The organism is Marinobacterium rhizophilum DSM 18822, from assembly GCF_000378045.1.
In the GTDB taxonomy this organism is placed as follows: domain Bacteria; phylum Pseudomonadota; class Gammaproteobacteria; order Pseudomonadales; family Balneatricaceae; genus Marinobacterium_A; species Marinobacterium_A rhizophilum.
Genome location: NZ_KB899113.1, coordinates 1 through 57,671 on the forward strand (window position 1 = coordinate 1; position 57,671 = coordinate 57,671).

47 protein-coding genes and 1 riboswitch are annotated in these 57,671 nt (G+C 58.8%); of the genes, 19 read left to right on the forward strand and 28 right to left on the reverse strand.

Going from position 1 to position 57,671, the window contains the following annotated elements:
- Positions 1-119 (reverse strand): transposase (locus tag F451_RS0120910; RefSeq protein ID WP_020680768.1); only part of this gene is annotated, 119 nt, incomplete at its 3' end.
- Between the two features lie 1,261 nt (positions 120-1,380).
- Here F451_RS0120910 and F451_RS0120915 point away from each other — a divergent pair.
- From F451_RS0120915 to F451_RS0120925, 3 genes are all read left to right on the forward strand, one after another.
- Positions 1,381-2,487, forward strand: a complete 1,107-nt coding sequence (locus F451_RS0120915; protein WP_020683370.1) for a hypothetical protein — start codon at positions 1,381-1,383, stop codon at positions 2,485-2,487.
- 1,166 nt (positions 2,488-3,653) lie between these two features.
- Entirely contained in the window at positions 3,654-3,848 is a 195-nt protein-coding gene (locus F451_RS0120920) for a hypothetical protein (protein ID WP_020683371.1), read from the forward strand.
- Positions 3,849-4,028: 180 nt separating this feature from the next.
- On the forward strand, positions 4,029-5,066 hold the full coding sequence (locus tag F451_RS0120925) for a zinc-dependent alcohol dehydrogenase family protein (protein ID WP_020683372.1): 1,038 nt from the start codon (positions 4,029-4,031) through the stop codon (positions 5,064-5,066).
- A 399-nt stretch (positions 5,067-5,465) separates the two neighbouring features.
- Here F451_RS0120925 and F451_RS0120930 read toward each other — a convergent pair whose 3' ends face one another.
- From F451_RS0120930 to F451_RS0120965, 8 genes are all read right to left on the reverse strand, one after another.
- Complete coding sequence (locus F451_RS0120930) at positions 5,466-6,797, reverse strand: APC family permease (RefSeq protein WP_020683373.1); 1,332 nt, start codon at positions 6,795-6,797, stop codon at positions 5,466-5,468.
- A gap of 181 nt (positions 6,798-6,978) precedes the next feature.
- Entirely contained in the window at positions 6,979-7,842 is an 864-nt protein-coding gene (locus F451_RS0120935) for an ADP-polyphosphate phosphotransferase (protein WP_020683374.1), read from the reverse strand.
- 304 nt (positions 7,843-8,146) lie between these two features.
- Complete coding sequence (locus tag F451_RS26190; RefSeq protein ID WP_020683375.1) at positions 8,147-8,488, reverse strand: hypothetical protein; 342 nt, start codon at positions 8,486-8,488, stop codon at positions 8,147-8,149.
- A 456-nt stretch (positions 8,489-8,944) separates the two neighbouring features.
- Complete coding sequence (gene gcvP, locus F451_RS0120945; protein WP_020683376.1) at positions 8,945-11,836, reverse strand: aminomethyl-transferring glycine dehydrogenase; 2,892 nt, start codon at positions 11,834-11,836, stop codon at positions 8,945-8,947.
- A 309-nt stretch (positions 11,837-12,145) separates the two neighbouring features.
- Positions 12,146-12,532, reverse strand: coding sequence for a glycine cleavage system protein GcvH (gcvH, locus tag F451_RS0120950; protein WP_020683377.1), 387 nt, complete (start codon positions 12,530-12,532; stop codon positions 12,146-12,148).
- A 55-nt stretch (positions 12,533-12,587) separates the two neighbouring features.
- Entirely contained in the window at positions 12,588-13,889 is a 1,302-nt protein-coding gene (locus tag F451_RS0120955; RefSeq protein ID WP_020683378.1) for a serine hydroxymethyltransferase, read from the reverse strand.
- Between the two features lie 48 nt (positions 13,890-13,937).
- A complete protein-coding gene (locus tag F451_RS0120960; RefSeq protein ID WP_020683379.1) occupies positions 13,938-15,323 on the reverse strand; it encodes an L-serine ammonia-lyase in 1,386 nt (461 codons plus the stop codon).
- Positions 15,324-15,402: 79 nt separating this feature from the next.
- Positions 15,403-16,719, reverse strand: a complete 1,317-nt coding sequence (locus F451_RS0120965; RefSeq protein ID WP_040880254.1) for a mechanosensitive ion channel family protein — start codon at positions 16,717-16,719, stop codon at positions 15,403-15,405.
- Between the two features lie 393 nt (positions 16,720-17,112).
- Between F451_RS0120965 and F451_RS0120970 the strand changes: the two genes are divergently transcribed.
- The 3 genes from F451_RS0120970 (at position 17,113) to F451_RS0120980 (ending at position 19,995) form a co-directional block, all read left to right on the forward strand.
- Positions 17,113-17,742, forward strand: a complete 630-nt coding sequence (locus F451_RS0120970) for a helix-turn-helix domain-containing protein (RefSeq protein WP_020683381.1) — start codon at positions 17,113-17,115, stop codon at positions 17,740-17,742.
- A gap of 335 nt (positions 17,743-18,077) precedes the next feature.
- Positions 18,078-19,208: a glycine cleavage system aminomethyltransferase GcvT gene (gcvT, locus tag F451_RS0120975; RefSeq protein WP_020683382.1), complete on the forward strand. Its 1,131-nt coding sequence runs from the start codon at positions 18,078-18,080 to the stop codon at positions 19,206-19,208.
- Positions 19,209-19,429: 221 nt separating this feature from the next.
- Positions 19,430-19,536: riboswitch (SAM-I-IV-variant riboswitch) on the forward strand.
- A gap of 84 nt (positions 19,537-19,620) precedes the next feature.
- Positions 19,621-19,995 carry a glycoside hydrolase 64/thaumatin family protein gene (locus F451_RS0120980; protein WP_020683383.1) on the forward strand — a complete coding sequence of 125 codons (375 nt, stop codon included), beginning with the start codon at positions 19,621-19,623 and terminating at the stop codon, positions 19,993-19,995.
- A gap of 140 nt (positions 19,996-20,135) precedes the next feature.
- On the opposite strand, the gene F451_RS26195 is transcribed toward F451_RS0120980, so the two are convergent.
- From F451_RS26195 to yciA, 4 genes are all read right to left on the reverse strand, one after another.
- Positions 20,136-21,017 (reverse strand): TraB/GumN family protein, encoded by an 882-nt coding sequence (locus F451_RS26195; protein WP_083928507.1) that lies wholly within the window; start codon positions 21,015-21,017, stop codon positions 20,136-20,138.
- Positions 21,018-21,142: 125 nt separating this feature from the next.
- Positions 21,143-22,294, reverse strand: a complete 1,152-nt coding sequence (locus tag F451_RS26930) for a D-alanyl-D-alanine carboxypeptidase family protein (protein WP_020683385.1) — start codon at positions 22,292-22,294, stop codon at positions 21,143-21,145.
- 333 nt (positions 22,295-22,627) lie between these two features.
- Complete coding sequence (locus tag F451_RS0120995; RefSeq protein WP_020683386.1) at positions 22,628-23,821, reverse strand: tRNA-queuosine alpha-mannosyltransferase domain-containing protein; 1,194 nt, start codon at positions 23,819-23,821, stop codon at positions 22,628-22,630.
- 5 nt (positions 23,822-23,826) lie between these two features.
- Entirely contained in the window at positions 23,827-24,231 is a 405-nt protein-coding gene (gene yciA / locus F451_RS0121000) for an acyl-CoA thioester hydrolase YciA (RefSeq protein ID WP_020683387.1), read from the reverse strand.
- 204 nt (positions 24,232-24,435) lie between these two features.
- Between yciA and F451_RS26205 the strand changes: the two genes are divergently transcribed.
- Positions 24,436-26,226, forward strand: coding sequence for a DEAD/DEAH box helicase (locus F451_RS26205; protein ID WP_020683388.1), 1,791 nt, complete (start codon positions 24,436-24,438; stop codon positions 26,224-26,226).
- Positions 26,227-26,476: 250 nt separating this feature from the next.
- Here the strand turns inward: F451_RS26205 and alr are convergent, their stop codons facing one another.
- The 3 genes from alr to F451_RS0121020 all read right to left on the reverse strand — a co-directional run bounded on the left by alr (position 26,477) and on the right by F451_RS0121020 (position 29,528).
- Complete coding sequence (gene alr / locus F451_RS0121010) at positions 26,477-27,559, reverse strand: alanine racemase (RefSeq protein WP_020683389.1); 1,083 nt, start codon at positions 27,557-27,559, stop codon at positions 26,477-26,479.
- A 71-nt stretch (positions 27,560-27,630) separates the two neighbouring features.
- The gene (locus F451_RS0121015) at positions 27,631-28,020 is read right to left on the reverse strand and encodes a Rid family detoxifying hydrolase (protein WP_020683390.1); all 390 of its coding nucleotides are present in this window, start codon (positions 28,018-28,020) and stop codon (positions 27,631-27,633) included.
- Positions 28,021-28,259: 239 nt separating this feature from the next.
- A complete protein-coding gene (locus F451_RS0121020) occupies positions 28,260-29,528 on the reverse strand; it encodes a D-amino acid dehydrogenase (protein WP_020683391.1) in 1,269 nt (422 codons plus the stop codon).
- A gap of 139 nt (positions 29,529-29,667) precedes the next feature.
- Between F451_RS0121020 and F451_RS0121025 the strand changes: the two genes are divergently transcribed.
- Positions 29,668-30,180: an Lrp/AsnC ligand binding domain-containing protein gene (locus F451_RS0121025; RefSeq protein ID WP_020683392.1), complete on the forward strand. Its 513-nt coding sequence runs from the start codon at positions 29,668-29,670 to the stop codon at positions 30,178-30,180.
- Positions 30,181-30,257: 77 nt separating this feature from the next.
- Here the strand turns inward: F451_RS0121025 and F451_RS0121030 are convergent, their stop codons facing one another.
- Complete coding sequence (locus tag F451_RS0121030; protein ID WP_020683393.1) at positions 30,258-31,160, reverse strand: LysR substrate-binding domain-containing protein; 903 nt, start codon at positions 31,158-31,160, stop codon at positions 30,258-30,260.
- 194 nt (positions 31,161-31,354) lie between these two features.
- Between F451_RS0121030 and F451_RS0121035 the strand changes: the two genes are divergently transcribed.
- Together F451_RS0121035 and F451_RS0121040 are read left to right on the forward strand one after the other, a co-directional pair.
- Entirely contained in the window at positions 31,355-32,662 is a 1,308-nt protein-coding gene (locus tag F451_RS0121035; protein WP_156826580.1) for a D-serine ammonia-lyase, read from the forward strand.
- A 175-nt stretch (positions 32,663-32,837) separates the two neighbouring features.
- Entirely contained in the window at positions 32,838-34,196 is a 1,359-nt protein-coding gene (locus tag F451_RS0121040) for an alanine/glycine:cation symporter family protein (protein WP_020683395.1), read from the forward strand.
- A 100-nt stretch (positions 34,197-34,296) separates the two neighbouring features.
- Here the strand turns inward: F451_RS0121040 and F451_RS0121045 are convergent, their stop codons facing one another.
- Positions 34,297-34,758, reverse strand: coding sequence for a hypothetical protein (locus tag F451_RS0121045; protein ID WP_020683396.1), 462 nt, complete (start codon positions 34,756-34,758; stop codon positions 34,297-34,299).
- A 173-nt stretch (positions 34,759-34,931) separates the two neighbouring features.
- Between F451_RS0121045 and F451_RS0121050 the strand changes: the two genes are divergently transcribed.
- A complete protein-coding gene (locus F451_RS0121050) occupies positions 34,932-35,702 on the forward strand; it encodes a TlyA family RNA methyltransferase (RefSeq protein ID WP_020683397.1) in 771 nt (256 codons plus the stop codon).
- 87 nt (positions 35,703-35,789) lie between these two features.
- Positions 35,790-36,614, forward strand: coding sequence for an RluA family pseudouridine synthase (locus F451_RS0121055; RefSeq protein ID WP_020683398.1), 825 nt, complete (start codon positions 35,790-35,792; stop codon positions 36,612-36,614).
- Between the two features lie 26 nt (positions 36,615-36,640).
- On the opposite strand, the gene F451_RS0121060 is transcribed toward F451_RS0121055, so the two are convergent.
- From F451_RS0121060 to F451_RS0121075, 3 genes are all read right to left on the reverse strand, one after another.
- Positions 36,641-37,477: a 23S rRNA (adenine(2030)-N(6))-methyltransferase RlmJ gene (locus F451_RS0121060; RefSeq protein WP_020683399.1), complete on the reverse strand. Its 837-nt coding sequence runs from the start codon at positions 37,475-37,477 to the stop codon at positions 36,641-36,643.
- Positions 37,478-37,774: 297 nt separating this feature from the next.
- Positions 37,775-38,266, reverse strand: a complete 492-nt coding sequence (locus F451_RS0121070; protein WP_020683401.1) for a universal stress protein — start codon at positions 38,264-38,266, stop codon at positions 37,775-37,777.
- Between the two features lie 100 nt (positions 38,267-38,366).
- Entirely contained in the window at positions 38,367-38,681 is a 315-nt protein-coding gene (locus F451_RS0121075) for a 2Fe-2S iron-sulfur cluster-binding protein (protein ID WP_020683402.1), read from the reverse strand.
- A 103-nt stretch (positions 38,682-38,784) separates the two neighbouring features.
- Here F451_RS0121075 and F451_RS0121080 point away from each other — a divergent pair, with 103 nt between their 5' ends.
- From F451_RS0121080 to F451_RS0121095, 4 genes are all read left to right on the forward strand, one after another.
- A complete protein-coding gene (locus tag F451_RS0121080; protein ID WP_156826581.1) occupies positions 38,785-39,036 on the forward strand; it encodes a hypothetical protein in 252 nt (83 codons plus the stop codon).
- Positions 39,037-39,234: 198 nt separating this feature from the next.
- Positions 39,235-39,795, forward strand: coding sequence for a TMEM165/GDT1 family protein (locus tag F451_RS0121085; protein WP_020683404.1), 561 nt, complete (start codon positions 39,235-39,237; stop codon positions 39,793-39,795).
- Between the two features lie 204 nt (positions 39,796-39,999).
- Positions 40,000-41,667 (forward strand): glucose-6-phosphate isomerase, encoded by a 1,668-nt coding sequence (gene pgi / locus F451_RS0121090; protein ID WP_020683405.1) that lies wholly within the window; start codon positions 40,000-40,002, stop codon positions 41,665-41,667.
- Between the two features lie 40 nt (positions 41,668-41,707).
- A complete protein-coding gene (locus F451_RS0121095; RefSeq protein WP_020683406.1) occupies positions 41,708-42,166 on the forward strand; it encodes a methylglyoxal synthase in 459 nt (152 codons plus the stop codon).
- 15 nt (positions 42,167-42,181) lie between these two features.
- On the opposite strand, the gene F451_RS0121100 is transcribed toward F451_RS0121095, so the two are convergent.
- The 4 genes from F451_RS0121100 to F451_RS0121115 form a co-directional block, all read right to left on the reverse strand.
- On the reverse strand, positions 42,182-43,441 hold the full coding sequence (locus F451_RS0121100) for an MFS transporter (protein ID WP_020683407.1): 1,260 nt from the start codon (positions 43,439-43,441) through the stop codon (positions 42,182-42,184).
- 238 nt (positions 43,442-43,679) lie between these two features.
- A complete protein-coding gene (locus tag F451_RS0121105; protein ID WP_240476528.1) occupies positions 43,680-45,164 on the reverse strand; it encodes a Na+/H+ antiporter NhaC family protein in 1,485 nt (494 codons plus the stop codon).
- Between the two features lie 133 nt (positions 45,165-45,297).
- Positions 45,298-46,395, reverse strand: coding sequence for an agmatine deiminase (gene aguA / locus F451_RS0121110; protein ID WP_020683409.1), 1,098 nt, complete (start codon positions 46,393-46,395; stop codon positions 45,298-45,300).
- A 305-nt stretch (positions 46,396-46,700) separates the two neighbouring features.
- Positions 46,701-48,092 carry an aminotransferase gene (locus tag F451_RS0121115; protein WP_020683410.1) on the reverse strand — a complete coding sequence of 464 codons (1,392 nt, stop codon included), beginning with the start codon at positions 48,090-48,092 and terminating at the stop codon, positions 46,701-46,703.
- A gap of 268 nt (positions 48,093-48,360) precedes the next feature.
- Here F451_RS0121115 and F451_RS0121120 point away from each other — a divergent pair, with 268 nt between their 5' ends.
- A complete protein-coding gene (locus F451_RS0121120; protein WP_020683411.1) occupies positions 48,361-49,170 on the forward strand; it encodes a response regulator transcription factor in 810 nt (269 codons plus the stop codon).
- Positions 49,171-50,579: 1,409 nt separating this feature from the next.
- Here the strand turns inward: F451_RS0121120 and F451_RS0121125 are convergent.
- On the reverse strand, positions 50,580-52,073 hold the full coding sequence (locus F451_RS0121125) for an aldehyde dehydrogenase (RefSeq protein ID WP_020683412.1): 1,494 nt from the start codon (positions 52,071-52,073) through the stop codon (positions 50,580-50,582).
- Positions 52,074-52,836: 763 nt separating this feature from the next.
- Here F451_RS0121125 and F451_RS0121130 point away from each other — a divergent pair.
- Together F451_RS0121130 and F451_RS0121135 are read left to right on the forward strand one after the other, a co-directional pair.
- Positions 52,837-54,075 carry a Zn-dependent hydrolase gene (locus F451_RS0121130; protein ID WP_026291946.1) on the forward strand — a complete coding sequence of 413 codons (1,239 nt, stop codon included), beginning with the start codon at positions 52,837-52,839 and terminating at the stop codon, positions 54,073-54,075.
- Between the two features lie 367 nt (positions 54,076-54,442).
- On the forward strand, positions 54,443-55,183 hold the full coding sequence (locus F451_RS0121135) for a sulfite exporter TauE/SafE family protein (RefSeq protein ID WP_020683414.1): 741 nt from the start codon (positions 54,443-54,445) through the stop codon (positions 55,181-55,183).
- Between the two features lie 76 nt (positions 55,184-55,259).
- On the opposite strand, the gene fabI is transcribed toward F451_RS0121135, so the two are convergent.
- Complete coding sequence (fabI, locus tag F451_RS0121140; RefSeq protein ID WP_020683415.1) at positions 55,260-56,057, reverse strand: enoyl-ACP reductase FabI; 798 nt, start codon at positions 56,055-56,057, stop codon at positions 55,260-55,262.
- 215 nt (positions 56,058-56,272) lie between these two features.
- Positions 56,273-57,595, reverse strand: a complete 1,323-nt coding sequence (locus tag F451_RS0121145) for a sigma-54-dependent Fis family transcriptional regulator (protein ID WP_020683416.1) — start codon at positions 57,593-57,595, stop codon at positions 56,273-56,275.
- Between the last annotated feature and the right edge of the window lie 76 nt (positions 57,596-57,671).

A 57,671-nucleotide genomic window follows, 5' to 3' on the forward strand; every position in this document is an offset into this window, starting at 1 on the left:
TTGTAGTAGGTTGCATCTGATATCCCATGTTCACGACAGACGTCTTTGACCATGCAGCCCGCCTCGACGGACTTCAGGATCTGAACGATCTGTGACTCGGTGAAGCGTGACTTCCGCATCGTGTGTTCTCCATCAGCATCGTTGAAGTATGCCGGAGAACTCTAGTTTTGGCTGGTCCGATTTTAAGGGAGGGTTACACGTCCGTCAGCACTGCAGATCCAACGCCCAGGAACACAAGCTCCCAACAAAGTGTTACCCATGTCATTGAACTGAACCGCTACTCAAGTCCCCGTATCGTGCGCAGATCAGACGCTCCAAATCGCCCGGAGACCGGGCTCCCACGATTCCACCCCGCCTGACGAAATGGATTTATTCGACATACCGCAGGTTCTTTGCCTCTAAAGTGTGGGGCCAGGAGCACATTCTGCACCTACAATACTTGTGCCATCCGGCATGGCGGCGTACCGCCGCACGGTGCAATTCTCACGCTCATTAGCACCCTACAAGCAGCCATAGCCCCACCGGCAGTAACGCGGCAACAGCCCGCCAACAACCCGCCAGGCCGTTTCACCCGCTAACACACCATTACCAAGACATCAGAACAGCCACCCTCCCCCTTGCAGCAGAAAATTGCTGCTGCATTTTCTGGCGACCGGCCATCAATGGCCCTAAACCGGCAAGCATTGCGCCGTGCAGTGCTGTTGGCTGAAACCACATTGGCACCCAACCAAAACCAGTGCCCGATGGGCACGCTGCGCGTTGCCCACCCTGCAGTTAGTATCAAATCGCCAGTATTAAATACGTATCACCAATACAGCAGACGGCTGCTGAGCGGCGCTTGGCGCAATACGTGTTGTCTCGGTTTGACCCGCCGGACAGCAGGCAGGCGCTCCCGGCACGGACACGCACCATCGCCTCTGCTAGGCGCTCCAGCCTCGCCTTCCAGGTAACAGGGGTCTGCGCCCTGCTGCTCGATTTATGAAATATTATCTACAAATCATATACTTAATAAACATCTAACCCACATCATGCGATAGATTCAGGTTATGTTAATAATGCCTTGAGGGCCTGTGCTGTTTTCTGTAGATTCTTTCTAAAAGAATAATCGGTCTGCTTGGGAATACTGGCACTGCGCGTGTCAGCGGGGATGGTCGTGGAGTCGTTATTCCTGCCCAAGCCCACCATACAAGGTACGGATGCATGTCTTTTGTTGCAGTGGCAAGCCTAGCCTGGAGTCGAAGTTGCAAGCCCATACTTCAATGCTTCAGTGTAATCCTCCTCGCTCTCGTCACAGCGTTCATGTCTGGCTGCTCATCAGCACCGCTTCGTAATGATCACCCCTTTGCTGCAGCGAACATAACCGAGCAGTCCGACGCAGCGATGCTGCCCAAGGCCGGTGCCAACCTGGCGACGCTGGGTGGCGGCACGGCGGCTTCAGTAGTCATTCCGGACAGCGGCTTCATCGCGCAACAGCTGAATGATGTGCAAATCCTTCCGTTTCAGCCCTTTGGCCATACACTCGACACCGATATTGTTATCGGCCAGGCCAGTGATGACCGCTACAGGGCCGGTATGGGCTGGATCAGCAAGAACGATCACAACCATGTGAAACTCAGCCTGTTCCGACAGCAGAGGGTAGCCGACGGGCTCGACGGACTATGGCTGGCCAGTATCCAGGGAGAATTTACCCCCCTTGCCCTGGCTAAAGATTTCGACTTTACGGGGGAGCTCGCCCTTGCCGGCCAAAGCGGCGCCTCGCAACAAACGTCAGGGGGCTCCGGCATCCGCCTTCATCTAAACAGGAAGCCCGCTAACGGCTTCAGCTACGGCTTGGCCCTGAGTCAATTCAGCGCAGGCTTTCATCCCTACGGCAGTGTCGTGGCTGCAGGTGAACGCCGTGCTGTCGCCAAGCTGGGCTACAGACCCTGGAGCGATGCGAAAATGACCGCTAACGCGGACTATATTCTCCGCGGTTGGGATGGCGACATTCCATGCGATGAATACCGCACCGGCCTGTCGTTCTCCAGTACCGTTTTCACTTACCTGAGCGCCAAACTCGAAACATCCGCGCAGCGCACACTCGATTGCGCCGCGGCCTCCGATGCCGGCAACATCGACAGCTGGGCATTGACCCTCTCTGAAGATTCATGGACGGGCTGGGACATAAACCTGTTTGCAAAGGTGTCGGAAAAGAGCCTGCCCTTCACGCAGGAGCCACAGACCTGGAGCCACTATCGCGTATCCGGTGACCACGACTTACGCCTGGGATCACACTGGGCCTCATTCGGCCCTGAAGTATCCTTGCGAACCAACACCGTCGGTGAGGTAGAGCGCCGGCTGCAGACCGGGTTCGTGATGGGAATCGAAACCCGTACCCAGAATTTCAGCCTGCACCTGGGTTACGAGGCCCTTACAGGTTACGGGGGTGCACTTGACGCCAATGCCGGCAAGATCAAACTGAACTATCGTCTCGATTTCGATGCCTGAACGGTTGCCAATTATCCCTGCAGACGACGGGCGCGCCAAAACGCAGGATGCATCAACGAAAGCCGGAGCGAGCACTGCTGCCTGTGTGCGACCAGGCCCGCAAGGCGCAACACATAGCATCCAACCGATACCGAACCCACCGGCACTGCAGATCCAAATTCAAACACGCAAAAACCCCAGAAAACTGACACCCATGTCAGTGAACAGCACTGTTATTCATGTATCTTCTTCACCTGGCGGACATACTGGCCTTTCTGGCAACTCTTGGCTTCTTTGCGGTTTTGATTAGGTGTGTGCGCAAGCGCACAGTGAAGACACTGAAAATGGTGTTTACTGATTCCATTGTTTGACGGATTGCATATTCGCGCGGCATCCGACGAATAACGCCTGCGCTGGGTTCTATTGAAGCACCAGACGCCTGCAGATCGAGTTGCACAAATGCCGAGGCGGATGTAGCTCCCTCAGTCACAGGTTAGCGTGAGAAGAGAAAAGTCATGAACTTTCAACCCCCAAGCACAGCTGAAACCACAGGCACCTACCTGTTACGTTTTATTTCGTTGTATGACCGGGGACGCGGCATCGCTGTGCCCTGCGATGCCGCTGGCAACGTTGACACGGCTTCACTCAGCCTGCGACTTCGCCTTGCGTATCTTCGCGCAAGGTTAATGGTAGGTCGGGAGTACTCTCGTCCAACAGTGCAGCCGAAGGCCGGCAGATGGATAGGCTCCGCTTTACCCATGCTGCACATGGACACTAAACCGCAAGAAGTAATTTAGTACCAGCAGGACGCCAGAACAACGCTATACCCCCCTGGGCAGAAAATTGCTCCTGCATTGACTACCGGCCATCCATGGCCCTGCGCCTGCGGACACCGGGCGCATGCAGCGATCAGGCCCGCAGACAGGGACTGTTGTACCTCCGATGACAGCATACCCGGCTCTTCACCCTGACGGCAGGCCGACCGCACAATGGCGTCAGAGCACAGTGCAAAGGCTGCATCTGGGGTCATTACTATTAACCTGGCTGGCAAATAGGTTCTTTTTATGTCCAGCTGCCGCGGGTTATCGATCGACGGGCACGAAAATCAAAGGGGCAGCCATTATTAAACCGGTGGCATTTTACGTCTGTAGAGCCGGTTTAATACTGTGGCGCAGGATGCGCCACCATTGGCCAACGGCCAATGCGAGCCTTTGAAAATCCAGGGATTTCACAAATTCCGCCTGACTTTCAAGGGCGATGATGAAACAGGGCGGGACGACCTGTTTCATCGCCAGGTTAATAGCCAATGGCTACCGACCCATAAAGCCAATGCCAGTGGCGAGTTGCTGGCGCAGTGGAAACTGCTGGCGGACCGGCTGTAAGCAGCGGACGGATACCCTGATACCGGATCATTTTCAAAAGAGGGGTCAATTTTTGGCTGGCTATAAAAGCGGTCTTTACACTTCTTTGGTGCGCTAACGCACGGACAGAATTTTGGCATGCAAACATACTAAAAACAGAATTTTACGCCGCGATTCAAATACCACCACAAGGATTCGACCATGAAAGCACTTGTTTACTTGGGTCCAGGAAAAAAAGCATTGGAAGATCGACCGAAGCCAGATATTTCTGCGCCTACCGACGCCATCGTAAAAGTGACGAAAACGACAATTTGTGGCACTGACCTGCACATTTTGAAAGGTGATGTGCCAACCTGCCAGGCAGGCACTATTTTAGGGCACGAGGGCGTAGGTATCGTCGAGAAGGTAGGTGAGGCAGTAACAGCATTCAAACCGGGTGATCGGGTTTTGATTTCATGCGTCAGCGCCTGCGGAAAATGCAGCTATTGCCGCAAAGGTATGTACTCCCATTGCAGCACCGGCGGCTGGATTTTAGGTAATAGTATTGACGGCACCCAGGCAGAATTCGTGCGAACGCCTCACGCCGACACCAGCCTTTATCCCATTCCGGATGGCGCGGATGAGGAGGCTCTTGTGATGTTGAGCGACATTCTCCCAACGGGATTTGAGTGCGGCGTGCTTAACGGAAAAGTTAAGCCAGGCGATATCGTTTCAATCGTCGGCGCGGGGCCGATCGGTCTCGCAGCCTTGCTCACTGCTCAGTTCTACTCACCGGCCGAAATCATCATGATCGATCTTGATGATAACCGTCTTGAAATGGCAAAACGTTTCGGCGCAACAGCGACCATCAATAGCACTGACGGCAAGGCCAAGGATACTGTCATGAGTATGACGAACGGGCGCGGTGTCGACACGGCCATTGAAGCTGTAGGTATTCCTGCGACCTTCGAGCTTTGCCAGGAAATTATTGCACCGGGTGGCACCATCGCCAATATCGGCGTACACGGTAAAAAAGTTGACTTGCATTTGGAAAGTCTATGGGATCGCAATATTACTATCACGACTCGCCTCGTTGATACGGCAAGTACACCAATGCTGCTCAATATACTGACGGCAAACAAAATAGATCCAAAAATGCTCATTACTCACCGCTTCTCGCTAGAGAACGTTATAGACGCATACGAGACATTCGAAAACGCGGCGAATACGAAGGCACTCAAAGTTATTATCAATACTTAACCAATAACGCTGAAATATTCCGGCTGGCGTACAGGACATTGCCACAGGAAATAATCACGTCAATGGGTGTTTAGGGAACCTATGAATAAGTCCCAATGAGTCTCTGGCTTTCAGCGCGATCCGGAATCGAGGCGCAGTTTCGAAAGCATGCCGGGGCCTGTCGAGAAGCTGCAACAAAGAGTCCGGGTCGCGCTGAAAGCCCCGTAGGGCGTGCCCTGAAGCATGCATCTGCGTTGTTGCAGCGCTTGACAAGGACTAAGGCCAAGGTGCCCTTTAGGGTATTGCCTGCACACTGCGCCTAGCAGCTGCACGCTTCAGGACCCGCAGAGGACAACTGGGACTTGTTCATAGGTTCCTTAGATCGTGCATTCCCCATGGATGTACAAGTGTTATGTGTTTTCATTTGGGCACGATGGGGTTGTGTCGCAAGAAGAGGGCTTCCACAATCAGGATAGTCAGCATTACGACACAAGCGATGCCCACCACCAGCAGATCACTGGATATTTTAATCCAGAGAAATCCAGCCAGAACGACCAGATCAAGAAAAATTGCGCCTATAAGAACGGCGCTACGGGCGCCAATTTCCTGCCGCAGATGACGCAATATGCCCCAGTGAACGGCCATATCCATTATCAGATAAAAAATGATGCCCAACGCGGCGATACGTGACAGATCAAAGAAGGCCGTCAGCAGCAAACCCAAGACAACTGTATAGACCAGAGTATGCTTTTGGATGCTGCCCGGCATCCCAAAATGACGGTGGGGGACAAGTTTCATCTCTGTCAGCATTGCCAACATCCGAGAAACTGCAAATATGCTGGCGATAATTCCGCCTGCTGTCGCCAGCATAGCCAGCACAACCGTAAACCACAGAGCATATTCGCCCAGTGCAGGCCTGGCGGCGGCCGCCAGGGAGTAATTTCTCGTTTCGATAATTTCCTGAAGAGACAAGTTGCTCGCGACAGCAAACCCCACCAGCGCGTAAATAACAACACAAAGCGCGATGGAGATGATGATGGCTCTGCCCACATTGCGGTGCGGGTCTTTCAGCTCCGAGCCACTGTTTGTAATAGTGGTAAACCCCTTGAAGGCCAGAATACCGAGGGCCGTAGCGCCAATAAAACCGGCCAGTGATATGTCAGGGTCCTGGGCTGAGAAATTAACTTCCACCGAATCTGCCACCGTGACCCCCACAACGCCGAACAGAACGATACCGCCTATCTTGATAAATCCAAGCACCGACGACACGCCCTCGATCATACGGTTAGCGGATAAATTGATCAGAAAGGCTACCAACAACAATCCGACCCCCAGTGTTGGCACCAGCAAACTGCTATCGTCGATTTCAAACAACTGCAGTGTATAAGCCCCAAATGTGCGAGCCAGAAAACTCTGGGCGATGACCATAGAAAAATACATCAGCAGGGAATGAAAAGCCGTTGTCAGCGTACTGCCATAAGCCTTTTTCAGGTACATGGCTATTCCGCCGGCCGACGGATAAGCATTCGACATTTTGACGTATGAGTGGGCGCTGAATGACACTATCAGTGCGGCCGAAAGAAAAGCCAGTGGGAAAAGACGCCCGGTCATCTCGGCCATCTGACCGGTCAGGGCAAATATCCCTGCCCCGATCATCACCCCAGTACCAAGGGCAACAGCTCCGACCAATGTCAGACTGTCTTTACGATACTGCGGCTTTCGATCTTCAGTCATCTGCATATCGTTACGCATATCTCCTCTATCCAAGGTCGGCGATATCTATCCTGGATAACATAGTGGTCGCAATTGAGGCTGCGATGCCGCGCATCGAAACCCAGATCCCCGCTTCCCAGTTCTGAACATGCAAGACCCCGAATACGACACCTTTAACTGCTACTTCAAGCTTTGCCGCTGCTTGAACCTAAGCGGACAGTCAGAGTTGCTTGCGTAACTTCAGCAACTCCTTGCGGCGCACGGCGCTGACTTTCGGGTAGCTCATTTTAAGGTCCTGCAGCGCCTCAACGATGATCTGGGAGATGATCAGCCTGGCGTTCTTCTTGTCATCGGCCGGAATGACATACCATGGTGACTCCTCTGTGCTGGTGGCACTCAGGCATGCCTCATATGCACGCATATAGTCGTCCCAGTGCCTGCGTTCCTGGATGTCGGCGAGGCTGAACTTCCAATTTTTCTCGGGCTCATCGATACGCGCGAGAAACCGTTCGCGTTGTTCCTCCTTAGACAGGTGGAGAAAAAACTTGATCACCCGCGTACCGTTGCTGTGCAGATGTGCCTCCAGATCCGTGATGGATTTGAAGCGCTCGTCCCAGATGGCACTCCCGGCGACCGCATCGTCGGAAAACCCCTGCGCCCGGAGCAACTCCGGGTGCACCCGCACCACGAGTACATCCTCGTAGTAGGAGCGATTAAATATACCGATCCGCCCCCGCTCCGGCAGACGCTTGGTGGTGCGCCACAGGAAATCGTGCTCCAGCTTCTCGACGCTCGGTTGTTTAAAACTGAATACCTGGCAACCCTGTGGATTCACGCCCGACATGACATGGCGAATAGCCCCGTCCTTGCCGGCGGTATCCATGCCCTGGAAAATCAACAGCACGGCTTGCCGATTCGAAGCGTAGTTCAATCGCTGTAACTCGCTCAGTTCGACGACCTGAGCCTCCAGCATCTTTTTATATGCTTTCTTGGAGTCATAGACGGGCACAATCTTGGTCGGACGCTGAGCCAAATCAACTTTATTGCCGGGCTGAACGCGGTGATCATTAGGATCTATTTTCATAAAATCTGCCTGGTGTTCATGTTATTAGCCGGGCGGACAAACAGGTTTCCGCCCTATTTGTCCGTTATGTACAGGAAGTACGGTCCCATAACTTTTGCTCCTGCAAAGTAAGGTTTTCCGCCATCCTTGGCGGTCATGCCGCACACGCATGGATGCGTGCGTGGGTCACGCCATAGGCGCTTTAACCTAAAAGAATGGGCGCAGGTGCGTGGACATGCTGGCCTTCCTCAGGGGAAAAGGTGGCGTTCACATTGGCCTGCGGCCAATGATCAAGCATCCCTGCTTCATGGATTAACCCGCCGGATTAATAGCCACCGATGAGTTTTCCACCAAGAGCAAAAGCGCCGGCAACAAGCGCAGCGACCGTGCCGAGCAGGCTCCATAACTGGTTCGGCGTCATACTCCCCAAAAGCTCGCCAACCGTGAGTTCCGATGGATTCTTCGCAGCACTGATTTTTGCAGTCGGGCGCTGCGTCAGCTTTTGTTTCCAGCTGGAAAGCACACCGCTGAACTCCGTGGTTGCCAGCGCAGACGAGTTCGGAGTCACAGATTGGACGTACCAGTCATAGCCGCGTTCCAAAAGCCCTTCGCTCTTGATACCCTTCTCAACGATCACCAGCAGCGGATGACCCCGGCTATAAGCCATTGCAGCCTCGATCTGATTCCACGGGGTTGCAAGCCTGACATCTACCAGGGGCGACTCATGGGAAATTGACGCAGCCGTCGCGCAGGCCGGATCGACCCAGGCGCCTGCAAAGCACGCTACCGCCCTTCCAGCGACGGAACAGCGCCTGCGATCCGCCAGCGACAGGGGGAAACACAAGTATAGGAAACGCGGGAGGATTCACCCAGCCAGGCTTCCGATGCCCAGCAGACGAGATGTCGTTATCCGTCATGCCACAGGCGCTTTAATCTGAAAAGCCCGGCCATGCAGGGCGTTTATCGTCACAGGCCGCGGCCTTCCCATTGGCCCGTTTATTCAACGTAACGCCCAATGCCAAAACGAAAAAGGCCCGACATTTCTGCCGGGCCTTTCTATTGTCCAACCTAACGATCTCGTTCCAGCTCGCAGATTGCAGCGCGCGGATTCGAGAACCTAGCCTCAGTCTTCCCGATAATTATCGATCGACGGGCAGGAGCAAATGAAATTGCGGTCGCCATAGACGTTGTCGATTCGATTGGCCGCCGGCCAGAACTTGTTGCGACGGGTGGATTCGGTCGGGAACACCGCCTCGTCACGCCCGTATGGACGATCCCAGTCGCCCACCAGGTCCGCCATGGTATGCGGCGCGTGGTGCAGCGGGTTGTTTTCCGCCGTCCACTCACCGGATTCAACGCGGCTGATTTCACCACGAATCTTGATCATGGCTTCAATGAAGCGATCCAGTTCCGCCTTGGGCTCGGATTCGGTCGGCTCGATCATCAGGGTGCCGGCCACCGGGAAGGACATGGTCGGCGCATGGAAACCGTAGTCCATCAGGCGCTTGGCAATGTCTTCCTCGCTCACGCCAGAGGCTTCTTTCAGCGGGCGGATATCGACGATGCATTCGTGGGCAACACGGCCGTTGCGGCCACGGTACAGGATCGGGTAATGCTCACCCAGCTTCTCGGCCAGGTAGTTGGCACCCAGGATCGCCACACGGGTGGAATCCTTGAGGCCGGACTTGCCAAGCATGCGGACGTACATGTAGCTGATCGGCAGGATGGCACCGGAGCCAAAGGGCGCCGCCGAGACCGCACCATTCTGGTTTTCCAGCCCCGGTACCGCGCTGACCTGATGACCCGGCAGGAAGGGTGCCAGATGGCTCTTCACGCCGATGGGGCCCATGCCCGGACCGCCGCCGCCATGGGGAATGGCAAAGGTCTTGTGCAGGTTAAGGTGCGATACGTCGGAGCCGATCACGCCAGGCTTGGAGATACCGACCTGGGCGTTCATGTTGGCGCCGTCCATGTACACCTGGCCGCCGTGCTTGTGCACGATGTCGCAGATTTCGACGATTTCCTGCTCGAACACCCCGTGGGTGGACGGGTAGGTAATCATCAGGCAGCTCAGGCTTTCGCTGTGCTGCTCGGCCTTGGCGCGCATGTCGGCGACATCGACGTTGCCCCTGGCATCGCACTCGACGATCACCACCTTCATGCCCATCATGGCGGCAGACGCCGGGTTGGTGCCGTGGGCGGACGACGGGATCAGGCAGATATCGCGGTGGCCTTCACCGATGGATTCCTGGTACTTGCGGATCGCCAGCAGACCGGCGTACTCGCCCTGGGCACCGGAGTTGGGCTGCATCGAGACGTTGTCGTAACCGGTGATTTCCACCAGCATCTGCTCCAGCTCTTCCAGCATTCGGTGGTAGCCCTGGATCTGGTCGGCCGGTGCAAAGGGGTGAATGTTGGCGAACTCGGGCCAGGTCACCGGAATCATTTCGGCCGTGGCGTTGAGCTTCATGGTGCAGGAACCCAGCGGGATCATGCCGTGCACCAGGGAGTAGTCCTTGTTCTCGAGCTGCTTCATGTAACGCAGCATCTCGGTTTCGCTGTGGTGCGTGTTGAACACCGGGTGCGTCAGGATGGCGTCTTCACGGCGCTGTTCAGCGCTGATACCGGTGGCCTCGCCTGCCAGGATGCGGGCATCGATGGCGGCAACATCCAGACCGTGACCGGCGCCCAGAATAACGTCAAACAGCTCGGCGACATCGGCCGCGGTGGTGGTTTCGTCGAGGCTCACGCCCAGACGGTCGCTGCCGTTAAGGCGCAGGTTGCAGCCCTGCGCCAGCGCACGCTGGTACACCGCCTGCTGTTCATCGCCCAGGTTCAGCGTCAGGGTGTCGAAGTAGCTTTTATTGACCGCAAAGCCCTTGTCCGCAAGGCCGATGGCCAGGATGGCGGTAAGGCGGTGAATGCGCTCGGCGATGGCCTTGAGGCCTTCAGGGCCGTGATACACGGCGTAGAAGCTGGCCATGTTGGCCAGCAGTGCCTGGGCGGTACAGATGTTGGACGTCGCCTTTTCACGGCGAATGTGCTGCTCGCGGGTCTGCATGGCCATGCGCAGGGCCTGGTTGCCACGGGTATCCACGGAAACGCCGATAATGCGGCCCGGTACCGAACGCTTGAGCTTGTCGCTGGCGGCAAAGAAGGCCGCGTGCGGACCACCAAAGCCCATCGGTACGCCAAAGCGCTGCGCAGAACCCAGCACCACGTCGGCACCCAGCTCGCCAGGGGATTTCAGCAGTACCAGCGCCATCGGATCGGCCGCCACGGCGACCATGGCTTGCTGGCCCCTGGCATTTTCGATCAGGGTCTTGATGTCGGTGATATCGCCGCAGGTGCCCGGGTACTGCAGCTGCACGCCGAACACATCGTGCTGATCCAGTTCTGCCGCAGGCGCAACGACAACATCGTAGCCGAAGTACTCGGCGCGGGTGCGGATAACGTCGATGGTTTGCGGGTGCACATCATCGGCGACAAAATAGGTGTTGCTCTTCTTGCGGTTGGAACGCTTGCACAGCGTCATCGCCTCGGCCGCGGCGGTGGCTTCGTCCAGCAAAGAGGCGTTGGCCAGATCCATGCCGGTCAGGTCCATCACCAGCTGCTGGTAGTTGAGCAGCGACTCCAGACGGCCCTGGGCAATCTCCGGCTGGTAGGGCGTGTAGGCCGTGTACCAGCCCGGATTCTCGAGCACGTTGCGCAGGATAACGTTAGGCACCTGGGTGTTGTGGTAACCCATACCGATGTAGGACTTGTTGACCTTGTTCTGCCGGGCCAGGCCCTGCAGGTAGTTCAGCGCCTCGACTTCGGTCTCGCCGTCGTTCATGGCCAGCGCATCGTCCAGCAGAATGCTGGCCGGCACGGTCTGTCGCATCAGGTCGTCGAGCGACTCGGCATTCAGGGTCTGCAGCATCGACTGCTGTTCGGCCGCATCAGGGCCAATGTGGCGACGGGTAAATTCCGTGCGCTGCTCAAGTTCACTCAAGGTACGGGGTTCAACAGCCATTACACTAACCTGTGTGCTCTGTGCCGGCTTCGGATACACCGAAACCTGCAACGGGTTCTAAAAGTGCGAAGCGTCGAAACGCTTCACGTTGTGCGTAAATTCCAGTCCTGCTCTTGATCCGGCGGACAACCAGGCGCGGTGCCGCATTCCCTGCTGCGTTGTCCGTCACCCCGCTAAACAAGCGCTAGTGCGCGGACATACTGACGTTTGTGGCGCTCGCTTTGGACCTGTTCGGTATGGAACAGGCCCAATGCTTCAGCACGCCTGCTGCAGCTACTCATCCACCGGGTCAATCGTGCAGGGTCCGTCTTATTCCGCAACCGTCGCCTGATAGGCATTCGCGTCGAGCAGTGCATCGAGCTCGGAGGCGTCTGCCAGTTTCAGTTTCGCGATCCAGCCTGCGTCGTAGGCAGATTCGTTCAGGGTCTCGGGGGCGTCCACCAGGTCCTCGTTCACTTCAATCACTTCACCGGACAGTGGCGCGTAAATATCAGACGCCGCCTTGACAGATTCCACCAGGGAAAAGTCTTCCCCCTTGGCAACTTCGCGGCCAACCTCGGGCAATTCCACGAAAACCACATCGCCGAGCAGCTCCTGAGCGTGATCGGTAATACCAACGGTTACGGTACCGTCGCCATTATCGAGAATCCATTCATGAGATGCAGTATATTTCAGTGTATTCGGCACATTGTTCACAGAGAAATCCTTCTAAAGCGCTATTTTTGGTTCAATTTTTAAAAAAACGGGACGCTTAACGGTAGAGCGGGAAGCGGCCACAGAGGGCTTCAACCTCGGCCAGTACCCGGGCTTCGACAGCCGCATTGCCGGCGGGGCTTTCCACCAGGCCATCCAGCACGTCGTTGATCAGGTGACCGATCTGGTTAAATTCTGCGGCACCAAAGCCGCGTGTGGTACCGGCCGGTGTGCCCAGACGGATACCGGAGGTGACCATGGGCTTTTCCGGATCAAACGGAATGCCATTCTTGTTGCAGGTGATGCCGGCACGCTCCAGCGCCTCCTCCACCTGGTTGCCCTTCAGGCCTTTGGGACGCAGGTCCACCAGCATCAGGTGCGTATCGGTGCCGCCGGTGACGATGTCGCAGCCACGCTCAACCATCACTGCCGCCAGGGTACGGGCATTTTCCAGCACCTGGTCGATGTAGCCCTTGAAACCGGGTTGCAACGCTTCACCAAAGGCTACGGCCTTGGCAGCAATCACGTGCATCAGCGGGCCGCCCTGCAGACCGGGGAATACCGCGGAGTTGATCTTCTTGCCCAGATCCAGGTCATTGCACAGGATCATGCCGCCACGCGGGCCGCGCAGTGTCTTGTGAGTCGTGGTGGTCACGACATGGGCATGGGGCAGCGGGCTCGGGTGCGCACCGGTGGCGACGAGGCCTGCGATATGAGCCATGTCGACCATCAGCAGCGCGCCAACCTTGTCGGCGATGGCACGAAAACGGGCGAAGTCGATTTCCCGCGGAATGGCCGACCCGCCGGCGATAATCAGTTTGGGCTGGCACTCAAGTGCCTGTGCTTCCACCGCATCGTAATCAATGCGCTGGGTCTCGCGGGACACACCATACTGCACGGCATTGAACCATTTGCCCGACAGCGCCGGGCGCGCACCGTGGGTCAGGTGACCGCCGGCGTCCAGCGACATGCCCAGTACAGTATCACCGGGCTGCAGCAGCGCGAGCATTACCGCACCATTGGCCTGGGCGCCGGAATGCGGCTGCACATTGACGAACTGACAGTTAAACAGTTCTTTGGCACGGGCAATCGCCAGGGCTTCGGCTTCGTCGACAAACTCGCAGCCGCCGTAGTAACGACGCCCCGGGTAGCCTTCGGCGTACTTGTTGGTCAGTACGGTGCCCTGGGCCTGCATCACCGCCTTGGAGACAATGTTTTCCGAGGCAATCAGTTCAATCTGGCTGTCCTGGCGGTTGAATTCCGCATCCACCGCGGCCTGCAGCGCGGGATCCGCAGCGCTGAGGTCCTGGGTGAAAAACGCTGCACGTTCAGCGTTGGCGTAAAGGTCCCTTGTGCTCATGGTTTTATTATTCCCCGTTGACTGAAGGTTTACGGCGATGAAGCCGGATTAGCAGGCCACCACGTTGACGGCCAGGCCGCCGGTGGAGGTTTCCTTGTACTTGTCCTGCATGTCGAGGCCGGTCTGGCGCATGGTCTCGATCACACTGTCCAGTGACACATGGTGTTCACCGGTACCGCGCAGCGCCAGACGCGCTGCATTAATCGCCTTGACCGCCCCCATGGTGTTGCGCTCGATGCAGGGAACCTGCACCAGCCCGCCAATGGGGTCGCAGGTCAGGCCCAGGTTGTGTTCCATGCCGATCTCGGCAGCATTTTCGATCTGGTGGTTGCTGCCACCGAGCACCGCACAGAGTGCCCCGGCGGCCATGGAACAGGCCACGCCGATCTCGCCCTGGCAACCCACTTCGGCCGCCGAGATGGATGCGTTTTTCTTGTACAGCATGCCAATGGCCGCGGCGGTCACCAGGAAGGTCTTGATGCCCTCCACATTGCTGCCCGGCACGAAGCGGTCGTAATACGCCAGTACCGCCGGAATGACACCGGCCGCACCGTTGGTCGGCGCGGTCACTACGCGGCCACTGGCGGCATTTTCCTCGTTCACGGCGATGGCATAGAGATTGACCCAGTCGAGCACGGTAAGGTGATCCTTGATGCTGCGCTCGGGATGATTCACCAGTTCCTGCCACATGTCGTGGGCACGGCGCTTGATGTGCAACCCGCCCGGCAGTTCGCCGGTGTGCTTGCAGCCTTCGCGGATGCAGTCATCCATCACCTGCCAGATTTTCAGCAGCCGCTGGCTGATTTCCTGATCATCGTAGCGGGTGCGCTCGTTAGCCATCACCAGCTCGGCAATAGTGAGTCCGGATTCGTCGCCGTAGGCCAGCAGCTCAACGGCATTGTTGAACGGGTACGGCACCTCGATGGACTCATCCTCGGCGCCGCGGCCCTGGTCATCGGCCTCTGCATCGCTGAGCACAAAGCCGCCACCCACCGAGTAATACACATTGCTGTAGAAAATCAGCCCGGCCGCATCGAGCACTTCAAGACGCATGCCATTGGGATGCTTGGGAAGCGATTCGCCGAAATGAAAACGCAGATGGTCAGCCTCAGAAAACGGCACCGCCCGCTCCCCCGCCAGCAGCAATGTGCCGCTCGTTCGAACCTGCGCAATAAAGTCGTCGATACGGGCGGGATCCACCAGATCCGGTCGTTCACCCAGTAGTCCGAGCATCGCGGCGATATCGGTGGCGTGCCCCTTGCCGGTCATGGCCAGGGAGCCAAACAGGCTGACCCGCACCCCCGCGACGCGATCCATCAAACCGCGTTGCTGGAGTTCGGCGATAAATCGATTGGCGGCCACCATGGGCCCCACCGTGTGAGACGACGAAGGTCCAACGCCAATCTTGAACAGATCAAAAATGCTCAGTGCCATTTCGTCGCCTCCAATTTTTTACAGTTAGATGAGTTTTTGATTGATTAAATCCGCCGGTCGGAACCGGGCCGAAAAACGTCTAATGCCCCTGCGGCACGCTCGAATCCAGTACCCGAACCTCGCGCTGCGGGTACGGAATCTCGATATCATGTTCGCGGAACGCATCCCAGATCATCAGCAACAGATCACCGCCTACGCGGTTCTCGCCGTCATCAACCCCAATCATCCAGAACTCCACCAGGATATCGACGCCCGAATCGCCAAAGCCGCTGATCTCGGCATCCGGGCGCTCCTCGATGGGAATATCCTCACCACTGATCACCCGCGGATGGCTGGCGACCACGGTGCGCAGCAAATCGAACAGAAAATGCAGGTCTGTCTTGTATGACACCTGAAATTCCAGTGAGTAACGCTGCTTGGTGTTCTTGTGTGTCCAGTTGGTGAAACTGCTGCTGATAAACTGCTCATTGGGCACCATGATGTCTTTGCCATCAAAGGTTTCCAGCGTGGTGGACCTCATGTTCAGTTCGCGGATCATACCCTTGCGGCCATCCTCCATCTCGACGTAGTCACCCACGCTGAGAGATCGCTCCAACAACAGAATGATGCCGGAGATGAAGTTCGAGGCGATGGACTGCAAGCCAAACCCGAGCCCCACGCCCAGAGCGCCACCAAAGACCGCCAGCGCCGTCAGATTGATGCCCATAATCTGCAACAGCAGGATGAACACAACAAAGAACAGCACGATCTGAAACAGCTTGGCAAAGACTTCACGCGTACCGGCATCCAGGTCTTCCTGGCTGCGAATGATCTGTTGACCCGCCGCATTCGACAACCGCCCGAGCCAGAACAACACAGACCCGAAAATCAGTACCCGCGCCACACCGTAGGCCGAAATCTCTATATTGCCGACGGTAATGGAGATGCTCTCGAGGTAAACAATCAGCCCGTCGAGCAAGCCGAAGATATGTAGCAGAGCGATGGGCAGAAACACCCAGCTTGCCAGGGTACGAAAAAACTTTTTCTCAACAAAGCGGTTGATGATCGAATAAAGCATGAACACAACGGCGAAGCTCAATCCCAGGCGAACCAACCAGTTTTGCCCGAGCAACTTCTGACTCAAATCCACCGCAATCGACAACATCAGAATGAGCATCAGCGGCAGCAAGAGATTACGCGACTGATAAATCTGCAGACGCAGGCGCAGCAAGTGCCCCTCAAGCGGACGTTTTCTCAGCAGCGGCGAGTGGGTCTTCAGATAGGCCGCAATGGAATAGCCCACCAGAAGCGCCAGCGCAATAACGCCAACCTGGGAGTAAAACGTCGGGCTACTGAGCCACGCCAGAGAGGCGGAGAGCATCTGCTCAAACATGTCCATTAATTGATTTATGCCCATGACTGCTTTCCTGCCTTTCTATAAAAGGTTAAGACATTCGCTCAATGCCGTAGCACGCATCCCAGTATGATTGGCAAACACCCATAAGGCGAAACACGACGCCACAGAGCCCGGCACAGGCTTAACCCCTGAAGAGCAATTAGACTAGCAACAGCGTTTCCACAAATCAACGAAATATTTCCTATAGGAAACTTTATCCCCACTAGCACCCAGCCCTGAGGCTCATTAGGCTTTCTTTCCATCATCTGGCCGCTTGTGTAGTATCAGGGAAATATAAAATATTACCGCCGGTTACCTTCACTCTGTGCCACCCTGTCGTCCGCCCCGAGCCGCCCAGATGCATGCCCAGGCACGCCGCCAGCCCGCAGAACCGGCACTCAGGAGTGAATACCTATGCCCGACACCCCCTCATCGCCGCCCGAAAAACCTGAACTCCAGGTCAGCGCCGCCGGCCACGAATCCATTGTTGAACCCTTGCAGCTGGGCAAGCGAGTGCGCGAGATCCGCCTGAGCCAGAACCTCACCCTGGAAGAGGCCAGCAAGCGCACAGGGCTGGCGCGCTCCACACTGTCCAAAATCGAAAACGAACAGATTTCGCCTACCTTTACGGCCGTCAACAAGCTGGTAAAGGGCTTGGGGATCGATATTCCGCAGCTCTTCTCGCAGCCCAGAAAGGTGCGTCGCAGCGGCGGTCGCAGAGATATCACACGCCGCGGCGAAGGCAAGCCACACCCCACCCCGACCTACGAACATGAAATGCTGGCACCCCAGCTGACCAACAAGAAGATGATCCCGTACAGGACCACCGTACGGGCCCGCAGCTTTGACGAGTACGGTGACTGGGTACGTCATGATGGCGAAGAATTGCTGTATGTTCTCAGCGGCAGTGTCCGCTTCTACACCGAGTTCTACGAACCCGTCGATCTGGCTGAAGGCGACAGCGCCTATTATGACTGCGAAATGGGCCACGCACTGGTATCTACCAGCGAAGAAGACGCCGTTATTCTCTGGGTCACGGCCTGAGCCACCCAGTGCGCGCTCGATAGCCCGGCCCCTGTTATACTAATCGCCCTGATTTCAAAGCCCTGCCCAGGCCCCAGCGCCTGGACAGCGGTTTTTCGTCCCAGACAGGCGACGCCTTGCTGCGTGTTTACGACAGCCTGGCGCCATTTAAGTATTGCAATCGAATGAATGATCCGCTAATTTCGTTTCCTATTGGAAACTTAGTTTATCCGGAACAGCTCGCACGGCAACTAACACCTGCCTAGCAGCCTGTCTGGCTTAACAGCAACAGGTGTTAAGACCGACAGAGCGCCAGCATCCGGACGGCCAACATACCTTCTATAACGGAGCACACCATGGCAGAGCAGCCCAACAGCGCCCTTAAGAAAACCCCACTTTATAACCTGCACCTGGAACTGGGCGCCAAAATGGTCCCCTTTGCAGGCTATGAGATGCCGGTACAGTACCCGCTGGGCGTTAAGAAGGAGCACCTGCAGACCCGCGAGAAGGCCGGCCTGTTCGACGTATCTCACATGGGCCAGGTACTGCTGACCGGCGATGCAGCGGCCGCCATGCTGGAATCCCTCGTGCCGGTGGATATCATTGACCTGCCCGTTGGCAAGCAGCGCTATGCCATGTTCACCAACGAACAGGGCGGGATTCTGGATGACCTCATGATCGCCAACTGGGGTGATAGCCTGTATGTCGTGATCAATGCCGCCTGCAAGGAGCAGGACATTGCCCACATGCGCGCCCACCTGCCTGCAAGTGTCACCCTGCAGGAACTGGACGACCGCGCCCTGATTGCATTGCAGGGTCCCGAGGCCGTCACCGCCCTGAGCCGGCTGGCTCCACAGGTTGCCGACATGCTGTTCATGGACAGCGGCCGCATCAGCATTGACGGCGTAGAGTGCTTTATCAGCCGCTCGGGCTATACCGGTGAAGATGGTTATGAAATCTCCATCCCTGCCGACCAGGCCGAGCGCCTGAGCCGCCTGTTGCTGGACCAGCCGGAAGTTGAATGCATTGGCCTGGGTGCCCGCGACTCCCTGCGCCTGGAGTCCGGCCTGTGCCTGTACGGCCATGACCTGGATACCAGCACGACACCGGTCGAAGCCAGCCTGCTGTGGGCCATTTCCAAGTGCCGCCGCACCGGCGGCGAGCGTGCCGGCGGCTTCCCCGGCGCCGACATCATCCTGGGCCAGATCACCAACAAGGACAACAGCCGCAAGCGCGTCGGCATGATCGGTGAAGGCCGGGCGCCGGTACGCGAAGGCACCGAACTGTTTGATGCCGACGACAACCGCATCGGCGTAGTGACCTCAGGCACTTTCGGCCCTAGCGCTGGCGCGTCCATCGCCATGGGCTACGTCGACAGCGCCGCCGCTGTTATGGACAGCACCATCTTCGCCGAAGTGCGCGGCAAGAAACTGCCCATGCGCATCAGCAAGATGCCGTTTGTCGAGCAGCGCTATTTCCGAGGCTAAGAAGCGGGGTTAAGAGCCGAGGCTAAGAAGCGGGGTTAAGCGCCGAGGTTAAGCGCAGAAGTTAAAAGCCGGCGTCGTGCATCACGGCGCCGGCCACCGCCAGCACGATGCCAGGGGCCTTCCCTGGCACCGGCACAGCCCCGGTTCACGCAGGATTAATCTGCTCGCTGCCAAGCTTGCACTCAAGGCCCTGAGCAGGTAGATTTACGCCTCGTTACACAGTTTTGCATCACGAGAAGGGCTGACGTCCTCGCCAACCTGCCTACCTGGGCAAGGTGGTTGCCGCCAAGCGGCGATGCGGTCTATACCGACAACCAATCAGGTATCCGCACTTAATACGTCAGCTCTCATGAATGAGTTTTGAAAGCCTTGCGATTGCAGCAGGCCTTTCGTTAATACATGGGAGCACGGCATGTTCGAAGCACACTTTATTACCGCCACACCGGAAACAGCAGCGCCCTGCTGGCACGAGCCCGCGCGCGATCTGCAGCCACAGTCCACATCACAGCAAGGCAACACCCGACGCGTGCAGAGCCTGCGCCACCAGTGCCCGCTGCATGTCTGGGCCGCCGCTGGCAAGCGCAAAGACAACAACGGCACGGCCCACGACAGCTGGTTCCTGTATATCGAGTATTGCACCGGCAATGGGACACGCATCTGGCAAAAACTGGAACGCACCCAGGCCGACTGCAACCTGGAAACCCTGTTTGGGCAGGCACTCTGGGCAGAGCTGCCGCGCATTGACGCCGCACGCACACGCCAGTGGCTTGACGCGCGCGATAGCTAGGCACTGCACACAGAACACCTTCATTACAGGAACACCTGGACAGAAAACCGCGCAACGCCGGCATTCGAGTGTCGGCGGCAAAACGCGACGCCCAGCCAGGTCAGCGAAGCCTTCGCGATGGCGGCGCCCGGCCCTTTTTGTTACCGCATGGGCTGCACGCTAAAACCCAGCTCACGCGCCCGCGCCAACAGGCCGTCCGGCCCGACCAGGTGGGCCGCACCGACCAGCACCAGCTCGGTTTCAGGACTGCGCAGCAGAGACTCGATCTGCGGCCACCAGAGCCGGTTGCGTGCCAGTACCAGGCTGCGGTAGAGCGGCTCATATTCGAGCTTGAGCGGCAGTACCAGCTCATCGTACAGCACTGTTTCATCCCCCTCGCGCCACGCATCAATCATGGTATCGAGCATCGTACTGTCAGCGTCCAGTTCATCCAGCAGTTGCGCCATGAACAGATCGGGGTCCTCCTCTCCCATGGAAAACAGGTACTGCAGATGCTGCTCGATGCTTTCCAGCCCGAGTATCGGCTTGCCGTCATCCAGAGCCTGGCGATACAAACGCATGTCGACGCCCTCCTCTGTCGCCCCGAGACGCACCATTTCAACCCCCAGCAGCGTCAAAAACACGCCCGAAGGCCGCAACGGCTGCAACACCTGCGCAGAGACTCCACGACTTTGCGCATAACGCTGCAACTGAAGCCAGGTTGTATTCGACAGATGGTCTGAAAGGCGGCTGCCAGAGGGATACACCATGCGCTGGGCGATCAGCCCCTGCACTCGAGGGTCCGCCAACCCGCCAAGATCCACCTCAAACAGCAACACATCGGAAAGCGCATAGGCCTGATCAAACACAGCCGGCAGCGGCAAGTCTGCGGGCCTGAGCATGTGTACCGTCGCTCCGAGATAAAGCACACTGGAGCCGTTATCGAGGCGCCAAACGGGGCTTTGCGCCCAGAGCGGCGGCGCGCACAACAGCAGCAGCGCCATCGCACAGCGCAGCATACGGCCAAATCCCGCCTTTATCATTAAGCCTCCCGCGACAATCTATTTGCGTCACAGTACCCGCAAGCGATCCCGGACAGAAAGCCGGCGCTGCCGTAGTCGCTGTAATTTTCCCAATTCAGGCGGTACTCACCCAGAGTGCACGCGGTTTAGCGTTTCGCGTAGCCCGGCAAATTAAGCATGAAAGGCGGCTGGGCGACACAGTCGATATTTTTGGCCCGCATCCGCAGGCAAACGGCGCCGACGTTGTTGCGGCTGTAGCCGATCAGCAGCGCCTTCCAGGAGGTACCGTTTTCCATATCCCGTTCCAGCAGCAGCGGACGCCCGCCGTCCAAAGCCCCGCCCAGCTGCGTCTTTACCGCTGCAATGGCGCGACGCGCCTGGGCCCGATCAGGATAGATTCCCAGCAGCAGGCCCCAACTTTCAATCGGCCAGACCACACGCGTATGCATTCGCCCCGCCGGCCCACCCTGCTCACAGCCACTGCGCCCCACCGTGCCCTGCACCGCAGCCAGCACTCCCTGCGGGCGCACCTCAAGCCGCACGGACTGCGCTACAGACACCGGCGCGGCGAACCCCGCATCGAGCAGCCGGCTCACCTGGGCATCCCGCGCCGCCCGGCTGTTCGCACCCAGCACCACCGCAATCAGGCGCCGGCCGCCACGCGCGGCCGACGCGACGATATTGTACCCCGCCGCACAGGTGAAGCCGGTCTTCATGCCGTCTGCCCCCGGATAGCGCCCCAGCAGCCCGTTATGCGTGTGCAGTGTACGCCCCTGGTAACGGGTGAAACGGGTGGCAAAAAGGGCGTAATGCTGCGGGAAGTCCGTCAACAAGCGACGGGCCAGAATGGCCTGATCCCGCGCTGTCGTCACCTGCGCGTCATTGGGCAGACCACTGGCATTGGCATAATGGGTATCCACCATCCCAAGGGCAGCGGCACGCGCCGTCATTTTCACGGCAAACTGTGTTTCTGTGCCGGCCAGTGCCTCTGCCAGCACGACGGCGGCATCGTTGGATGACACTGTTGCCAGCGCCTCGACCGCCTGCGCCACCGTCAGCGTCGCGCCCTGTCGCAACCCCAGCCGCACCGCGGGCTGCGCCGCCGCTGCAGAGGACACCGGCAAGGGAGTATTCAGCGCCAGGCGCCCCTGATCCAGCGCCTCAAACACCAGGTAGAGCGTCATGAGCTTGGCAAGGGATGCGGGATACCAGCGCTGATCCGCGCCATCCTGATGAACAATGCTGCCGCTGGCCGCATCCACCACCAGCACCGGATTAGCCGCCACAACGGCCGGCATTGCAACGCACCCCAGCAGCACAACAAGCGCGAATGCAACAGCATGACGCCGTACCGGGCAATAGCGGGAACGGGAATAATGGGTGGCTTTACAATGCAAACACATGGCAGCTCGACCTCCCCTCAGCACTCCATGACAACGTGCGCCAACACCGGGCGCGCAGGGACAAGACCGCAGGAATTAATGATGCCTAACAGCATAGGTCATGCTCAGGCAGTGCACAGTCAGGCCACACTGCTTGCTGCATTTTATGCGAATGCGCAGCGGCTTATGCGAATGCGCGGCGGCGCCTTACTCGCCGCGGCGCAGAGACTGCATAGGTTAACGAGGCACTCAGATAGCTGCTCCGCCCCCTGTCAGCGACAGCATGACCGATTCATAGTCGGATTTGAGGTGACTCCATGCAAAGCGGCGCCTCAGCTGGGCTGGCAGGCCGCTGTCATCGACCATCGTATCCGCCCTCGCCTGCGCGAACATGACCCGGCGCGCCTGCCGCTCGATCAGGTCGGCGGCATGGCGCGCCTCCGCGGCAATATCTTCGCCGGCATCGGCGTAGAGACCCGACGGCGGCACGAACTCCGGATACACCAGCCGGTCCGGCAGCACCGGCAGGCACCCTGCGGCCAGCGCTTCAAGCACAGCCAGACCCTGAAACTCATGCTCGGCAGTGGACAGCACCAGGTCGGCTGATCGCAGCCATGCCTGATACTCAGACCGGGACGGCGCGAAACCAAACTGCGCGAGCCGGTGCGCAAACCGCGTGCCGATCTCGCCAAACTCCGCCGGCGTATGACGAAAACTCTGCCCCAGCAGGCACAGCCTGTAATCCATCTGCCGGTCTTCAAGTGCCTGCAAAATGGCGAGCAATCGGCGCGGCCCCTTGTCATATTCCCAGCGGGCCGACCACAGAATACGCACCGGGCGCTGCCCGCTGCCCGGCGCTGCAGCACCTTGCTGCCAGCGGGGATCGAAGCATTCATCACCCTGAACGGCAGGCGCAAAACAGCTGTCAGCCAGCGGCACCGGCAATACAGAGGAGCGCTCAGTCAACAGCGGCACGATGCCGGGCGGCACGTGATCCGGCAATTTTTTAAGCAGCGCGGCGCAACCTGCCAGGAAACTGTCCCGGTTGTAGGCCGAATTGAACAGTACATGGTCAGCCGCGAGCGCTGTATAGATATTGAGAATCTTGGGCTCAACCGCCTTGAAGGCGCGGTCAGACTCGGGATAGGCAAACTGGTTTTCGTGGAAATACACCAGGGCCGGAACCTGGGCCAGCGCCGGCACCAGCCCGCGCAATGCCGACAGATCCGTCATGGAGGTTGCCAGCACCAGATCATAGGCGCGCAGCAGGGTTTCGCGCTCGCCCAGGGCCCAGCTAAGACTGTTGCCCCGAATGCGCCAGGAAAAATACCGTGGCGCAAGGCGCAGCAGCGTCCATTCCCAGCCCGGGAACCCCTCCATCAGCTGGCGATACCAGTGCTGATGGCTGGCCGCATCGTAGGCCGATAACAGCAGAATACGCACGCAGATCAGTCGCGCGGAATCCGGCGCTTGACGCCGTTTTCGTCAATGGCCACGTAGGTGAACACCGCTTCGGTGACTTTGGAATGTGGACGGCTGCCCTTTTCGCGACTCATACGCGGACGTACCCAGACTTCAAGATGCAATGCCAACGAGGTGTTTCCCTGGCGTTTCATCTCGCCATAGCAACACACCACATCACCCATCTGCACCGGGCTGATGAATTTCATTGAATCCACCGCCACTGTAACGACGGCACCCGCTGTAATCTGCTGGGCCAGAATGCCACCGGCAATGTCCATCTGCGACATGATCCAGCCGCCAAATATATCGCCGTTGGTATTGGTATCGGCAGGCATGGCCAGCGTACGCAGCAAAAGATCGCCGCTGGGTTCTTGGGTACTGTCCGTCACCTGTGACTCCTGTGAATAATTTGATAAAAATCTGAACAAGCTCAGTAGTATACGTCTACAACCCCTCAGCGTCCCGCCTTCACGCGATGCCAGGCACTTCAGTGATAGACTTGTAATCCCCATTTTTGTATAATATGCGACCTTTTCCCCCATCCAGATTCTGTGCCAGCGGCATGGGGTCTCAGTTTCAAGGTACTTCAATCCATGTCAGATGCTGGTGAACAGCTCTCCTTTACCTCTCTCGGTCTCTCCGAACCGGTGCTCAAGGCACTGACCGACGTCGGTTACGAAATTCCATCTCCGATTCAAGCGGCTAGTATTCCGCACCTGCTCGCCGGCAGAGATCTGCTTGGTATGGCTCAGACCGGCACCGGTAAAACCGCTGCCTTTGCATTGCCACTTCTGTCCGGGCTGGACACTACGCGTCGCGAGCCGCAAATGCTGGTGCTGGCACCTACGCGTGAACTGGCAATCCAGGTTGCCGAAGCCTGCCAGTCGTACGCCAAACACATGCCGGATTTCCACGTACTGCCGATTTACGGCGGCCAGGCTTACGACACCCAGCTGCGCCAGCTCAAGCGCGGCGCCCAGGTCATCGTCGGCACACCGGGTCGCGTGATGGACCACCTGCGTCGTGGTTCGCTGAAACTCGACACCCTCTCCGCCATGGTGCTGGACGAGGCAGACGAAATGCTGCGCATGGGCTTCATCGACGATGTCGAATGGATCCTCGAGCACACGCCGAAAACGCGCCAGATCGCACTGTTCTCGGCCACCATGCCGCCGCAGATCAAGCGCGTTGCGCAGAAATACCTGAACAACCCGGAAGAAGTCCGGATTGTCAGCAAGACGTCGACAGCGCCCACGATCACGCAGAAATACCTGCGCGTCAGCGGACACCACAAGCTCGAAGCCCTGACCCGCATCCTCGAAATCGAATCCTTCGAGGCCATGCTGATCTTCGTGCGCACCAAATCTGCCACCGAAGAGCTGGCGAGCAAGCTGTCTGCCCGCGGCTACGCCGCCGAGGCACTCAACGGCGATATCTCCCAGCAACAGCGCGAACGCATCGTTGAACGCATCAAGAATGGCAAGATCGACATTCTGGTGGGTACTGATGTTGTGGCCCGCGGCCTGGATGTTGAACGTATCAGCCATGTACTGAACTACGACATTCCCTACGACACCGAGTCCTACGTTCACCGTATTGGCCGTACTGGCCGCGCCGGGCGCAAGGGTGAGGCGATCCTGTTCGTGGCACCGCGCGAAACCCGCATGCTGTACGCCATTGAAAAGGCAACGCGCCAGCCGCTCGAACGTATCGAGCTCCCGAGCGTCGGCGTGATCAACGAGAAACGTGTCGAACGCTTCATGCAGCGCATCAGCGACACGCTGGATAATGGTGAAATATCCACCTATCTGGACCTGCTGACCGACTACCAGAAAGAGCACGATACCGATCCCATGCAGATCGCTGCGGCGCTGGCGCTGCTGGCCCAGGGTGAAACACCGCTGCTGCTGGACGAGCGTGAAATTCCGCAGCCGCGCGAGTACAAGGACGAACAGCCACGCGAGCGCCGCGGACCGATCAATGTGAATCCTAACGCCCGCCCGCTGAAGGATCACCCGGAAATCGAAATGCAGCGTTTCGTGGTCATGGTTGGCCGCAGCCACGGCGTGATGCCGAAAAACATCGTCGGCGCCATCGCCAACGAAGCCAACATGGCCGCCAACCTGATCGGCCAGATCGATCTGTTCGACGACTACAGCACCGTTGATCTTCCGGCCGGCATGCCCGCCAAGGTCATGCAGGTTCTGAAGAAAGCCTTCGTATGCGGTCAGCGCCTGAACATCCATCCGGCCGGCGAACAGCCCGATACGGATCGTGGTGCGCCGTCACGCGCAGCGCGTCGTCCCGGCAAGGGCGCACCCAACAAGGGTCGCGGCAAGCCCCGCGAAGGTGCAGCACCGAACCGTCGTCCGGCGCAGAAGTAACAGCGACTGCAAACCGCCCCACGTGGCTACGGCCGCGTGGCTACGGCCACGCGGGTAACAGGCAAAAGCCTCCCGGGGACGCGCCTGTAGCGATGACACGAAAAAGCCCGCGACCGGCAACCCGGTCGCGGGCTTTTTTATATCAGGCTATTTATATCAAACGGCTCATAATCAGAGCCACATCAGCCCCTGATGACAAACACGCCACGCACTTTGCTCGTCCAGACAACCGAAGACAGCACTGGGTGGCTCAGGCGTTGCGGTATTCCAGCGCCACCCGGCGCGTCAGGCAGGTCAGCAGCGTATAGGGAATGGTGCCGCAGAACTGCGCCACTTCCGATACCGGCAGCTGATGCCCCCAGAGCTCAACCGTATCGCCAATTTTGGCGCCCGGAATATCGGTAATATCAATCGTCATCATATCCATGGAAACACGCCCGGCAGTGACAGTGCGCTGACCATTGACCACCACCGGCGTACCGCTCACCGCATGACGCGGATAACCATCGCCGTAACCCATGGCAATGGTGGCAATGCGACTCGGACGCTGACAGACAAAACTGGCGCCATAGCCCACCGCATCACCCGCCTCCAGCTCGTGAATCGCGATAATCTCGGTTGTCAGGGTCATCGCAGGCTGCAGCTTCGCTGCCTCTTCCTGCGCCACCTCAAAGGGCGTCGCGCCCCACAGCATCAGGCCGGGACGCAGCCAGTCACGCCGCGCCTGCGGCCAGGCCAGGGTGGCCGGCGAGTTGGCCAGACTGTGGGGGGCATCAATGCCTTCCACCGCCTGGTCAAATTCGGCCAGCTGACGCTGCGTGGTATCCTGCGCCAGATTATCGGCACAGGCAAAATGACTCATCAAGGTGATTTCCGCGACCTGCGGCAGCGCACGCAAGCGGGTGTACGCCGCATGGAAATTGCGCGGCTCAAACCCCAAGCGGTGCATGCCTGAATCCATCTTCAACCAGACATTGACCGGCACGGGCAGATCGGCCGCCGCCAGCGCATCAATCTGGTGCTCGCTATGCACCACCGTCCAGAGACCGTTGCGTGAGATATAGTCCAGCTCATCGGCTTCGAAAAAACCTTCGAGCAACACAATCGGCTGCTCGATACCGGCGTCGCGCAACTCCATCGCCTCTTCAATACAGGCGACACCGAAGGCATCCGCCTCGCCTGCCAGCGCCCTGGCTACAACCACGGCACCATGCCCGTAAGCATTGGCCTTGATAATGGCCGCCGCACGCGCATTGGGTGCGAGCGCGCGCGCCAGGCGATAATTGTGACGGATGGCGGCCAGATCGATCGTGGCCTTTGCTGGACGACTCATACTCATTCCTCCGAATGCCGATTACGCTGCGAACAACCGGGGCCAGCTAGCGCCGGACCCGGCGGCGGGATTTACTCGCCGGTGACCATGATCGCTTCAACTTCGATGTCCACAGCCTTGGGCAGCTGCTTCACCGCGTAAGCCGCGCGCGCGGGATACGGTGCAGAGAAGTAGCGGGACATTACTTCGTTTACCTGGGCAAAGTTGGCCAGATCCGACAGCAGGATGGTCAGCTTGACACAGTGATCCAGGGATCCACCGGCTTCTTCGGCGATCGCCTTGAGGTTTTCAAATACGCGTACGGCCTGAGCCTCGAAGGAGTCGCCAACCACTTCCATGGTCGCAGGGTCCAGCGGAATCTGCCCGGAGATATAGACGGTGTTACCCACCTTGACAGCCTGGGAGTAAGTGCCGATCGCTGCAGGGGCTTTTTCGGTATTGATGATGCTACGGTTAGCCATGTCGCTTCCTTGGTACTGATTTATGATTCACTGTGATTGCAATGGCGCTGGCGTACAGGTACCCAGCGGGCCACTTAGGATTGAAGCCCCGGCGGAGGAGTCCGTGACTGCAATCCTAAGTGTCCTAGATTCGGCGCCAAAAGTCAGCGACCAGTTGCTGCGCCCTTGCGACAAGGCGCGCAGCAACCGCAGTGCGAATGTCGCCAGAACGGCAATTTCGCGCTCAACGCTGCCAGCGATCAGCCGGCGTAGGCGAAGGGATAACGGTCAATCCCCAGACCCACTGGATCGATGTCGGTCTCGTGACCGCTCATCAGATCGGAGACAAACTTGGCCGAGCCCAGCGACATGGTCCAGCCCAGGGTGCCATGGCCGGTATTGAGGTACAGGCTCGGGTAGCGTGTTGCCCCCAGAACCGGCGTACCGTCCGGCGTCATGGGACGCAGGCCGGTCCAGAACTCAGCCTGATCCATATCACCGCCACCGCCGAACAGGTCGGAGACCACGAAGTTGACATTGGCACGGCGCTTCTCCGGCATCGACAGGTCGTAACCGGCAAGCTCTGCACTGCCGCCGACACGAATGCGATCGTTAAAGCGGGTCACTGCAACCTTGTAGGTCTCATCCATGACGGTAGACACCGGCGCGCGGCTTTCATCGATAATCGGCAGTGTCAGTGAGTAGCCCTTGACCGGATAGATGGGCACACGCATGTCGATCTGCTTGAGCAACATGGGGCTGTAGCTGCCCATGCAGACCAGGTAGCGGTCAGCCTTCATCACGCCGGCAGCGGTTTTCACACCGACGACATCCCCCTTCTCCATGACCAGGCCGTCAATCTGGGTGTTGTACATGAACTTGACGCCCAGCTCTTCACAGCGCTCAGCCAGCGCCTGGGTGAACTTGAAGCAGTCACCGGTCTCATCGCCCGGCAGCTGCAAACCGCCGACAATCTTGTCCTGCACATACTGCAGCGCGGGCTCCTTGGAGACACAGCCCTGACGATCCAGTACGGAGAAAGGCACACCCAGCTCGCGCAGAACCTGGATATCCTTGGCAGAACCATCAACCTGCTTCTGCGTACGGAACAGCTGCAGGGTGCCGCCGGTGCGGTGTTCGTAGTCGATGTCGATGGTCTCACGCAGTGCCTTGAGGCAGTCGCGACTATACTCGGCGATGCGCACCATGCGACCCTTGTTGACCTGGTACTTGCCTTCAGTGCAGTTGGCGAGCATTTTGCTCATCCACCCGTAGAACTGAGAATCCAGCGTCGGCTTGATCATCAGCGGCGACAGATCCTGCATCAGCCACTTGACCGCCTTGAAGGGCACGCCAGGCGCCGCCCAGGGTGCCGAATAACCCGGTGAAACCTGCCCGGCATTGCCGTAGCTGGTTTCCATGGCCGCTGCAGACTGGCGGTCAATGACCGTGACTTCATGCCCCGCATTGGCGAGATACCAGGCGCTGGTAACGCCGACAACACCACTACCGAGAACGACTACACGCATGTGACTACCCTCTGCTTATTTTTAAATCTGTTACAAGAATATGTATTGGAGTATAGGGATAATTTGTCAGAATTTTTTTGCGTTTTTGTTGTTTATACGGATAATAATCTGCCTATAAATATAATTACCGGAAATAATTATGGAAACCATCGGCAGTGCTCACAAAAAGCGCAAACTTGACCGTATAGACATGAATATCCTGCGTACCCTGCAGTTTGAAGGTCGCATTTCCTATACGGAACTGGCCGATCGGGTCGGGCTCTCCACGACCCCCTGCATGGAACGGGTTAAACGACTGGAAAAGGACGGCTATATCGAGGGCTACTACGCCCGGGTCAATCCCGCGGCGCTGGGCTACAGCATGCTGGTTTTTGTCGAGATCGCCCTGTCTTACCAGTCACCCGACGCATTCGACAGCTTCAACAAGGCGGTAGCACAGCTGCCCTACATCATGGAGTGCCACCTGGTGTCCGGCGACTCGGACTACCTGCTCAAGGCACGTATCCGCGACATGACCGAATACCGTGAACTGCTGGGAGAGATGCTGCTTACACTGCCGGGCGTCAAAAACTCAAAGAGCTATATCGTGATGGAAGAAGTGAAGGAGTCACTGGCGCTGCCCATCGATATCACCAAGCCGCGTACCTATTAAAGGCACCGATCAGGTAAAGGCACCCATTAGCGGCAGGATACAGACACTGGGACAGAAGCGAACCCGTGCATTCGGCCTTAGCGCTCCGCGTCCGGCAGCTGAAGCAACCAGTCGAAAAATACCCGCAGACGGGCGTTGTCCAGCGCACCTGGGCGATGTATCAGATAATAGGCGCAGCAGGAAGGCAGGGCCGGTAACGGTGCCACCAGGCGTCCACGCTCCAGATCCTCATCGATCAGGCATCCCCGGGCCAGCGCCACACCGAGCCCCGCGGCGGCGGCTTCCATGGCAAGATCTGCCCGGTTGAAGTAGTGGCCGCGATCGCTGTCCACCGATCCCAGGCCCGCCTTGTCCAGGTAATAACGCCACTCCGCATCATGCCGCGCCTCGCGCCAGGGCATGGAGTCGTGCAACAGCGTCATGTCCCGCCAGCTGGCGGGATCCGTCCAGTCACGTCCCGCTGCATACTCGGGGCTGGCCACCGGAAACAGGGTTTCGGCCAGCAGCGGCACCGCCACCAGCTCGCGGTATTCACCGAAGCTGTAATCGATCGCCAGATCGAAATCCCGCGGTTCAGTGCGCAGCAGCGATTCCTCGGCGAAGGTCTCCACCCGAATATCGGGATAGCCGGCCTGGAACAGATGCAGCCGCGGCACCAGCCACTTGAACAGCAGCGATGGCGTCGAGCGAAAACGAATCTGTCCCTCCAGCATTCCGCGCTGCAGGCGCTGCACACAACCATCCAGATCCAGCAGACACTTTTGCACCACCACGAAGAGCTGCTGCCCTTCGCCAGTCAGGTTCAGGCCGCGCGGCAGACGCTCGAACAGCTTGAACCCCAGCTGCGCCTCCAGATGTTTGATTTGCTGGCTGACCGCGCCCGTGGTGACATGCAGTTCCTCAGCTGCGCGGGTAAAACTCAGGGCACGGGATGCCGCCTCAAAGGTCCTCAGGGCGGCAAGAATCTGGGCATTGATCATCGGGGCTCCGAAGCCTGAGGTCTGTCTGAGCAGACAGTAAAGCAGAGCCACTGCGGTTTGCGAACCCCCGTCAGTGGATTTACGGGCTAAACTCACTTTAGCCCAGCTAAATGCTCATTGAATATTCCTTGGTTGCAGTTCCGGCGCGCCGAATCCAGAATGCGCCGCGATAACCGACAAACTAGCGAGGAATGATGGTGCCAGCTCCAGACCCGTCAACACTCAGGCAACAGCTCTCGCTGGGCCAACCATTATTCTGGCTAAACCCGGCCTATGAGCCGGCAGCACCTCCAGCCGAGCTGCACGATATCCTGGCTGCCGAGTCCAGGCTGCAGCGTTGCGCGCCGCTGCTGGCCAGGCTGTTTCCGGAGCTTGCAACGGATCAGGGCCTGATCGAATCTCCCCTGCTGGCCGTGCCGGCACTGCAGCAGGCACTCTCACTGCCGGGTACCTTACTGCTCAAGGCCGACCATGACTTGCCAATTGCGGGATCCGTGAAGGCCCGCGGCGGCTTTCACGAGGTGCTCTGCCACGCAGAATCCCTCGCCCTGGCAGCCGGTATTCTGCACAGCATCGACGACGATTACCTCAAACTGGCAGGCCCGGACGCTCGTGCGCTCTTTGCGCAGCACCTGCTGGGCGTCGCCAGCACCGGTAACCTGGGCCTGAGCATTGGCGTGATCGGCGCCGCGCTGGGCTTTGATACCTGCGTTCACATGTCCAGTGACGCCAAGGAATGGAAAAAGCAGCGCCTGCGCAACTTTGGTGTGCGCGTCATCGAGCATGCGAGCGACTATAGTGCAGCGGTTGCCGCCGGGCGCGCTGACACCGAAGCCAACCCCATGGGCTACTTTGTAGACGATGAGAATTCGCCCCGCCTGTTCTATGGCTATGCCGTGGCGGCACTGCGGCTACAGACCCAGCTCCAACAAGCCGGCGTTACCGTCGACGCGGACCACCCGCTGATGGTCTATATTCCCTGCGGTGTGGGCGGAGCGCCCGGGGGCATCTGCTTTGGTCTGAAACAGGTTTTCGGCAGCGCCGTGCATTGCTTCTTTGCCGAACCGGCGCAGGCGCCCTGCGTGCTGCTCGGCGTGCAGGACCCCGGCATACCATCGGTTTATGATGCGGGCCTGACCTGCAGCACGGAAGCCGACGGCCTGGCCGTGGGCCTGGCCTCCGAGTGGGTCTGCACACGCATTCGCTCGCTGCTGTCGGGGGTTTACACCGTATCCGATGCCAGCCTCTACCGTGACCTGTATCGACTGCAGGACACCGAGCAGGTCGCCATCGAACCCTCGGCGGCAGCCGGCATTCAAGGTCCGGCACGATTACTGCAGCGCGAAGGCAGCGACTATCTGCGTGCCCAGGGACTGGAATCCCGGCTTGAACAGGCCACTCAGATTATCTGGACCACAGGCGGACGCCTGGTACCGCACGAAGAATATAAAAAGTTTCTCGAAAAGGGAAAAATAGCTTCAAATGAAACTTTAACTGATTAAAATAGAATTTGTTTCCTACACGAAACAAAAATCGGTAAGCCGAAGGTACTCTGCATCTTCTCGAACCGAACAATCTCAAAGTCACCATCACGCTGATCGCCGGGTGACTTCACATCATGCCGACTCCCTACCCGGGGACGGGTGATAACAATAACAACGAGGAGGTTTCCCTCTAATGGAAATGATCGAGTCTATCATCGGAGAGATTAACAGTATTGTCTGGGGCCCGCTGATGCTGGTCCTGATACTGGGCGTCGGACTGTTCCTGTCCCTGGGACTGCGTCTGATGCCCATACTGAAGCTGGGTGCCGGCTTCAAGCTGCTGTGGCGGGGTCGCAAGGTCGCCAGCGGCGAAGAAACAGCCGGTGAAATCTCACCGTTTCAGGCCCTGATGACAGCCCTCTCAGCCACCGTGGGTACCGGTAACATTGCCGGCGTCGCCACGGCCGTTTTCCTCGGCGGCCCCGGCGCACTGTTCTGGATGTGGATCACTGCCCTGGTCGGCATGGCTACCAAGTACGCCGAAGCGGTACTGGCCGTTAAATACCGTGAAGTAGACGAAGAAGGCAACCACGTTGGTGGCCCCATGTACTACATCAAGAACGGCCTGGGCAAAAAATGGGCCTGGCTTGGCATGGCCTTCGCCATCTTCGGAGCCATTGCCGGCTTTGGTATCGGCAACACCGTGCAGGCCAACTCGATTGCCAGCGTGATGGAATCCAACTTCGGCCTGCCCACCTGGATCACTGGCGTGGTCGTGATGGTGCTGGTTGGCGCGGTTCTGATTGGCGGCATCCGTCGCATCGGCCATGTGGCCGGCGCCCTGGTCCCCATCATGGCGGTATCCTACATCGTGGCGGGACTCGTTGTTCTGTTCATCAATGCAGACCAGATTCCCCACGCCCTGGACCTGATCTTCACCCATGCCTTCTCACCGGTCGCCGCTGAAGGTGGTTTTGCCGGCGCCGCTGTCTGGATGGCCATTCGCTTTGGTGTGGCCCGCGGTATCTTTTCCAACGAAGCGGGCCTGGGTTCAGCCCCTATCGCCCACGCCGCCGCGCAGAACAAGAGCCCGGTACGCCAGGGCCTGGTCGCCATGCTCGGTACCTTCATCGATACCATCCTGATCTGCTCGATCACCGGCCTGGTAATCGTCACCTCCGGCATCTGGACCGGTGGCGAATCCGGCGCAGCGCTGACCTCTGCCGCCTTTGCCCAAGCCCTGCCGGGTCTTGGCAACTACCTGGTGGCTATTGCACTGGCGATTTTTGCCTTTACCACCATCATTGGCTGGTCGTTCTATGGCGAGCGCTGCGTTGAGTACATCTTCGGCGTCAAGGCCATTGCCCCTTACCGGGTACTGTGGATTCTGGCAGTGCCGGCCGGTGCGGTCCTGAGTCTGGATTTCATCTGGCTGGTTGCCGATACGCTCAACGCCTTTATGGCGATTCCCAACCTGATTGCCCTGCTGCTGCTCAGCCCGGTGGTCTTCCAGGTTACACGCGAATTCTTTGCTGAAAACAAAGACCTCTGATAGCCACGGCTATAAAAAAGGGACCGGCATTGCCGGTCCCTTTTTTTTGCGTCACGCACACAGGTTACGGGCAAATTGCCCGCCCGCCACCTGTCATGGATTACAGCTCCAGTCCGATATCACCTTTGGCCGGCCCATACTGCACCTGCACACGTTGCGGCAGTTCCGGGTCATAACCACAAATCAGCCGCATGCCCCCCGTGTCGACATAGTATTCCAGCGTTCCATCCCGGCGGGAACGCCAGCGCACATGGGTCAGCTCCTGCTCATCCCACAACCGCCACCAGCTGGCATCCCACTGCGCCGCCCGGGCAAAGCCCGGCGCACAGTTGCGCTGAGCCCGCTTTTCATTGCGTTTGCCCCAGCACTTAAGCTGTTTGCGACATTCAATCTCAGCAAGACGTGTGGACTTGGAGGTCAGCTTCTTGACACAGGCGCTTACCACCAGAGGATTCATGCTGCTGGCCTGACAGTCACGAATGGCCTGTTCGCTGGCCGCCATCGCTGGCGACGCCAGCCCCCAGGCGCAGGCCAGCAACAGAAACGGTACGTATCCTTTCATCGATCGAGTTCCTGAAGGTTTTCAGCAGTGTAGCCTATCAAACACCCAAATTTCAGCCGAAAGTCCCGGCTCTGCGCAGCAAAAAGCCCACGCTGGGGACTCTGCGGCTTTTCGCCACCTGCCCCACTGCCTATAATGGCGCCCTTCTTAAATGGCGCAGTGGTGCAGACCCCATGCAGCGAATCGACATGATCCTGGTCACACGGGCGCTGGCCAGCTCACGCACCCACGCCCAGCGTCTGATCAGGGATGGCCGAGTGCAGGCGCACCTGAACAACGCATGGCAGTGCATCGCCAAGCCCGGCCTGAAGCTCGACCCTGACACGGAGCTGCGCGTCAGTGCCGACCCGCAGGATCGTTTCGTATCCCGCGGCGCCCTGAAACTGCTGGGCGCGCTGGAGCAGCTGCAACTGGACCCGACCGGCATGGTTGCCATTGATGTCGGCCAGTCAACCGGCGGCTTCACCGACTGCCTGCTGCAGCATGGCGCAGCCGCCGTGGTCGGTATTGAGGTCGGACATGATCAACTCGATGCACGCCTTCGGGCCGACCCCCGCGTAACCTGCCTGGAGGGCGTGAATGCCCGCGCGCTTGATCCGCTGCAGTTGCTGCCGCTGAGCCGCGATAGCGCCGGTTTTGATCTTGCGGTCATGGATGTGTCCTTTATCTCCCAGACCAAGATACTGCCATCCCTGGTCCCGTTGATTCGAGCGGGAGGACGCCTGATCAGCCTGGTGAAGCCCCAGTTCGAGGTGGGCCGCAGCGGCATCGGCAAGGGAGGCATCGTACGCGACGAAAGCCTCTATACAGAAGTTGAAGCAACTATCCGTCGGCACTGCGAGTCACTGGGGCTCTGCATACAGCACTATATGCCAAGCCCAATCACGGGCGGCGACGGTAATCGCGAATTTCTGCTGATTGGCGTGAAGACCGAATCGCGCTGAGCCAAACGGCGAGTCCTCGGGCTACCAAGTCCCGCAAGCCGTCGCAAGATCTGTATACTTGCTCCATTCACTACCGAGACAGATCCCATGGAACTGAAACGCACCCTGCCGGCAGCCGTCGACAATGCACTGGAATACCTGACCGAGGCCACGGGCCTGCCCAAAAAGCGTCTCAAGGACGCCATGAACAAGGGCGCTGTCTGGCTGATACGCGGAAGCCACGAACGTCGCCTGCGCCGGGCCAACAGCCCGTTACGCGCCGGCGATCGAATCGAACTGTACTACGATGAAGCCCTGCTGGAACTCAAGCCGCCCCAGCTCAGCGCCATTGAGGACCGCATGGGCTATACCCTCTGGTACAAAACCGCTGGCGTAATGTCACAGGGAACGCGCTATGGCGATCACATGGCGCTACCGCGCATGGCGGAACTGGCCTATGGCTACAAACGGGAGATTTTCCCGGTACACAGGCTGGACCGGGAAACCCGCGGCCTCATACTGCTGGCCCATAACCGCAAGATGGCCGCCATACTGTCAAAGATGTTTCAGGATGGCGAAGTGGAGAAAGGCTACCAGGCCGTGGTACTGGGAGAAGCCCCAATGGAAGGCACCATTGACCTCGAACTGGATGGCAAGGCCGCCATCACCCACTTTACGCGCCTTGAATATGATGCCCAGCGTAATACCAGCGTACTGGAGATTCGCATTGAACATGGCCGTACCCACCAGATCCGCCGCCACCTGGCCCATATCGGCCACCCGGTGATGGGCGATCCGCGCTACGGCGAAGGCAACAAGAATCGCGAGGGCTTGTTGCTGGTAGCGCATCGGCTCAACTTTATCTGCCCCATACGCCGCCAGCCCACCGAATTCCAGCTACCCCAGCCGTTCGTCACCAAAAGCGACGCCTGACGCACAAGCGCAGCACGGCTGCTGCGCTATTCGCCCACCAGCTGGTTCAAGCACCAGCAGCCCTGCTCAGGCGCGATCAGATCACGCAGCTGCGGCAGCGCCTCTTTCAGCTCGCCCGGCAGCGTCCAGGGCGGGTTGATCATAAAGAGTCCGCTCGACGTCATGCCGAAATCGACGGTGTCCGGCCCCAGACCGAGCTCCACCTGCCAAAGGTTGCGCACACCGCCACTCTTAAAGCCGCGAATCATGTCATCAATGCGGGCACGCACGACCACCGGATACCAGATCAGATAGGTTCCGATGGGGAACCGCTTGTAGCCTTCCAGTACAACCTTTTGCACCTGGCGATAATCGCCCTTGTTCTCGTACGGTGGATCAATCAGTACCAGCGCCCGTCGCGACGGCGGCGGCAACAGCGCCTTGAGGCTGGCAAAGCCGTCGCTGCGTTCGACACGTACCCGTCGATCCCGTTCGAAACGCTCGCTGAGCAGACGATAATCGCTTGGGTGAAGTTCAAACAGACGCAACGCATCCTGCGGGCGCAGCATCTGCGCCGCCACCAAAGGTGATCCGGGATAATGCTCCAGCCCGCCGGAGGGATTGATCTTGCGCAACACCGTCATCAGGGGTGTCAGGACGTCGGGCAGCGGCTGCGCCCAGAGTCGCCCGATACCCTCTTCGAATTCAGCGGTTTTCTTGGCCATGGCAGCACCCAGGCGGTAACCTCCGGCGCCGGCATGGGTATCCAGATACAGCAGCGGTTTATCCTTGGCGGTCATGTATTCGAGCGTGCGGGCAAGCACCAGGTGTTTCAGGACATCGGCATAGTTGCCGGCATGGTATGCATGACGATAGCTGAGCATCGGCGTTCCGGGGGCAGTCAAAATCGGGGGACGCCAGCATACGCCGTCCCCCCTGCGGATTCCACTGCAAAACCGCCTTATTGGCTCGCCGTGTTAATACATGAAGCGGGGCTGTTTCAGCATTGAGCCATCTCTTTTTAAAGACGGCCCAATGCAGGCACGGCAAAAACCGGCACACCAGCCCACCTGCGCCCGTTTTTGTCGCGTGACCGGCAAATGGAGCCTGGCAGCCTTTCGGGCTTGGCCGGTCGTAATCAGTGTTAAGTTCGACAGGCTGCTCGTTGCCAACCCGGCTATTTAGTCGGCGGGCAACGGAACAATCAGCACTGGCCGGTCGCTGTGCTGCATGACTTTCTGTGCGCTGGAACCCATAAAAATCTTCGCCAGTGCCGAATGAGTGCGCGTGCCCATCACGATCACGTCTACATTCATCTGTTTCGCGGTGGCGAGAATTTTCTCCTCGACATTGCCCTTTTCGATCAATATCAGAGGCTTGCTGAGTTCCTGAGCCTTGCCTTGCGGCAACTCGTCGGCCCAAAAACGTTCTACCCGCTGCGTCATCTTGCTATTGAGTTCATCCATCCCCGTCTTGCGCAGTTTTGCCAGCACCTCCGGTTCGAAATGAGTCTCGATTATCGCTTCGGTCGACGGGCTAATCGCTTCCACCACGTGCAAAAAGGTGATGCTGGCCCCGCTATCAACCGCCAGTTTCACCGCCATGCGAAACGCCGGCACCGAGCTTTCACCCAGATCGGACGCATACAGAACCTGTTTGATTTCTGGCAGCATGATTCATATCTCCTTGAGTTAACGTCACTACGCCTTAAAAGCTTCAATACTCGGTCAGAACAGCCTGGCCGGAATCTGCACCACACACCATAAAAGCCACTCAGTATTGCCTGTCTGGAATCTGCACAACTAAACCCTCAAGGGCGGGCCCCACTTCCAGCTGGCAGCTGAGACGACTGTTCGGTTTGCGCTCGGCGGCCACCAGCTCAAGCATTTCCAGTTCTTCCTCCCCCGGTTCGCCTGCCGCGCCACTAAGCACATACACGTGACAGGTGCCGCAACTGCATCCTCCACCACACTGAGCCACGATACCTTCGATGCCATTATCAATCGCACCTTCCATCACACTACAGCCATCGGGCACGTCCAGCTCCCGACGCTGACCGTCCGGTTCGATGTAGGTAATTTTCGCCATCGCTATCTCCTGCCCGCGAACACTTCAAGTGTAGCCAGTAGTTTGATAGGACAACGCATTAGCTATAAAGCTGCCTTTAATTATACGACTGGGCTTGATCGCCGTGGATCTCAAGGCACTGATCCAGGACAAGGAAAAAGAAGAAAACGACAGCCAACTGCATTATTGCGCCATCCAACATTCCCCAGTCATCGGACTATTCCCCTTCCAGACGCTGACCCTCCGCTTTGATACGCACAGTGACCTTGATCTTTATGCCCACGCCGGTGCCACAGGGAGGTCAATGATACGCAAGGCGAAAGCAAGCCAGAAAAAGTGCTTAGGTGACATTGCGCCCGGCGCACGACTGGCTTAATATCGCCGTCGTTCTTGGGGGAGTAATCTTCCGGTCGACCTCGTCGACCAGAGTCGCTGTCAACATACTTGAGCCTCATGCTCATGGCAGTGACGTCCTGCGGGATTGATGAGACCTGAGACACGACAAGCTGCTCCTGGCGGGCCGGCTTGCTGTGTCTTGGTGTATTCATTAAAGCCCGCCCAGGAATATTGCCCTATGGAAGCCCTGCTATCCTCTGCCTCAGCCGTCGCCATTGCCGAAATCGGCGATAAAACACAACTCCTGTCGCTTTTCCTCGCTGCGCGCTTTACGCAGCGCAACGCCATCATCGCCGGCATTCTGCTCGCGACGCTGCTCAATCATGCCCTCTCCGCCTGGCTCGGCGCCTGGATCGCCGACTGGATACCCGCCACCTGGCTGCCCATCATCATTGGCGTGAGCTTTATTGCCGTGGGCCTCTGGGTGCTGATTCCGGACAAGGAAGATGACGACGATGCCGGTGTCCTGCGTTTTGGCGCCTTCATCGCCACCTGCGTGCTGTTTTTCATCGCTGAAATCGGCGACAAAACCCAGATTGCCACCGTTATTCTTGCGGCACGCTTTGACGACGCGACTCTCTGGGTGATCGTCGGCACGACGCTGGGCATGATGCTGGCCAATGTTCCGGTGGTCTATGCAGGTGCCTGGCTGATGGAGCGCATGCCACTGGTCTGGGCCCGTCGCGGTGCCTGCATGCTGTTTGCAGGTCTGGGTATCGCAGCCATACTTGTACAGTAGGCGCAGCGTCCTTCCGGGCATCCGGCTCAGGTGCGAGACCCCGCGCCTGGGCAATAATTTACGTAAAAATATAAAACAAAACAAAAATAAACGATAGCAAGCCCTAAAAGACTTGTTATTTCACAAAATTTACGTAAATTAACACAACTAAGATTCATCCTGGTCTACGACTGTTGATCGGTAACCATAATAAAGGAGCCAGAGATGCCCAACATCTCAGATTCTGACGCTTGGCAATTTCTGAAACAGCACGCTGACGATATCCGTAACATCCACCTGCGCGACCTCTTCGCTCAGGATCAGAACCGCTACGAGAAGTATTCGCTGCAGGTGCAGAACATTCTGCTGGATTTCTCCAAGAACCCGGTCACCGATGAAACGCTCAAGGGCCTGCTAGACCTGGCCAAGGAAGCCGGTGTTGAAAACTGGCGCGAACGCATGTTCCATGGCGACCGCATCAACTCCACCGAAAACCGTGCCGTTCTGCACACCGCACTGCGTAACCGTACCAACACCCCGGTATACCTCGACGGCAAGAATGTCATGGAAGCGGTCAACCACGAACTGGGGCGCATGAAAGCCTTCGTCGACTCGGTTCGCAAGGGCGACTGGCGTGGCTACTCCGGCAAGCGCATCACCGACGTGGTCAACATCGGTGTCGGCGGCTCTGACCTGGGCCCGCGCATGGTGACCCAGGCGCTGCGCCGCTACGCCGATGACCGCATCAAGGTCCACTTTGTATCCAACGTCGATGGTGTCGAGATCGCCAACGTGCTGCGTCCGCTCAACCCCGAGCGCGTGATGTTCGTGGTGGCGTCCAAGACTTTCACCACCAGCGAAACCATGACCAACGCCCAGACGGCCCGCAACTGGCTGATGTCCTCCGCCTTTGACGAGCGCGCAGTCGGCAGCCACTTCGTGGCCGTTTCCAGCAACCATGAGGCGGTCAAGGCCTTTGGGATCAAGCCGGAAAACACCTTCCAGATGTGGGACTGGGTCGGCGGGCGCTACTCCCTGTGGTCCGTTATCGGCCTGCCTATCGCGCTGTGCCTGGGCTTCAAGCAGTTTGAAGAACTGCTCACCGGCGCCCACGAGATGGACATTCATTTCCGCGATTCGCCACTGGAGAAGAACGCCCCGGTACTGCTGGCACTGATCGGCCTGTGGAACAGCACCTTCCTGGGTCGACAGTCCCAGGCCATTCTGCCCTACGACTGGCCCCTGGCCCGCTTTGCCTCTTACCTGCAGCAGGCCGAGATGGAAAGTAACGGCAAGTCGGTAGACCGCAACGGCAAGCCGGTCCCCTACAGCACCGGCTCCATTATCTGGGGCTCCCTGGGTATCGACGGCCAGCACGCTTTCTACCAGTATCTGCACCAGAGCAACACCGTGGTACCGGCCGACTTTATCGGTTCCATCGAGAGCAGCACCCCGGTACGCGGCCACCATGAAAACCTGATGGCCAACTTCTTCGCCCAGACCGAAGCGCTGATGAACGGCATCAGCCCGGAAGAAGTGCGCCGGGACCTCGAAGGCAAGGGCATGACGCCCGAAGAGATCGATGCCCTGGTCCCGCACAAGGTGCATCCGGGCGATCGGCCGACCAACACCCTGCTGCTGGAGCGGCTGGATCCCCGCACCCTGGGCGCACTCATTGCACTCTACGAGCACAAGATTTTTGTGCAGGGCGTGATCTGGAACATCTGCTCCTTTGACCAGTGGGGCGTAGAGCTCGGCAAGACTCTGGCCAAGCAAATACTGCCCGAACTGACCGGCGGCCCGGTTTCAGACAAGCATGACAGCTCGACGCGCCACCTGATCGATTACTTCAACGCACAGCGTCGCCAGACAGCCAAAGATGCAGGGCTCTGAGGCTTCGCCTCAGCCCGTGTCACGCTCGCAAGGAGATCCGATGCAGCACAAAGTGATTCAGATGCCGGCCGACAAGCGCATCGCGCTGATTGCCCATGACAACATGAAGCAGGAGCTGATTGACTGGTCGCGGCAGAATCTGGCGCAACTGAGCCGGCACAAGCTTTACGCCACCGGTACGACGGGACACTTGCTGGAACGGGAGCTGCAGCTGCCGCTCAACAAGCTGATCAGCGGCCCACTGGGCGGCGATCAGCAAATCGGCGCCATGCTGGTGGATCAGCAGATCGACATGGTGATCTTCTTCTGGGACCCGTTCGAGCCCATGCCCCATGACCCGGATGTCAAGGCATTGCTGCGTATCGCCGCGGTGTGGAACGTCCCCGTGGCCTGCAATCGCAGCACGGCGGACTTTGTCATCGGCTCCGCGCTGATGAACCAGAGCCACGACTACCGGGTGCCAGACTACAACGCTTACATCCAGCAACGTACGAGCTGACCCTGTCGGCAGCCCTCAGGGCTGCCGACGATCTTCTGCTTCCTGCTCGCTTTCCTCCTGCACCGCACGATACAACTCATCCGAGCTGTACTGCGATCCCGGCTGCGGCACAAAGGGGGGTTTGCTTTGCGCTGCTCCCCGGCGTGTACTGTGGTAGAGGCTGAAAAGCGCCAGCAGCAACGCGATCGCACCATTAAACACGAACAGCCCCGACGGCCCCAGCGCTGACATGAAGGTACCGCTGAGCAGAGGCCCGACAATCGCACCGATACCAAATCCCGCCAGCAAGGCACCGGCAGTCTGCATGCGCCGCCCCGGATCGCCCCAGTCATTGGCGTGGGCGCCTGCCAGCGAATACAGTGTAAAGGCCAGACAGCCATAGCTGAAACTGCCCAGCAGCAGCCACTTTACGTCCACTTCCCGCATCACCAGCCAGGCCAGCGCCCCACAGCACAGCGTGGTGCCGATGGAAGCCATGGCAATGACCTTGCGTCGCTCGATGCGATCCGACAGACGCCCCAGCGGTATCTGCAGCACCAGACCACCCAGAATGCCAAAGGCCAGAAAGAGCGCTATCTGATCCGCCGTGAGCCCGGCATCCTGCGCCGACAGCGGCCCCATGGTATAGAAAGATGCATTGATCAGCCCCGCCGCCATAGCGCCAAAAAAGCCCACCGGCGATGTCTTGAGTACCGGTGAAATGCGCAATGGCCCGGGCGGCTCCGGCAACGGTGCGGCGGTACGGGTCAGCAGCACCGGAATCAGCGAGGCCGAAAAAGTAATCGACGCCAGCAGAAAGAGCCGGTATCCCCCCGGATCATCCAGCATCAGCAGCAACTGCGCAGAGCCCGCCCCCAGGTAATTGACGATCATGTAAATCGACAGCACCGCGCCGCGGTTATGGTCTTCCGCCCTGGCGTTAAGCCAACTCTCAGTCACCACAATCAGCCCCGCCATGCTGAAACCGGCGATCAGTCGCAGCACAAACCAGAGTGTCGGCGAGACCACCAGCATATGCACCAGCGGTGTAATGGAAATCAGCGAGGCAAAGACGCCAAAGGCACGGATGTGACCTACCTGGTTGACCACTCCAGCACCGTACCGGGCGCCCAGGAAGAGGCCGATGAAGTAACTGCCCATAACCAGACCGATCAGCTCGGTGGGAAAGCCCTCCAGCCGTGTGCGCAGACTGAGCAAGGTGGTAAACATGCCGTTAGCCAGTAACAGCAATCCATAACTGGCCAGCAGTGCGGTCAGTTGCCGAATAGGACCCATCGATCAGTCATCCCTGGTCATCGTTGGAAGGCGCAGCACCAAAGCGGTGCGTTGCTATCTTCGCCCGTTCGGCACAAAGTCGCCAGAGAGATCCTTCATTAAAAACCGCAAGGCGCCACCTGAACCAGGAGCGACCCTGATCATTGGCCGTTAACTTCCAGAAAAAAACGCGCACAAACGAAAAGCCCGGGCAGCAATGCCCGGGCGTTAAATGGATAAATACCGCGTTAAACCCCGCTCAGAGCATGATGCCCAGCGCCAGGAAGCCAAACGCCGAGATCACGCCACCCAGCAATGCATAGGGCAGCTGGGTGATGGCGTGGCTCATGGGGCTGATACCGCACGCCTTGGCCGACAGTACCGTGGAGTCACCGTAAAAGCAGGCATGGGAACCAAAGGCAGACGCCGAGATCATCGCGCCAACCACCAGTGGTATATCGGCGTTGACCGCCAGTGCCAGCGGCAGGATGATCGGCATGCCCACCACGAAGATGCCCCAGAAAGACGCCGTGGCAAAGGCCAGCGCCGCCATCACCACGAAGGCCACCATGGGCAGCATTTCCGACGTCATGAAGCTCGTGGTCGCATTGATCACGTATTCGGTGGTGCCCAGGGCATCGTTGACTTCGGCCAGCATGAAACCGCAGAACAGCGTGCCCAGTGGCATGATCATGCCAACAAAGCCCTTGAGGATACCGTCGAACATCTGCCCGACACTCAGCAGGCGCTGCACGCCAAAGAATGCCAGGGTCACGAAGATCGACGCCATGGCGCCGGACATGATGTCGATGTCGAAATACCAGGTGAAGAAGATCAGCGAGGCGATGGGCACGAAGAAATTCAGCGTGTGGGATTTTTCTACCCCGGCCTCCAGTTCAACGTTGTGCGCACTGTCGGCGTCGCTTACCACCGCGCCGGTACTTTCAGCGCGCTGCTCCGCCGCCTTCATCCTGCCCAGCAGTGGCAGCTTGCCACTGATCGCCAGCATCACCACTGCCAGGCAGACCCAGGCATAGAGCATGTAGGGAATGGAGCTGATAAAGAGGTCGATGCCGGCGCCCTTTTCGGCCACCTTGTTGTCTTCCAGCAGGCCGGAAAAGAACACAGCCCAGGTGGAGAACGGCAGGATAATACACACCGGTGCCGCCGTGGAATCCACCACGTAGGCGAGGAATTCCCGCGAGGTTTTGACCCTGTCGGTGGCCTTGCGCATTGATGACCCGATGGTCAGCGCATTGAGATAGTCATCGATAAAGATCACCAGGCCCAGGGCCATGGTAGAGAACAGCGTGCCCTTTTTCGTGTGCACCCTGGTGGTCAGCCAGCGGCCGAAGGCTTCGGCGCCGCCGCCCATGGTCACCAGGGCAATCATGCTGCCCATCAGGCCGCAGGCAATAAAGATCCAGGCCACCGTCTCGTTCATGAACACATCGAGAAAGGTGCCCCCCAGCGCCGGGATAAAGTCCGCCACCGAGTTGGTCATGACCAGCCCCACCAGTACGCCAATAAACAGCGATTCAATCGTGCGCTTGGTGTAGAGCGCGGTGGCGATCACCACGCCGGTCGGCAGCAGGCTTAGCATGCCAAAATTGGCATCGACGCCGTAGGTCTGAAAGCAGTACAGCGCAAAGCCGATCACGGCGAGCGCAGCAGCGCCCACGACAAAGGAGTGATTCGATCGCGAAGCGCTCGGGTTCATAGTCGCGTCAGTTGAAGTCGTCATCTGTGTCCCTCGTTATACTTGTTTTTCGCCGCAACGGGAACGCGACGCCAGACCCCGGCATCGGGAGTCTCCCCCGGGATCTGCTGCCGACTTATTGCAACGATGGAAAAATTTACAGCCTGTCAGGCCTGCTTCAGGCCCTTGGTTGCTGCTGCGTGATGCAGTGGATATTGCCGCCGCCCAGCAGAATTTCCCGCGCATCGATGCCAATGACTTCCCGCTCGGGGAACAGCCCCTGCAGGATTTCACGGGCCTGGCCATCCCGGGCCGGATCCAGCAGCGGGAACACCACCACCGAATTGCCGATATAGAAATTGATATAGGACCCGGCCATGCGCTCGCCCTCGGTGCGCGGATGGCTGTCGGCGCACAGGTCGACGCCCACAGCTTCGTCGGCGCTCATGTACAGCGGCCCCGGCTGCGGCAGCTTGTGCACTTCGAGTCTGCGACCCTTGGCATCAGTGGCCTGACTCAGCACTTCCAGCGCGGCACGGGAAATCTCATACTGCGGATCGGCGGGGTCGTCGCACCAGTGCAGTGCCACCACGCCAGGCCTGACGAAGCAGGCAATATTGTCGACATGGCCGTTGGTTTCGTCGTTGAAGGTGCCCCGATCCAGCCAGATCACCTTCGAGACATTAAGGTAGTCGCCCAGCTGCGCCTCAATCTGTTCACGGCTGAGGTGCGGATTGCGGTTCGCGTTCAGCAGGCATTCCTCGGTGGTCAGCAGGGTGCCCTCACCATCCACATGGATGGCGCCGCCTTCCAGCACAAACGGTGCCCGAAAGCGCCGGTCGCCATTGATTTCGCACACCTTGCGGGCAACCCGATCGTCCTTGTCCCAGGGGAAATAAAGGCCGCCATTCAGGCCGCCCCAGGCATTGAACTGCCAGTCGATACCGGCCCGCTCGCCGGCATCATTGATGACGAAACTCGGCCCCATGTCGCGCATCCAGGCGTCGTTGGAACTGATTTCAATCACCCTCACCTCGGGCGCCAGCATGGCCCTGGCGTTTTCGTACTGGCCATCATTTACCCCCACAAACACCGTTTCACTGCGGGCAATGGCCTGGGCCACGGCCGCGAAAGCCCGTTGCGCGGGTTTGGCACCCAGGCGCCAGACATCACCGCGCTGGGGCCAGAGCATCCAGCAGGCATCATGGGGCTCAAACTCGCCCGGCATTCGGAACCCCAGTGCTTTGGGGCTGAGGTTTTCGTTCGTGTCACTCATCGCAGGCAACCTGTTTTCTTTGACTATAGATATAGGAGCCTTTCGGACTTAACACTGATCTACTGTGAAAAAGCCGATTTTGGCCATTTATTGACCTCTTTTTTACTCGTCGCAGGCTCCTCGGTCTGCGACCCCGCTAAAGCGGTTCTTTCCACTTCGTTCCAAGTGTTAAATAGAACCACTATTCGCCGCAAAAGAACTCAAAAGCTGACTCAAAACGGACTTTCCCTCGCTACGATCGGCTAAGCCCGACAGGCTCCGGCAAGCCGGGCGAACACGCGCCCAGCCGGCAAAGGACCAGGCTCTCACGCCTGGTAATGGCCGTCGTCGATCAGTGACTCGAGGGTAGCCAGAATGCTCTGACGCAAAATGCCCACCACAAGATCCACCGTCTCACGATTCCAGATCAGCGGCGGCGACAACACGTTCAGGTGCGCAATGGGGCGTACGATCAGGCCGCGCTTCTGACATTGTTCGGCGATGCGCTTGCCGACATTGGCTTCCATCGGCAACAGGGCCTTGGTGTTCTTGTCGGCGACACTTTCAATGCACATCATGAAATGGCTGCCGCGCACATCGCCCACGATGGGCAGGTCCAGCAGTGTTTTCAGCTGTGCTTCAAGGTAAGGCCCTACGTCCTGCACATTGGCGCAGATGTTCTCGCGCTCCATGATCTCGATGTTTTTCAGCGCCGCGGCACAGGCCACCGGGTGCCCGGAATAGGTAAACCCGGTACTGAACACGGCACCGTCGCGCTGCGGCTTGCTGATCACGGCGTATATCTCATCGCTTAGCAGGGTTGCGCCCAGCGGAATATAGCCGGAGGTGAGACCCTTGGCGCAATTGATAATGTCCGGCTGAATACCGAATACCGCTTCGGAGGCGAAAAAGTGGCCCAAACGCCCAAATGCAGTCACCACCTCATCGGAGATGTAGAGCATTCCGTATTTCTTGCAGACATCATAGATGCGACGGTGATACCCCTCGGGAGCCACCAGCACGCCACCGGCGCCCATGATCGGCTCGGCAATAAAGGCTGCAACCTTCTCTTTCCCCCCCAGCGCCTTGATGCTGCTCTCAAAGTCCTCCACCAGGTAGTCGCAGTATTCGGCTTCGGACATGCCGGCCGGACGACGGTAGCAGTTGGCCTCCTTGACGTGATGCACGAATTGGTCGGTGGTATCAAAGCCCCAGTTGTTGCTTTCGATGCCGGTCAACGTTGCGGACACATAGGTGGTGCCGTGGTAACCGTTATTGCGCGAGATAATGATTTTCTTGTCTGTCTGGCCCAGCTGGTTGAAATAGTAATGCACGATACGAATGGTTGTATCGTTCGCCACCGAGCCACCGCAGCTGTAAAAGACATGGTTCAGATTCGAGGGCGCCAGCTCTGCAAGCTTGGTGGACAACTCGATTGCCGGCACATTGGACAGGTTATTAAAGGGCGAATAATACGCCATGCGCTCCGCCTGCTCGGCCATCACCTGGCCCATTTCGCGGCGACCATGGCCGATATTTACGCACCAAAGCCCGGCAATGCCGTCGAGGTATTTATTACCCTTTCCATCGAAAACATATTCGCCGTGACTTTCGGTGATAATATCGCAGCCTTCTTTGTCGAAAACCGAGAAGTCGGTAAACGGGTGGATAAAGTGTGCCTTATCCTGTTCCCACAATTTATTAATGTCATGTGCCATGCGAATTGCCTCGCGGTATTCTGCGTTGTTATAGGGTTAGCCCGAATGGCGCTGCCGCCATCGATTCGATCCATTTCCATAAAGTACTATCAGCGCTAAAACACCATCTATACCCCCGAGGGGATAGCCGTGGCCATTTTCGGTAAAATGATCGCCACAACGGGCAATAACCTAATGACTTTCAAATGCTTAAGCCTGACCCAAAAATCACATCCTGTGCTACAGTTGGCACTAATAACCCATTAATCACGACTCTGGCTTACGCAGAATGAATAAAGTCGGCCTTGGCATTTCACCCTCACAAAGCTGGCACAGGGACCTGGCACGGCTGATTGACCACATAAGGATGCGCAATTTCCCCGAGGTACTGAACGACTGCCTGCTGCACCTGGTCAGCTTCGACACCCTGCTGATCGCCACCTACAAGCATGCCTTCAAACCGATCGTGGTGCTGAGCAATCACCCGCAGCGAATGGCACCGACACTGAACCTGTACGTTAATCAGCTCTACCTGCTGGACCCACTGTTCAACGCCATGCAAACGGGGCTTGCGGGCGGCGTTTACCGGCTACGGGAAATAGCACCGGACAGCTTTGAGAGCAGCGAGTACTACCGCAGCTGCTATCACGAATTTGACCTGGTGGACGAAATCATTCTGGTAATCCCACTGGAAAATGACGTCAGCTTTACGCTGTCGCTCGGGCGAAAATCCAGCCTGGGCTCCATTACCCGGGCCGAACGAAACACCCTGAACCAGATCTTTCCGGTGATAAGCGCGCTGGTGCACCAATTCTGGCTGGCCCAGTCATCGAATTACATACACAATGAAGAATCCCGCGATGCCATGGACTATGCACTCTCGACCTTCGGCAGTGGTGTTCTCACCAAACGCGAGCAGGAAATCACCGGGCTCATTCTCAAGGGGCACTCATCCAAGGCCATCGCCGACCTGCTGGATATCAGCGCCGGCACCGTGAAGGTGCACCGCAAGAACATCCACGCAAGGCTCAATACCTCGACACAGTCGGAGCTGTTCTCGATGTTCCTCGGCCACCTGACCAGCCTGGCGGGAAACTGAAGCCCGTTACACAACAGCCCATCAATGACCCCCTCCTGGCAGGATGTGGCGCAGCGAAGCGAAGCGAAGCCCATCAGGCTACCACCTCATTGCTGGACTGTGCCCAAGCTGCCGAAGGCCGGATGACTACCTCCCGGCAGGATATGGCGCAGCGCAGCGAAGCCCATCGGGCTACGATCTCATTGTTGGGCGGCGTCCAACCTACCCAAGGCCGGATGACTACCTTCGGGTAGGATGTGGCGCAGCGCAGCGAAGCCCATCGGGCTACGACCTCGTTGTTGGGCGGCGTCCAACCTACCCAAGGCCGGATGACTACCTCCGGGTAGGATGTGGCGCAGCGCAGCGAAGCCCATCGGGCTACGACCTCGTTGTTTGGCGGCGCCCAACCTGCCAAAAGCCGGATGACTACCTCCGGGTAGGATCTAGCGCAACGCAGCGAAGCCCATCAGGCTACCACCTCATTGTTGGGCGGCGCCCAACCTGCCAAAAGCCGGATGACTACCTCCGGGCAGGATGTGGCGCAGCGCAGCGAAGCCCATCGGGCTACGACCTCATTGTTGGGCTGCGCCCAACCTACCCAAAGCCGGATGACTACCTCCGGGTAGGATGTGGCACAGCGCAGTGAAGCCCATCAGGCTACCACCTCATTGTTGGGCAGTGCCCAACCCGCCAAAAGCCGGATGACTACCTCCGGGTAGGATGTGGCGCAGCGCAGCGAAGCCCATCAGGCTACGACCTCATTGTTGGGCTGCGCCCAACCTACCCAAAGCCGGATGACTACCTCCGGGTAGGCTGTGGCGCAGCGCAGCGAAGCCCATCGGGCTACGATCTCGTTGTTGGGCGGCGCCCAACCTGCCAAAAGCCGGATGACTACCTCCTGGTAGGATGTGGCACAGCGAAGCGAAGCCCATCAGGCTACGACCTCATTGTTGGGCGGCGCCCAACCTGCCAAAAGCCGGATGACTACCTCCGGGTAGGATCTAGCGCAACGCAGCGAAGCCCATCGGGCAACGATCTCGTTGCTGGGCGGCGCCCAACCTGCCAAAGGCCGGATGACTACCTCCGGGTAGCATGTGGCGCAGCGAAGCGAAGCCCATCGGGCTACGATCTCGTTGTTGGGCGGCGCCTAACCTGCCAAAGGCCGGATGACTACCTCCGGGTAGGATGTGGCGCAGCGCAGCGAAGCCCATCAGGCTACGGCCTCGTTGTTGGGCGGCGCCCAACCTGCCAAAAGCCGGATGACTACCTTCGGGCAGGATGTGGCGCAGCGAAGCGAAGCCCATCAGACAGCGACCTCGTTGTTGAGCGACCCCGGCCTGCGGTTCGAAATGACTCCCGGAGCAACACCACATAAAAAAGGGGCACTGCCCGACGGCAGCGCCCCTTTTCAATGTAAAGCCGGATCGGTATTACAGCCGGAACCACACGGTTTTCAGCTCGGTATATTTTTCCAGCGCATGCAGCGACTTGTCGCGGCCGTTGCCCGAGCCTTTCACACCGCCAAAGGCCACGGTCTGGTCACCATCGCCCCAGCCATTGACCCACACCATGCCGCTCTGAATTCTGCGGCTCACGCGGTGGGCGCGTTTGAGGTTCGAGGTCCAGACACAGGCGCCCAGGCCGTAGACGCTGTCATTGGCCAGTTGCACCGCTTGCTCTTCGGTCTCAAACTCGCACAGCGCCAGCACCGGGCCAAAGATTTCCTCGCGGACAAATGTCATGCCGTTGTGGGCATCGCTGATCAGAGTCGGCTGGGCATAAAAGCCCTCGCCGGGGCGATGCGCCCGCGTGCCGCCCAGCAACAGGGTGCCACCCTCCTCCAGGCCCGATACGATATAGCGGTTCACGCTCTTCAACTGGGCGGCATCCACCAGCGGTCCCATGGTGGTCGCCGGATCCAGCGGATCGCCGGGCTCGTAGGCCCTGGCCGCCTCGACGAGCGCATCGAGAAACGCCCCCTTGATACCCTTTTGCACATACAGGCGCGATGCCGCGATGCAAACCTCGCCCTGATTGGAGTAAATCGCCGCCGCCGCGTTAGCCGCGGCCTCTGCAATGTCTTCGCAGTCATCAAACACGATATTGGGTGACTTGCCGCCGGCTTCGAGCCAGACGCGCTTGAGATTGGACTGGCCGGCGTATTCCATCAGCATGCCCGCTACCCTCGTGGAGCCGGTGAACACCAGCACATCCACATCCATGTGCAGCGCCAGCGCCTTGCCGGCGGTATGTCCGTAACCCGGCAGGACGTTCAGGACGCCATCGGGCAGACCGGCCTGCTGGGCGAGCTGGGCAAGGCGCAGCACGCTGAGGGGGGATTTCTCCGACGGCTTCAGCACCACCGAATTACCCGCCGCCAACGCCGGCGCCAGCTTCCAGGTCGCCATCATCAACGGATAATTCCATGGCACGATGGCACCAATCACGCCGATGGGTTCGCGGCTCATCAGCGCCAGGGCATCGTTGCCGGTGGGGGCAATTTCACCGTAGATTTTGTCCACGGCTTCCGCGGTCCAGCGCCAGCAGTCAATGCTGGAGGGCAAATCCATACCGGTGGATTCGCGGATAGACTTGCCCATATCCAGGGTGTCGAGCAATGCCAGCTCGTCCTGATGCTGCTCGATCAGGTCGGCGAGCTTGAGCAGTACCTGCTTGCGCTGCGCGGGCGAACGCTCGGACCAGTCCCCCCGCGCGAAGGCGGCACGGGCACTGCTGACGGCGGCATCCACATCGGCACTGTCGCAGGCGGCCACTTGAGTCAGCGTCTGTTCGGTAGCCGGGTTGATGCAGTCGAACGTCTCGCCACTGATCGCCGGAACAAATTGTCCATCGATCCAGGCCTGATTGCAGAAAGCGAGGCCCGCAGCCTGCGCCTTCCAGTCGTCATAGCTCTTTTTCGCCATTGTCGTTCCCGTTCTCAGGTTATTGTGAAGAGTGTTGGTAAAAAGAATGATGACCAGTTTACGCACGACACTGGCGCGGATGTATATCCCGCGAGGGGTATATCCTGCGTTATGAACTCAATGGGTTGTCCGCCAGGCTATTAACCTCGCGTACAAATAGGTTCACTGCCTATTTGTACGTCACGCCACAGAAACGGGCGCAGGTGCGTGGACATGCTGATTTCTGTGGCGTTCGCATTGGCCTGCGGCCAATGGTGAAACAGGGATGTTTCACCTATTAACCCTCCGGGTTAGTAATAACAGCGCATCAGGCAGAGCCACACAAATATCGCCGGCACTATCCCCGAAGGGGTATGGTACCGAACCCCCACCGTGGAATACTTTACCCCACACCCGGCAGCGTTCCGCGGTTCAATAGGCAATCCGAATACCCGTTACTATTCTGATTGTTCGCTGGAGCCCCTGGGCAAACCAGAAACGCGGTGTCGACTGGTTAAAACGCAACAAGGGTGCCGCACTGCCTTTATATTGCGCGAAGACCACGGCCTTTCGGGTGCACTCATTACCCTGTTTGTAGCATTTCCATTAAGCTTCAGGCCGCCATCTGGCGGCCTTTTTTTGCGTCATGGTTACTGCATGACTATCCCCCAGTGGGTATATCGACGCCGCAGCCTTGTTATATACATTGCCTATCCATAACGCGCTTGTTTTACAGCGCATTCAGCCACGAATGTATCAGCTAATAACAACCGGGAGGCCGTCGATGTCCGAACACCCTATAAATACCCAGCGACTCTGGAACAGCCTGATGGAAATGGGCGAGATCGGTGCCACCGACGCCGGCGGCTGCTGCCGCCTTGCCCTGACCGAACTGGATCGCCAGGGTCGCGACCTTTTTGTGCGCTGGTGCCTTGATGCCGGCTGTGATATCCGGATTGACCGCATTGGCAACATCTACGCCCGCCGCCCGGGCACCGACCCCGACGCCCTGCCGATCAGCACCGGCAGCCACCTGGACACCCAGCCTACCGGCGGCAAGTTTGATGGTATCTACGGCTGCCTGGCGGGGCTGGAAGTCATCCGTGCCCTGAACGATGAGGCTATTCAGACCCGCCGCCCCGTGGAAGTGGTGATCTGGACCAACGAGGAAGGCTCCCGTTTTGCCCCGGCCATGGTGGCCTCCGGTGTTTATAGCGGCAAATTCAGCCTGGACTACGCACTGAATCAGACCGATGCCCAGGGCATTCGCCTGGGCGATGCGCTGCAGGCCATTGGCTACGACGGTGATCTTGAGGTCGGTGCGTGCACGTTCGGCAAGTTTTTCGAGCTGCATATCGAGCAGGGCCCGGTGCTGGAGCGCGAAAAAGAGGATATCGGTGTGGTCACCGGCGTGCTCGGCATGCGCTGGTACGATGTGACGGTCAAGGGGGTTTGTGCCCACGCCGGCCCCACTCCCATGAGCTACCGCCGTGACGCCCTGGGCGCGACGGCCCGCATGATTAGCGCCCTCATCGAGATGGCCGCCGACCGGGCGGAGGAAGATGGCCGCTGCACCATCGGTGAACTCGACATTCCCAAGGGCTCGCGCAACGTCATTCCGGGAGATCTGAACTTTACCCTGGACCTGCGCAACGCCAGCCTCGATGGCCTGGAGGCCATGGAACAGCACGCCCGCAGCCTGATCGATCGCATCGCCACCGATGCCGGCGTTGAAGTCACGCTTGAATGCATCTGGGATTCCCCACCCACCGTATTTGACGCCGCCTGTGTTGATGCGGTGGAGCAGGCCGTGGCGAGCAGCGGCTGCAGCTACCGCCGCATGACCAGCGGCGCTGGCCATGATGCCGTGAATATCAGCGCGGTAGCCCCGACTTCGATGATCTTCGTACCCTCCGTCGGTGGTATCAGCCACAACGAAAGCGAATACTCGACGCCGGAGCAGATTGGCCGTGGCGCCCGAATTTTGTACGAGGTGATGAAAAACGAAGCGCAGAACGCCTGATTCGCGGCAGTGAACTGAAATGCATGCCCTGGGTGAATCCCGTCAAAGGGCTCGCGACTATCGCCCTGCGGCTGCGCAGGATGGCAGGAGCCGCTCTGCTACTTCACTGTCGGTTAGCTGCGGATATTGGGCGGCGCAGCCCATCGTAGGCGCCGAAGACGCCTACCGTTCGACCTGGTGCATCGCGTCCCCCAACCCTGCCGCTGATCGCCAGGACGACGCCCGTAACGTGCGTCACCTTTCTAGGCGGCCTTTCAAATCCATTTTTTGGAAGCTGTTTCCATTTTGACCCGGTTGCCAATTGCGCCGCAGCGTCACTGCGGTTAGGCTATCGACCGCTGCCCCTGCCGCTCAAGGAAGCCCGGTCATGACGCCCATCGATTACCTCCTGCTGATTCTGGCCGGCTACCTCGCCGGTGTGCTCAACACCATCGCCGGTGGCGGCAGCTTTCTGACGTTCCCGGCACTTGTCTACGCCGGCATTCCCCCGATTGCTGCCAACGCCACCAGCGCCGTGGCGGTACTGCCCGGCTATCTGGGTGGAACCCTGGGCTTCAAGCGGGAGCTGAAAACACTTGATCGCGCCATGCTGGTGCGCCTCAGCCTGCTGGGGCTGGCCGGCGGCATCACTGGCGCCCTGCTGCTGCTGATTACACCCGCGGCGGTGTTCGATATCGCCGTACCGTTTTTGCTGCTGGGCGCAACCTTGCTGTTTGCCTTTGGCAACCGCCTGATGTCACTCATGCGACGCTCGGGCCAGCCGCTCCCCATGGCTCCCGGATTGCTGGCGGTTGCGGTTTACGGCGGCTATTTCAATGGTGGCCTGGGTATCATGCTGCTGGCGCAGTTCGCCGCCGCCGGCATGCAGGAACTCAACCTGATGAACGGCCTGAAGAACCTGCTGTCGTTCGTGCTGTCGTCCATTTCCGTGGCAGCCTTCGCCATTGCCGGTATTGTCGAGTGGCCCGAGGCGCTAATCATGATGATCGCCGCAACACTGGGCGGCTATAGCGGCGCCGGCATCGCCCGCGCGCTGCCGGTCGCTGTCGTGCGTGCGATCGTGATTGCGGTGGGCTTGGTGATGACGCTGGTGTTCCTGCTGAAATAGCAGCACCGTTGAGATAGCGGCCTGATTACACAGCAAACGCCGTACTGGCGGCACCGGTACCGCCGCTATGCAGCGGTTACAGCATGATGTTGTCACCCGCATCGACATACACCGTGCTGCCGGTAAGGTTGGCGCCCAGGCTACTGACCAGAAACGCAGCCATGGTGCCCACATCCCGTGGCGTGCCAAGCCGGTGCAAGGGTGCGCGGGCCACTGCGCTGTCCATCAGGCGATCGAATTCGGCAATGCCGAAGGCTGCGCGCGTGGGCATGGGCCCCGGCGAGAGCGCATGCACACGGATATTTTTCCCGCCGAGCTCCGCGGCCAGATAACGCACGGAGCTTTCCAGCGCGGCCTTGATCGGCCCCATCATGTTGTAGTTATCGACCACTTTTTCCGCACCGTAGTAGCTCATGGTCAGCAGCGTGCCCCCCGCCGGCATCAGCGCTTCTGCAAGGCGTGCTGCGCGAATGAAGGAGTGACAGGAAATGTCCATGGCCCGCGCAAAGCCCTGTGCAGACGAGTCCAGCAGCCTGCCATGCAATTCATCCAGCGGCGACCAGGCGATGGAGTGCACCACAAAGTCGATGCTGCCCCAGCGCTCCTGGGCCGACTTGAACAGCCGTTCCAGCTCATCTGGATGGGATACATCACATACCTGAAAAATGCTGGCCTCCAGTCGCTGCGCCAACGGCGCCACATGGGGACGCGCCTTTTCATTCTGATAGCTGATGCACAACTCGGCACCGGCTTCACGCAGCGCTGTGGCACAACCGAACGCAATGCTGTGATCGTTCGCCACGCCCAGCACAATGCCCTTTTTGCCGTTAAGGTCGATTGCCAATCCCTTTCCCTGTTCCATCCCCTGTTCCATCCCCTGCTCCATTTCTGCTTCATACGGGCCGTGACGGCCGTCGCGATTCTGCGCCCCGGCCTGAGCCCGGGCAACACTTTGCGTGCAAGGATCGCACCGTCACTGATGCAGATCAATCGGGCCACCGTTACCCCTTGCACAGCGGTACCCCTGCTTCAATGCAAAAGAATCTCACAGGGACTTTACCGGAGCTTTACCGGGCACCTTGCCGCTGTTTATTTCGTGTCGGCATCCAGCACGAACAGGGTTCCGATTCTGCGCTCACGCTGCACAATGGGCTGTTGCAGTTGCGCGCCCAGCCAGGCAGGCATGTCGGCGGCACTCAGACTGTCATCATCCAGGTCCAGCGCTTCCAGGCGGGTCTGCGGACTCAGTTCCAGCCCCGCACCGAGCGGTTGTACCAGCCGGTGCGCCACCGCATTGGCACGCACCAGGCGTCCGCGCCGATCAAACGCCAGCAGCCCCTGACCTTTCCAGCGTCGAAACAGCGGCCGGGTTGCCGTCAGTACCTGCTCGCGCGTTTTGAAATAGGCAATCGCGAGGTTCGCCTCGATGAGCTCGGCGGCACTCATGGCGAAATCCAGTGCATGGCTTTGATAGGTTTCCGTAAGGCCCGACAGGTCTACAGCGCCGATCACACGTCCATCGTGGGGGTCGTGGATGACATCGGCGGAGCAGGTAAAACGCTTGATCCCGCTACAAAAATGCTCCGCCCCGTACAGCTGGATCGCCTCGCCGGCCGCCAGCGCCGTACCGATGGCATTGGTACCCACCGCCGTCTCGCTCCAGAGCCCGCCGGGCGTCAGGTTCACCTCCTGCGCCACCATGCGGGTGTGCCGCTCCCCGGCCACATCGAGGATAAAACCGTTCTCATCCGCCAGCAGAATCACGCTGCTGGTACTGGACAGCAACTGCGATGCACGCTGTAACACCGGAAAGGCGGCATCCCGAAGATCCGCCTGGCGGTAACGACGATATTCCACCTGATCAACGTCGGCTGCCAGCGGCGCATTGTCGAGGTGCGGATCAAGCCTGGATGCAAAACAGCGGCGCCAGGACTCCTCCACCACCGGCCGAATCACCTCGTCGGAATAGTCCTGCCCCAGCATGAAGCGCTCCCAGACATCCAGCAGGCGGTTATGATGCTGTGGATTGCTGAGCAAGCGTGACGGATCGCGCATGTATTTAGTGGCAAGCGCCGCCTGGGTGCGGGTAAAAAACTGGCCGTGACGCATAAAGCCGGCGACAACACCGGCCTTGACCGCAGTGACCCGGCCACTGTCGTGCCTGGCCAGTACCAGTTCAGGAGGCAATCCATCGAGCAGATGCATATTTGCCGGCAATCCACTGGCAAAACAGGACGGGTACACCTGGCCGGTTTCCATGTCATAGAATGCGGGCCTGAAACCCTGGTTACGGTTTTCCTCGCTGACTCCGCCGCTGCCACGAAAAATCTCGTTCTGCAGGCGAAGCGCACCCGGCGTGAGTTCAACGCCGGCAGATCTGGGTTCTGCTACGAAAGCAGACTTGCTGGTCATACTCCCTCCTGGCCCTGGGGCCCGGCAGTGGGTTACTGCGACCTCTTACGTCCTGATTGTGGCGAGTCACTTGATA

What these genes read in the sequence shown, in the direction of transcription:
- F451_RS0120915 (WP_020683370.1), top strand. Translation starts at nt 1,381, where the DNA reads ATGCTGCCCAAGGCCGGTGCCAACCTGGCGACGCTGGGTGGCGGCACG.
- F451_RS0120925 (WP_020683372.1), top strand. Translation starts at nt 4,029, where the DNA reads ATGAAAGCACTTGTTTACTTGGGTCCAGGAAAAAAAGCATTGGAAGAT.
- F451_RS0120930 (WP_020683373.1), bottom strand. Translation starts at nt 6,797, where the DNA reads ATGCGTAACGATATGCAGATGACTGAAGATCGAAAGCCGCAGTATCGT.
- F451_RS0120935 (WP_020683374.1), bottom strand. Translation starts at nt 7,842, where the DNA reads ATGAAAATAGATCCTAATGATCACCGCGTTCAGCCCGGCAATAAAGTT.
- F451_RS26190 (WP_020683375.1), bottom strand. Translation starts at nt 8,488, where the DNA reads ATGGCTTATAGCCGGGGTCATCCGCTGCTGGTGATCGTTGAGAAGGGT.
- gcvP (WP_020683376.1), bottom strand. Translation starts at nt 11,836, where the DNA reads ATGGCTGTTGAACCCCGTACCTTGAGTGAACTTGAGCAGCGCACGGAA.
- F451_RS0120955 (WP_020683378.1), bottom strand. Translation starts at nt 13,889, where the DNA reads ATGAGCACAAGGGACCTTTACGCCAACGCTGAACGTGCAGCGTTTTTC.
- F451_RS0120960 (WP_020683379.1), bottom strand. Translation starts at nt 15,323, where the DNA reads ATGGCACTGAGCATTTTTGATCTGTTCAAGATTGGCGTTGGACCTTCG.
- F451_RS0120965 (WP_040880254.1), bottom strand. Translation starts at nt 16,719, where the DNA reads ATGGGCATAAATCAATTAATGGACATGTTTGAGCAGATGCTCTCCGCC.
- F451_RS0120970 (WP_020683381.1), top strand. Translation starts at nt 17,113, where the DNA reads ATGCCCGACACCCCCTCATCGCCGCCCGAAAAACCTGAACTCCAGGTC.
- gcvT (WP_020683382.1), top strand. Translation starts at nt 18,078, where the DNA reads ATGGCAGAGCAGCCCAACAGCGCCCTTAAGAAAACCCCACTTTATAAC.
- F451_RS0120980 (WP_020683383.1), top strand. Translation starts at nt 19,621, where the DNA reads ATGTTCGAAGCACACTTTATTACCGCCACACCGGAAACAGCAGCGCCC.
- F451_RS26195 (WP_083928507.1), bottom strand. Translation starts at nt 21,017, where the DNA reads ATGATAAAGGCGGGATTTGGCCGTATGCTGCGCTGTGCGATGGCGCTG.
- F451_RS26930 (WP_020683385.1), bottom strand. Translation starts at nt 22,294, where the DNA reads ATGCCGGCCGTTGTGGCGGCTAATCCGGTGCTGGTGGTGGATGCGGCC.
- F451_RS26205 (WP_020683388.1), top strand. Translation starts at nt 24,436, where the DNA reads ATGTCAGATGCTGGTGAACAGCTCTCCTTTACCTCTCTCGGTCTCTCC.
- alr (WP_020683389.1), bottom strand. Translation starts at nt 27,559, where the DNA reads ATGAGTCGTCCAGCAAAGGCCACGATCGATCTGGCCGCCATCCGTCAC.
- F451_RS0121015 (WP_020683390.1), bottom strand. Translation starts at nt 28,020, where the DNA reads ATGGCTAACCGTAGCATCATCAATACCGAAAAAGCCCCTGCAGCGATC.
- F451_RS0121020 (WP_020683391.1), bottom strand. Translation starts at nt 29,528, where the DNA reads ATGCGTGTAGTCGTTCTCGGTAGTGGTGTTGTCGGCGTTACCAGCGCC.
- F451_RS0121025 (WP_020683392.1), top strand. Translation starts at nt 29,668, where the DNA reads ATGGAAACCATCGGCAGTGCTCACAAAAAGCGCAAACTTGACCGTATA.
- F451_RS0121030 (WP_020683393.1), bottom strand. Translation starts at nt 31,160, where the DNA reads ATGATCAATGCCCAGATTCTTGCCGCCCTGAGGACCTTTGAGGCGGCA.
- F451_RS0121035 (WP_156826580.1), top strand. Translation starts at nt 31,355, where the DNA reads ATGGTGCCAGCTCCAGACCCGTCAACACTCAGGCAACAGCTCTCGCTG.
- F451_RS0121040 (WP_020683395.1), top strand. Translation starts at nt 32,838, where the DNA reads ATGGAAATGATCGAGTCTATCATCGGAGAGATTAACAGTATTGTCTGG.
- F451_RS0121045 (WP_020683396.1), bottom strand. Translation starts at nt 34,758, where the DNA reads ATGAAAGGATACGTACCGTTTCTGTTGCTGGCCTGCGCCTGGGGGCTG.
- F451_RS0121050 (WP_020683397.1), top strand. Translation starts at nt 34,932, where the DNA reads ATGCAGCGAATCGACATGATCCTGGTCACACGGGCGCTGGCCAGCTCA.
- F451_RS0121055 (WP_020683398.1), top strand. Translation starts at nt 35,790, where the DNA reads ATGGAACTGAAACGCACCCTGCCGGCAGCCGTCGACAATGCACTGGAA.
- F451_RS0121060 (WP_020683399.1), bottom strand. Translation starts at nt 37,477, where the DNA reads ATGCTCAGCTATCGTCATGCATACCATGCCGGCAACTATGCCGATGTC.
- F451_RS0121070 (WP_020683401.1), bottom strand. Translation starts at nt 38,266, where the DNA reads ATGCTGCCAGAAATCAAACAGGTTCTGTATGCGTCCGATCTGGGTGAA.
- F451_RS0121075 (WP_020683402.1), bottom strand. Translation starts at nt 38,681, where the DNA reads ATGGCGAAAATTACCTACATCGAACCGGACGGTCAGCGTCGGGAGCTG.
- F451_RS0121085 (WP_020683404.1), top strand. Translation starts at nt 39,235, where the DNA reads ATGGAAGCCCTGCTATCCTCTGCCTCAGCCGTCGCCATTGCCGAAATC.
- pgi (WP_020683405.1), top strand. Translation starts at nt 40,000, where the DNA reads ATGCCCAACATCTCAGATTCTGACGCTTGGCAATTTCTGAAACAGCAC.
- F451_RS0121095 (WP_020683406.1), top strand. Translation starts at nt 41,708, where the DNA reads ATGCAGCACAAAGTGATTCAGATGCCGGCCGACAAGCGCATCGCGCTG.
- F451_RS0121100 (WP_020683407.1), bottom strand. Translation starts at nt 43,441, where the DNA reads ATGGGTCCTATTCGGCAACTGACCGCACTGCTGGCCAGTTATGGATTG.
- F451_RS0121105 (WP_240476528.1), bottom strand. Translation starts at nt 45,164, where the DNA reads ATGACGACTTCAACTGACGCGACTATGAACCCGAGCGCTTCGCGATCG.
- aguA (WP_020683409.1), bottom strand. Translation starts at nt 46,395, where the DNA reads ATGAGTGACACGAACGAAAACCTCAGCCCCAAAGCACTGGGGTTCCGA.
- F451_RS0121115 (WP_020683410.1), bottom strand. Translation starts at nt 48,092, where the DNA reads ATGGCACATGACATTAATAAATTGTGGGAACAGGATAAGGCACACTTT.
- F451_RS0121120 (WP_020683411.1), top strand. Translation starts at nt 48,361, where the DNA reads ATGAATAAAGTCGGCCTTGGCATTTCACCCTCACAAAGCTGGCACAGG.
- F451_RS0121125 (WP_020683412.1), bottom strand. Translation starts at nt 52,073, where the DNA reads ATGGCGAAAAAGAGCTATGACGACTGGAAGGCGCAGGCTGCGGGCCTC.
- F451_RS0121130 (WP_026291946.1), top strand. Translation starts at nt 52,837, where the DNA reads ATGTCCGAACACCCTATAAATACCCAGCGACTCTGGAACAGCCTGATG.
- F451_RS0121135 (WP_020683414.1), top strand. Translation starts at nt 54,443, where the DNA reads ATGACGCCCATCGATTACCTCCTGCTGATTCTGGCCGGCTACCTCGCC.
- fabI (WP_020683415.1), bottom strand. Translation starts at nt 56,057, where the DNA reads ATGGAACAGGGGATGGAACAGGGAAAGGGATTGGCAATCGACCTTAAC.
- F451_RS0121145 (WP_020683416.1), bottom strand. Translation starts at nt 57,595, where the DNA reads ATGACCAGCAAGTCTGCTTTCGTAGCAGAACCCAGATCTGCCGGCGTT.